The sequence below is a fragment of the Imperialibacter sp. genome, assembly GCF_040222385.1.
Taxonomy (GTDB): Bacteria; Bacteroidota; Bacteroidia; order Cytophagales; family Cyclobacteriaceae; genus Imperialibacter.
Genome location: NZ_JAVKDF010000010.1, coordinates 288357 through 346027, shown reverse-complemented (window position 1 = coordinate 346027; position 57671 = coordinate 288357). Strand labels below are relative to the sequence as shown.

The 57671-nt window shown below is 47.1% G+C and carries 49 protein-coding genes and 2 tRNA genes (2 of these 51 cut by a window edge); 22 read left to right on the top strand and 29 right to left on the bottom strand.

Features of this window, described 5'->3' with window-relative positions; translation table 11 throughout:
- The 3 genes in view from RIG68_RS02830 to rpmH are tightly spaced (at most 15 nt apart) and all read right to left on the bottom strand, a layout consistent with a single transcriptional unit that may run on beyond the window.
- Nucleotides 1-837, bottom strand: partial view of a S41 family peptidase gene (locus RIG68_RS02830; RefSeq protein ID WP_350118381.1) — the 5' portion only. 822 nt of this gene lie to the left of the window's left edge; only the first 837 of its 1659 coding nucleotides appear in the window; it begins with the start codon at nucleotides 835-837; its stop codon lies beyond the left edge, outside the window.
- A gap of 7 nt (nucleotides 838-844) precedes the next feature.
- Complete coding sequence (gene rnpA / locus RIG68_RS02825) at nucleotides 845-1252, bottom strand: ribonuclease P protein component (RefSeq protein ID WP_350118379.1); 408 nt, start codon at nucleotides 1250-1252, stop codon at nucleotides 845-847.
- A gap of 15 nt (nucleotides 1253-1267) precedes the next feature.
- Nucleotides 1268-1426 carry a 50S ribosomal protein L34 gene (rpmH, locus tag RIG68_RS02820; protein ID WP_151996459.1) on the bottom strand — a complete coding sequence of 53 codons (159 nt, stop codon included), beginning with the start codon at nucleotides 1424-1426 and terminating at the stop codon, nucleotides 1268-1270.
- A gap of 147 nt (nucleotides 1427-1573) precedes the next feature.
- Between rpmH and RIG68_RS02815 the strand changes: the two genes are divergently transcribed.
- Nucleotides 1574-3274 (top strand): M61 family metallopeptidase, encoded by a 1701-nt coding sequence (locus RIG68_RS02815; protein ID WP_350118377.1) that lies wholly within the window; start codon nucleotides 1574-1576, stop codon nucleotides 3272-3274.
- Nucleotide 3275: 1 nt separating this feature from the next.
- Here the strand turns inward: RIG68_RS02815 and RIG68_RS02810 are convergent, their stop codons facing one another.
- Nucleotides 3276-4274: an adenosine kinase gene (locus RIG68_RS02810; protein ID WP_350118375.1), complete on the bottom strand. Its 999-nt coding sequence runs from the start codon at nucleotides 4272-4274 to the stop codon at nucleotides 3276-3278.
- Nucleotides 4275-4326: 52 nt separating this feature from the next.
- Nucleotides 4327-5244, bottom strand: a complete 918-nt coding sequence (locus RIG68_RS02805; RefSeq protein WP_350118373.1) for a glycerophosphodiester phosphodiesterase family protein — start codon at nucleotides 5242-5244, stop codon at nucleotides 4327-4329.
- 134 nt (nucleotides 5245-5378) lie between these two features.
- Here RIG68_RS02805 and RIG68_RS02800 point away from each other — a divergent pair, with 134 nt between their 5' ends.
- Nucleotides 5379-5858, top strand: a complete 480-nt coding sequence (locus tag RIG68_RS02800; protein ID WP_151996456.1) for an LEA/WHy family protein — start codon at nucleotides 5379-5381, stop codon at nucleotides 5856-5858.
- Between the two features lie 61 nt (nucleotides 5859-5919).
- On the opposite strand, the gene RIG68_RS02795 is transcribed toward RIG68_RS02800, so the two are convergent.
- The gene (locus RIG68_RS02795; RefSeq protein ID WP_350118371.1) at nucleotides 5920-6984 is read right to left on the bottom strand and encodes a metallophosphoesterase family protein; all 1065 of its coding nucleotides are present in this window, start codon (nucleotides 6982-6984) and stop codon (nucleotides 5920-5922) included.
- 228 nt (nucleotides 6985-7212) lie between these two features.
- Here RIG68_RS02795 and RIG68_RS02790 point away from each other — a divergent pair, with 228 nt between their 5' ends.
- On the top strand, nucleotides 7213-10776 hold the full coding sequence (locus RIG68_RS02790) for a caspase family protein (RefSeq protein ID WP_350118370.1): 3564 nt from the start codon (nucleotides 7213-7215) through the stop codon (nucleotides 10774-10776).
- A 6-nt stretch (nucleotides 10777-10782) separates the two neighbouring features.
- Here RIG68_RS02790 and RIG68_RS02785 read toward each other — a convergent pair whose 3' ends face one another.
- On the bottom strand, nucleotides 10783-11010 hold the full coding sequence (locus RIG68_RS02785) for a hypothetical protein (RefSeq protein ID WP_350118368.1): 228 nt from the start codon (nucleotides 11008-11010) through the stop codon (nucleotides 10783-10785).
- Nucleotides 11011-11335: 325 nt separating this feature from the next.
- Here RIG68_RS02785 and RIG68_RS02780 point away from each other — a divergent pair, with 325 nt between their 5' ends.
- The 4 genes from RIG68_RS02780 to RIG68_RS02765 all read left to right on the top strand — a co-directional run bounded on the left by RIG68_RS02780 (nucleotide 11336) and on the right by RIG68_RS02765 (nucleotide 14876).
- Nucleotides 11336-12055, top strand: coding sequence for an orotidine 5'-phosphate decarboxylase / HUMPS family protein (locus tag RIG68_RS02780; protein ID WP_350118366.1), 720 nt, complete (start codon nucleotides 11336-11338; stop codon nucleotides 12053-12055).
- 89 nt (nucleotides 12056-12144) lie between these two features.
- On the top strand, nucleotides 12145-13179 hold the full coding sequence (locus tag RIG68_RS02775; protein WP_350118364.1) for a zinc-binding dehydrogenase: 1035 nt from the start codon (nucleotides 12145-12147) through the stop codon (nucleotides 13177-13179).
- Between the two features lie 2 nt (nucleotides 13180-13181).
- Nucleotides 13182-13985 carry an SDR family NAD(P)-dependent oxidoreductase gene (locus tag RIG68_RS02770; protein ID WP_350118362.1) on the top strand — a complete coding sequence of 268 codons (804 nt, stop codon included), beginning with the start codon at nucleotides 13182-13184 and terminating at the stop codon, nucleotides 13983-13985.
- A 3-nt stretch (nucleotides 13986-13988) separates the two neighbouring features.
- Complete coding sequence (locus tag RIG68_RS02765) at nucleotides 13989-14876, top strand: sugar phosphate isomerase/epimerase family protein (protein ID WP_350118360.1); 888 nt, start codon at nucleotides 13989-13991, stop codon at nucleotides 14874-14876.
- A gap of 28 nt (nucleotides 14877-14904) precedes the next feature.
- Here the strand turns inward: RIG68_RS02765 and RIG68_RS02760 are convergent, their stop codons facing one another.
- The 7 genes from RIG68_RS02760 to RIG68_RS02730 all read right to left on the bottom strand — a co-directional run bounded on the left by RIG68_RS02760 (nucleotide 14905) and on the right by RIG68_RS02730 (nucleotide 20102).
- On the bottom strand, nucleotides 14905-16026 hold the full coding sequence (locus tag RIG68_RS02760) for an AAA family ATPase (protein WP_350118358.1): 1122 nt from the start codon (nucleotides 16024-16026) through the stop codon (nucleotides 14905-14907).
- Nucleotides 16027-16605: 579 nt separating this feature from the next.
- Nucleotides 16606-17304 (bottom strand): LytR/AlgR family response regulator transcription factor, encoded by a 699-nt coding sequence (locus RIG68_RS02755; RefSeq protein WP_350118356.1) that lies wholly within the window; start codon nucleotides 17302-17304, stop codon nucleotides 16606-16608.
- A 6-nt stretch (nucleotides 17305-17310) separates the two neighbouring features.
- Nucleotides 17311-19146 carry a tetratricopeptide repeat-containing sensor histidine kinase gene (locus RIG68_RS02750; RefSeq protein ID WP_350118354.1) on the bottom strand — a complete coding sequence of 612 codons (1836 nt, stop codon included), beginning with the start codon at nucleotides 19144-19146 and terminating at the stop codon, nucleotides 17311-17313.
- 211 nt (nucleotides 19147-19357) lie between these two features.
- Nucleotides 19358-19627: a GIY-YIG nuclease family protein gene (locus tag RIG68_RS02745; RefSeq protein ID WP_350118352.1), complete on the bottom strand. Its 270-nt coding sequence runs from the start codon at nucleotides 19625-19627 to the stop codon at nucleotides 19358-19360.
- 42 nt (nucleotides 19628-19669) lie between these two features.
- Nucleotides 19670-19747: transfer RNA gene (locus RIG68_RS02740), tRNA-Arg, on the bottom strand.
- Entirely contained in the window at nucleotides 19707-19979 is a 273-nt protein-coding gene (locus RIG68_RS02735; protein ID WP_350118393.1) for a GIY-YIG nuclease family protein, read from the bottom strand. Before RIG68_RS02735 ends, RIG68_RS02740 begins: the two co-directional genes overlap by 41 nt.
- A 48-nt stretch (nucleotides 19980-20027) precedes the next feature.
- Nucleotides 20028-20102 (bottom strand) — tRNA-Val (locus RIG68_RS02730).
- A 255-nt stretch (nucleotides 20103-20357) separates the two neighbouring features.
- Between RIG68_RS02730 and RIG68_RS02725 the strand changes: the two genes are divergently transcribed.
- Nucleotides 20358-22823, top strand: a complete 2466-nt coding sequence (locus RIG68_RS02725) for an AsmA family protein (protein ID WP_350118350.1) — start codon at nucleotides 20358-20360, stop codon at nucleotides 22821-22823.
- A 46-nt stretch (nucleotides 22824-22869) separates the two neighbouring features.
- Here the strand turns inward: RIG68_RS02725 and RIG68_RS02720 are convergent, their stop codons facing one another.
- The 4 genes from RIG68_RS02720 to RIG68_RS02705 all read right to left on the bottom strand — a co-directional run bounded on the left by RIG68_RS02720 (nucleotide 22870) and on the right by RIG68_RS02705 (nucleotide 28975).
- Nucleotides 22870-24417, bottom strand: a complete 1548-nt coding sequence (locus RIG68_RS02720) for an N-acyl-D-amino-acid deacylase family protein (protein ID WP_350118348.1) — start codon at nucleotides 24415-24417, stop codon at nucleotides 22870-22872.
- A 17-nt stretch (nucleotides 24418-24434) separates the two neighbouring features.
- Nucleotides 24435-25724, bottom strand: coding sequence for a PAS domain-containing sensor histidine kinase (locus RIG68_RS02715; RefSeq protein WP_350118346.1), 1290 nt, complete (start codon nucleotides 25722-25724; stop codon nucleotides 24435-24437).
- Nucleotides 25725-25859: 135 nt separating this feature from the next.
- A complete protein-coding gene (locus tag RIG68_RS02710; RefSeq protein WP_350118344.1) occupies nucleotides 25860-26312 on the bottom strand; it encodes a hypothetical protein in 453 nt (150 codons plus the stop codon).
- A 71-nt stretch (nucleotides 26313-26383) separates the two neighbouring features.
- Entirely contained in the window at nucleotides 26384-28975 is a 2592-nt protein-coding gene (locus RIG68_RS02705; RefSeq protein ID WP_350118343.1) for an ATP-binding protein, read from the bottom strand.
- Between the two features lie 191 nt (nucleotides 28976-29166).
- Between RIG68_RS02705 and RIG68_RS02700 the strand changes: the two genes are divergently transcribed.
- The 6 genes from RIG68_RS02700 to RIG68_RS02675 all read left to right on the top strand — a co-directional run bounded on the left by RIG68_RS02700 (nucleotide 29167) and on the right by RIG68_RS02675 (nucleotide 36439).
- Nucleotides 29167-30582 (top strand): sugar MFS transporter, encoded by a 1416-nt coding sequence (locus tag RIG68_RS02700; RefSeq protein WP_350118342.1) that lies wholly within the window; start codon nucleotides 29167-29169, stop codon nucleotides 30580-30582.
- 91 nt (nucleotides 30583-30673) lie between these two features.
- Complete coding sequence (locus RIG68_RS02695) at nucleotides 30674-32008, top strand: Gfo/Idh/MocA family protein (RefSeq protein WP_350118340.1); 1335 nt, start codon at nucleotides 30674-30676, stop codon at nucleotides 32006-32008.
- Between the two features lie 23 nt (nucleotides 32009-32031).
- Nucleotides 32032-33051 (top strand): Gfo/Idh/MocA family protein, encoded by a 1020-nt coding sequence (locus tag RIG68_RS02690; RefSeq protein WP_350118338.1) that lies wholly within the window; start codon nucleotides 32032-32034, stop codon nucleotides 33049-33051.
- A 37-nt stretch (nucleotides 33052-33088) separates the two neighbouring features.
- Nucleotides 33089-34561, top strand: coding sequence for a sodium:solute symporter family protein (locus RIG68_RS02685; RefSeq protein ID WP_350118336.1), 1473 nt, complete (start codon nucleotides 33089-33091; stop codon nucleotides 34559-34561).
- Nucleotides 34551-35297 (top strand): glucosamine-6-phosphate deaminase, encoded by a 747-nt coding sequence (locus tag RIG68_RS02680; RefSeq protein WP_350118334.1) that lies wholly within the window; start codon nucleotides 34551-34553, stop codon nucleotides 35295-35297. The genes RIG68_RS02685 and RIG68_RS02680 overlap by 11 nt, the downstream gene beginning before the upstream one ends.
- Nucleotides 35294-36439 carry an N-acetylglucosamine-6-phosphate deacetylase gene (locus tag RIG68_RS02675; protein WP_350118332.1) on the top strand — a complete coding sequence of 382 codons (1146 nt, stop codon included), beginning with the start codon at nucleotides 35294-35296 and terminating at the stop codon, nucleotides 36437-36439. The genes RIG68_RS02680 and RIG68_RS02675 overlap by 4 nt, the downstream gene beginning before the upstream one ends.
- Before the next feature lie 61 nt (nucleotides 36440-36500).
- Here the strand turns inward: RIG68_RS02675 and RIG68_RS02670 are convergent, their stop codons facing one another.
- Nucleotides 36501-39467, bottom strand: a complete 2967-nt coding sequence (locus RIG68_RS02670) for a M16 family metallopeptidase (protein ID WP_350118330.1) — start codon at nucleotides 39465-39467, stop codon at nucleotides 36501-36503.
- Between the two features lie 234 nt (nucleotides 39468-39701).
- Between RIG68_RS02670 and trkA the strand changes: the two genes are divergently transcribed.
- From trkA to RIG68_RS02655, 3 genes are read left to right on the top strand one after another with little or no spacing between them, the layout of a single operon-like run.
- Nucleotides 39702-41042, top strand: a complete 1341-nt coding sequence (trkA, locus tag RIG68_RS02665; RefSeq protein WP_151996430.1) for a Trk system potassium transporter TrkA — start codon at nucleotides 39702-39704, stop codon at nucleotides 41040-41042.
- On the top strand, nucleotides 41039-42499 hold the full coding sequence (locus RIG68_RS02660; protein ID WP_350118328.1) for a TrkH family potassium uptake protein: 1461 nt from the start codon (nucleotides 41039-41041) through the stop codon (nucleotides 42497-42499). The genes trkA and RIG68_RS02660 overlap by 4 nt, the downstream gene beginning before the upstream one ends.
- A gap of 15 nt (nucleotides 42500-42514) precedes the next feature.
- The gene (locus RIG68_RS02655) at nucleotides 42515-43594 is read left to right on the top strand and encodes a prolipoprotein diacylglyceryl transferase (RefSeq protein ID WP_350118326.1); all 1080 of its coding nucleotides are present in this window, start codon (nucleotides 42515-42517) and stop codon (nucleotides 43592-43594) included.
- Nucleotides 43595-43617: 23 nt separating this feature from the next.
- Here the strand turns inward: RIG68_RS02655 and RIG68_RS02650 are convergent, their stop codons facing one another.
- Entirely contained in the window at nucleotides 43618-44160 is a 543-nt protein-coding gene (locus tag RIG68_RS02650; RefSeq protein ID WP_350118324.1) for a hypothetical protein, read from the bottom strand.
- Nucleotides 44161-44543: 383 nt separating this feature from the next.
- Between RIG68_RS02650 and RIG68_RS02645 the strand changes: the two genes are divergently transcribed.
- Complete coding sequence (locus RIG68_RS02645) at nucleotides 44544-45914, top strand: AGE family epimerase/isomerase (protein WP_350118322.1); 1371 nt, start codon at nucleotides 44544-44546, stop codon at nucleotides 45912-45914.
- Between the two features lie 69 nt (nucleotides 45915-45983).
- On the opposite strand, the gene RIG68_RS02640 is transcribed toward RIG68_RS02645, so the two are convergent.
- A complete protein-coding gene (locus tag RIG68_RS02640) occupies nucleotides 45984-46751 on the bottom strand; it encodes a DUF6503 family protein (protein WP_350118320.1) in 768 nt (255 codons plus the stop codon).
- Between the two features lie 86 nt (nucleotides 46752-46837).
- Here RIG68_RS02640 and RIG68_RS02635 point away from each other — a divergent pair, with 86 nt between their 5' ends.
- A complete protein-coding gene (locus tag RIG68_RS02635; protein ID WP_350118318.1) occupies nucleotides 46838-47653 on the top strand; it encodes a sterol desaturase family protein in 816 nt (271 codons plus the stop codon).
- Here RIG68_RS02635 and RIG68_RS02630 read toward each other — a convergent pair.
- The 3 genes from RIG68_RS02630 to RIG68_RS02620 all read right to left on the bottom strand — a co-directional run bounded on the left by RIG68_RS02630 (nucleotide 47631) and on the right by RIG68_RS02620 (nucleotide 49763).
- Nucleotides 47631-48176: a hypothetical protein gene (locus RIG68_RS02630; protein WP_151996425.1), complete on the bottom strand. Its 546-nt coding sequence runs from the start codon at nucleotides 48174-48176 to the stop codon at nucleotides 47631-47633. The genes RIG68_RS02635 and RIG68_RS02630 overlap by 23 nt on opposite strands.
- Before the next feature lie 27 nt (nucleotides 48177-48203).
- Entirely contained in the window at nucleotides 48204-49178 is a 975-nt protein-coding gene (corA, locus tag RIG68_RS02625) for a magnesium/cobalt transporter CorA (RefSeq protein WP_339792075.1), read from the bottom strand.
- A gap of 75 nt (nucleotides 49179-49253) precedes the next feature.
- Nucleotides 49254-49763 (bottom strand): YybH family protein, encoded by a 510-nt coding sequence (locus RIG68_RS02620; RefSeq protein ID WP_350118316.1) that lies wholly within the window; start codon nucleotides 49761-49763, stop codon nucleotides 49254-49256.
- A 577-nt stretch (nucleotides 49764-50340) separates the two neighbouring features.
- On the opposite strand from RIG68_RS02620, the gene RIG68_RS02615 reads away from it, so the two are divergent.
- The 3 genes from RIG68_RS02615 (at nucleotide 50341) to RIG68_RS02605 (ending at nucleotide 53375) form a co-directional block, all read left to right on the top strand.
- A complete protein-coding gene (locus tag RIG68_RS02615) occupies nucleotides 50341-52524 on the top strand; it encodes a T9SS type A sorting domain-containing protein (RefSeq protein ID WP_350118314.1) in 2184 nt (727 codons plus the stop codon).
- Entirely contained in the window at nucleotides 52521-52919 is a 399-nt protein-coding gene (locus RIG68_RS02610) for a hypothetical protein (RefSeq protein ID WP_350118312.1), read from the top strand. The genes RIG68_RS02615 and RIG68_RS02610 overlap by 4 nt, the downstream gene beginning before the upstream one ends.
- A gap of 126 nt (nucleotides 52920-53045) precedes the next feature.
- Nucleotides 53046-53375, top strand: a complete 330-nt coding sequence (locus RIG68_RS02605; protein ID WP_350118311.1) for a hypothetical protein — start codon at nucleotides 53046-53048, stop codon at nucleotides 53373-53375.
- A gap of 518 nt (nucleotides 53376-53893) precedes the next feature.
- On the opposite strand, the gene RIG68_RS02600 is transcribed toward RIG68_RS02605, so the two are convergent.
- From RIG68_RS02600 to RIG68_RS02580, 5 genes are all read right to left on the bottom strand, one after another.
- On the bottom strand, nucleotides 53894-54448 hold the full coding sequence (locus tag RIG68_RS02600) for an RloB family protein (protein ID WP_350118309.1): 555 nt from the start codon (nucleotides 54446-54448) through the stop codon (nucleotides 53894-53896).
- Nucleotides 54435-55697 (bottom strand): AAA family ATPase, encoded by a 1263-nt coding sequence (locus tag RIG68_RS02595; protein ID WP_350118307.1) that lies wholly within the window; start codon nucleotides 55695-55697, stop codon nucleotides 54435-54437. Before RIG68_RS02595 ends, RIG68_RS02600 begins: the two co-directional genes overlap by 14 nt.
- 383 nt (nucleotides 55698-56080) lie before the next feature.
- Nucleotides 56081-56773 carry a nucleotidyl transferase AbiEii/AbiGii toxin family protein gene (locus RIG68_RS02590; protein ID WP_350118305.1) on the bottom strand — a complete coding sequence of 231 codons (693 nt, stop codon included), beginning with the start codon at nucleotides 56771-56773 and terminating at the stop codon, nucleotides 56081-56083.
- Nucleotides 56715-57287 carry a hypothetical protein gene (locus RIG68_RS02585; RefSeq protein ID WP_350118303.1) on the bottom strand — a complete coding sequence of 191 codons (573 nt, stop codon included), beginning with the start codon at nucleotides 57285-57287 and terminating at the stop codon, nucleotides 56715-56717. Before RIG68_RS02585 ends, RIG68_RS02590 begins: the two co-directional genes overlap by 59 nt.
- Before the next feature lie 266 nt (nucleotides 57288-57553).
- A protein-coding gene (locus RIG68_RS02580) for a lamin tail domain-containing protein (protein WP_350118302.1) crosses the window boundary here: on the bottom strand, nucleotides 57554-57671 show its 3' end. 1181 nt of this gene lie beyond the right edge of the window; 118 of the gene's 1299 nt are visible here — the last part of the coding sequence; its start codon lies off the right edge, out of view — the gene reads right to left on this strand; the stop codon is at nucleotides 57554-57556.

The following is a 57671-nucleotide window of genomic DNA, read 5'->3' as shown; positions in this document are numbered from 1 at the left end:
GGTGTCAACTGCATCCTGATAGGCTTTGTAAGTTTTGTTCCAATCCTTCACTTTGCCTTTGGTGGTTACGATCTCCGATCCTTTTTTAACAAATACATTAGATACATTGATTGCTTCGTCGAGCAAACCACCTGGGTTTCCTCTTAGGTCCAACACAATATATTTTGCGCCCTGTTTTTTGAGGTCAGTTAATGCGTTTCTTACTTCTTTGCCTGCGTCGGTGGTGAAGTCAGACAGCCGGATGTAGCCGATATCGGATTGAAAAAGGCCATAGAACGGGACGTTGTTGATGGTGATCTTTTCCCTGACAAGTGGCACGTCAAAAGCTTTTTCGACCCCGTATCTTTCAATTGTCAAAACAATGGGGGTATTAACAGGGCCTTTCAAAAGGTCACTGATATTGTCTGAATACTTCCCTACAATGTCTTTTCCATCAATTTTGATCACCTTGTCGCCTATTTGAAGGCCTGCCCGGTAGGCTGGAAAATCCTTAAAGGGCATAATGATGGTGCTATAGCCGTCCCTCTTCCCGACCAGTGCTCCTATACCGCCATACTGGCCTGTGGTGATGGTACGAAAGTCGTCATACTCGTCTTCAGAAATAAAATCTGTGTAGGGGTCAAGTGAACTGAGCATCGCATTGATGCCACTTTTCACCATGTCATCCGGGCTAACCTCATCAACATAGTAGGTATTCACCTCTTTAAAAAGTGTGGCAAAAATATCCAGACTCTTGGCTATCTGAAAGTATTTGTCGTCTGGCTCAGTAAATGAAAGGCTAAAAACTCCTCCAATAACCAGCATCAACAAACTGCCTCTGATAATTCTTTGTTTCATAGACTTGCTATGTTTTTGCACTTTTTACATCATTCAAACGCTTCAACGCCGCAATTAGTTGACGCTCGATAAGTTGATAGGTGGCTTTTTCTTTACCAACGTAAATATAGGCGATTAAGAGGAAATTCTCCTGATCAGGCAGGGATCGGAGTGTGTGCTTGTGCAGCCGGTAAGCTTCGAACATTCTGCGTCGAAGCAGGTTTCTGTCTACCGCTCTTTTAAAGTTCTTCTTGGAAACTGAAAAAAGAATTTGATTAACCCCTTCAGGAACAGGGGATGCCATGTATTTAATAAGAAGGGGGTATAAAAAAAAAGAGGAACCTTTCTGGAAAAGTTCCTTAATACGCTTGTCTCTCTTTAACCTCTCCGACTTTGAAAAGGTAGCAGGTAGACTTTTATATTCCTGCTCCTTCATAAAAGCAGTGAAGATTTATTTCTTGTGACGACGCTCGTCAGACACAGTCAGTCTTTTCCTTCCTTTGGCCCTTCTGGCAGCCAACACCCTACGACCATTAGCAGTCGACATTCTTTCTCTGAAGCCGTGCTTGTTCTTTCTCTTTCTTACTGAGGGCTGAAATGTCCTTTTCATATCTATCTATTCTTCTTTGCCTAACTTAAAGTATCTTTCCGAGGCATACAATTGTAGTTCTTCAGAAAAATTACGGGCTGCAAAGTTAAAGAGCTTTTAATTAATTGCAAACAAGGAAGAGAAAGAATAGTTGGGAATTATTAAAAAATGATCAGATATACAGTTAGTTACAACAACCCGCTCAGCCACCTTATAAATATTGTCATGACTTTTGAGGCCAATACGGCCCAAAACGTGGAAGTTAGGCTGCCAACATGGAGGCCGGGCCGCTATGAGTTAGGGGATTTTGCAAAGAATATTTTACGTGTTTCAGCAAAAGGTTCGACGGATGGGCTTCTGCCCATGAGAAAGTTAAACAAGAGCAGTTGGTCATTGTTTGTAAATGGTAAGCAGTCCATTGAGATAAGCTATCAATACTATGCTTATAAAATGGATGCCGGCAGTTCATGGCTTCATGATGACCAGCTTTATGTAAACCCTGTCAACTGTTTGATGTATCTGCCCGATAGAATGACAGAGCCGGTTGAATTGCTTCTGGAACTCCCGGACCACTATGAAGTGGCCACTGGGTTAAAAAAAGAAGGCCACCGGCTGCTGGCTGAAAGCTTTTACGAATTGGCCGACAGTCCGTTTATCGCAAGCCCATCGTTAACTTGCCTGACCTATGAGGTTGACGGCATCATTTTTCATATCTGGCATCATGGATTGACGGATGTAAAACCGGCTCAAATGCTGGAGGACTTCCGAAAGTTTACAACTACTCAGTTGCGTCTTTTTGGTGACTTGCCGGTTACAGACTATCATTTTTTACTTCAATTTCTGCCTTACCCGGCTTACCATGGTGTGGAGCATGCTAATTCCACGGTCATTACGTTAGGGCCGTGCACCGGAGAGCACACTGCGAGCTTCTATGAAAAGCTACTCGGTATATCGTCGCACGAGCTTTTCCATGCATGGAACATTACCAGGATTCGCCCTACAGAGCTTCAGCCTTATGACTTTTCGAAGGAGAATTATTTTGAGACCGGATATGTGGCGGAGGGCTTCACGACATATTACGGCGACCTGATGTTGGTAAGAAGTGGTGTTTACGGCGAAGAATGGTATTTGACTGAGTTGAATAAACTTCTCAGCCGTCACTTTCAAAACTTTGGCCGGTTCAATCAATCGGTGGCGGAGTCGTCGTTTGATCTATGGCTGGACGGCTACCAGGCGGGTGTGCCTAACAGGAAAGTATCGATTTATGTGAAGGGGGCCATCATTGCGCTTATGCTTGACTTCGCTATAAGGATTGCCAGCGGCGGTAAATATTCAATGGACGACGTGATGCGGGCTCTTTGGGTGGATTTATATAAATCTGGAAAGCCCTACGAGAAAAACGATATTCAAAACATGGCAGAAAAATTTGCCGCTTGCCCCCTGCAAGATTTTTTTGACAAGTTTGTGCATGGAAATGAACCAATTGAAAATGAGCTCAGCACTTTAGCTGACCAGTTTGGGCTGGCTCTGCAAAAGAAGCTGCCTGAAGCTTTTCACGAAAGGGAGCTGGGCTTCAAAGTGAGGGTCGACGGAGACAGATTGGTGGTTTCTCACGTACACCCGAAGAGTCCCGCATGCGAAATGTTGTCGGTCGATGATGAGATTGTGAATGTGAACTCAGAAACTGACGTCAACAAAATGCTCGCTGCTTTTACTACAGATTCGACGATTAAAGTCAACAGGTACGGCAGGACTATTGATCTTTATATTGCGACTGGTAGGTCTTTTTATGAAAGCTACTCTCTTGAAAAGAAAAAAGACCCAACTGTTGTTGAGTCCTCTTTCTTTAAGAAATGGTTGGTAGGGTAATCTATTCGAACAGGTGATTCATTATCTCTTTCACCTGGTGCCACTCCAAACGTGGGCCATACTGGGAAACTACTTTCGACGAGGCCAGGCTGGCCATTTTCCCTGCTTCAGCGATGGAGTGGCCGTGCGTGATTCCATAAAGAAATGCGCCTGCGAACATATCGCCGGCTCCTACAGTGTCCACGGCATTTACTTTGTATGGCTCAATATCGATGAAGGTGTCTCCATCGAAAATCATGGCGCCGTTTTTGCCTTGCGTGATGGTAAATTTTTTTGCTGCCTTTTTTAATTCCTCCCGGGCATGGAGTATGTTACTCTTCCCGGTAAAGAGCATCGCTTCCTCTTCGTTGCAAAACAGCAGATCGACGCTCGCTCCAACTACCTCCTCCATTTGACTTTTGAAGTACTTCACCATACTGGGGTCAGAAAATGTCAGCGCCACTTTGACTCCATTTTCTTCGGCAATTTTCTTGGCGTGTTTCATAGCGGCAAGGCCTGTCTCACTTGTCACCAGATAGCCTTCGATATAGAGGTACTGTGAGTCCTTTAAGGCTCTATCATCGATTTCGGCATTGGAAAAATTAGACGTGATCCCCAAAAATGTATTCATAGTCCGGTCAGCATCATCGGTCACCATCACAAGACATTTACCAGTAATTCCCTCCGGGGCTGTCGCATCAGTCAGGTTGGTATCGACGCCGTTTTTCCGAAGGTCTTCAAGGTAGAAGTGGCCAAATTTATCATTGGCAACTTTGCAGGCATAGTAGCATTTTCCCCCAAACTGACTTGTGCCAATTATGGTATTGGCTGCTGAGCCTCCGCACTGCATCATGTTCTCGTCAAGGTGAAGCGCTTCAATAAGTTCATGTTGACGGGCTTCATCCACCAGCGTCATCAAGCCCTTTTCGACTTTATATTTTTCCAAAAAGCTATTATCAGCATCAAACACAATGTCCACCAAAGCATTCCCGATACCAAAAACGTCGTAAGTCTTTTTCATTTATATCAACAGCTATTTTTTACAGCGGGCAAAGGTAGTGAATACCTTATAATTATGAAGCTACCTGTTCGATCAGGTTAGGGTAGTCGGTGATAATGCCGTCCACACCCATTTTGATGAGCTCCTGCATTTCCTTCACCTCATTCACCGTCCAGGGGATTACCTGCAGGCCTTTGCCGTGTAGCAAAGTGACATCGTCCGGCGTCAATTTTTTGAAATAGCAGCTATAAACTGCCGGGGTGAAGCCTAGCTGGCTAAGGTTTTCTTCGACGGACAGGTCATTCCCAACGAGCACAGACAGTTTGACTTCAGGATAGGTTTCGTGAAAATAGCGGAGTATCCGAAAATCAAATGACTGGATGGTAAATTTGTCGAAAGGCACTTTACCATTGATTTCAGCGTAAACAAGTTCACAAAAAACGCTTGGTTCAGGGTGGTATATATGGTCCCCCTCCTCATCGGACTTCAATTCAATATTATAGAAAGGAATATTGAGGCCTTTGTCATCGGCATATTGATCCACTGCTTTAAACACTTCCGACAACAGGGGCTTATTAACGCTCATCTTTTCCTGATCTGGAAACCCTGGGTGAAGCTTGCTGCCGCAGTCGAACATTGCGAGCTCATCACTTCTCATTTGATAAATATTCCATTTCATTTCAGATCCTTTTGCAATCGGGTTACCCAAAGAGTCGGTGCAGAAAGTTGGGGACAGAAATGAGTCGTGAGACACTACTACCATATTATCGGCCGTTATGACCACATCCATCTCAAGTGTCTTGATATCGTATTCCATGGCCTTCAAAAAAGCCGGAATAGTATTCTCAGGCATTAGCCCTCTTGCACCCCGGTGGCCTTGCCAATCGAAAGATGGAACCTGAGGTGTGCATGAAAATAAAAAGGCTACTAAACCAAGACATAAAAAATTGCGCATCATTTTTGAGTAAGACGTTGTGGAAATGTTTGACATAAAGCTTTCGACGAATTTGAACAGGTATAAACGGTTGAGGAAGAATAGCGTTATTCCGACTGACCTTCTTCGAATTTGAAAATGAATTAGATAGCCGAAAAATAATCTTTTAATTTGAGCCACGAAACGGAACTATGAGAAAAGCCCTGGTAAATAATTTAATATTTTGTTCAATCTTTTTTTTGGGCTGGAGTTGCAAGCAAGCAGAACCCGCTGAGCTGATCAGGTTCCAAAAGCTCACTTTCGGCCCCGTTGTCAACAACGAAACACAAGTTAGAGGGGAAGCACTGTTATACAACCCGAACTCTTTTGGTGTAAGCATTAAAGAAATTCAGCTACAGATCGAAATTGAGTCGACTAAGGTGGCCTCTTTAAGGGAGGTTAAAGTAGTAAAGGCGGGTGCAAAAAAGGAATTTGTAGTCCCATTTCAGGGCATACTGGTCATGGCTGATATCCAGAGAATTGTTGAAAAAGATGGCTTGGCCTATTTGCTGGGCAAAAAAGTGCCCTTGCAATTTACCGGCGAAATTAAAACAAGCATCGCAGGCTGGTCGTCGAGATATCCTGTGAATGTGAAAGAAGAAGTAAGCCTCAGTAAATTGCTGTCAAGATAGATGGATTGGCAACTGCGGCCAGCAAAACAACCTTCCGCTTTTCATTCCTGGCATTTCGCCATCAAGACAAAACCTTGATCCGGGTGAAGATATAATCCAGGTCTTCTTTGTTAATTACCATTCTGTAAAAATCCGTATCGCCAAGCTGCTCCGGATTGTAACCAGTTTGTCTCAGGTATTTTTCGGTGGTTTTCTGGTCAAACCAGTGGATAAGCGATATGGATCCATTCTCAATCTCGAGGCAGGTGATTCCACGCTTCCCGATGACCGTGCCTGAGTTAAAAAGAACGGGAATATGAAAAATGGAATGATACAGGTTGCCGATTTCCAGAATGGGGAGTTTTTTGCTATAAATAGCTTTCAACTCCTTTTTGTAGGCCTTAATGCTCTTCAGAATCACAGACTCCTCCCCCTCCTTCAGTCCAACAAGCTCCCTGCATAGCTGCTCTATTTTGTACTTGAGTCTTTCCGCTTTTGACAGTGATTCAAACAGCGGGCGATGCGTGTGACCAATCACAGAAGCAATCTTATTGAAGACTGAGTAATTATAAACCCGCCTTTCAATTTTGTATTGCTTTCGGCTGTCGTGCGCCACAGAGAAGTTTTTGATTCGAAGCGGGTTGGCTATGTATTTCAGCGTAAAGCCAATAAGCCTGTTGCTTTTCTGATATTTTTTGGAAGCCTGGTGGCCGTGAAAAATAAAGATCGGATTATCTTTATACATCAGCTTAACCGACTCGTACAGTTCGTATTGGAACGGCTGCTCCGGTTCGGTTACCAGTGTGAGGTCATGGTTGCCGACAGTTTTTATGAGCAAGTTGTTCCTATTTATTTCATCAAAGAGCTCATAAACTTCCGCCCATTGCTTTGCTATTTTCTTAAGAGAAAATCTTTGAAGCTCCTCTACATCTCCATTCAAAACCATGGAGAAACCTTTAGGGATATAGTAATCTTTTACCGACTGAATAAAGAGGCTGGAATTGGGAAGAAAGTCGTCTTTGGAACTTCCGTCTCCCATATGTAGGTCGCTAAAAATGACAATCTTGCTCTTCTGGTCAATTGGAAACGACGGGGCTCTTTCGAACAATTCATCGAGGTTTCTGTAGACTAATTTGGCTTCGTTCATTTGGTTAGGTTGGGATGAAACAGGAAAGTAAAGGCCTTCTTTTCAAAACGAAGAAAAGTGCATTTTAAATAATTATTAACCGATTGTTATGTCTCTGGCGGTCATCCCCAAATTCGTTGTGGAATCTGAGATAGCTACCCTTTACAAGTTAAAAATAAAGCACAATACATTGCGGCATACTTTTAGCTAAATTGCATTATCAGGTCTTACTTTTTAAAACATACTGTCATGAGACTCCTCCTAAGTTTCCTATTTTTCTTGACTTCATTCGTTGCTGGGGCACAGCTCCCTAAGCTTATTGTGCCGATTGGCCACACCAACCCGGTGATTGGTTTGGAAACGGATCCCTCCAACACCTATCTGTACAGTATTGATGGTGGTTCGGACGTTACCGTTTGGGATATCCGGACAAAAACAGTCGTCACTTTTTTGGAAGGCCACAGTGGCGCCATTACGTCAATTAGTGCCTCAGCTGATGGGAAATATCTCGCTACAGCAGATGCGGCTGGCAAAATTGTGATCCGTCATCAGTCGGACTGGAAAATTTCAGGTATTGCCGATATAGAGGGAAATGTTACTCAAATTCAATTTGATGCAGAAGGAAAATTATTGGGTGCACTTACCACAACTGGCAGGCTATTGTTGATTACAGCCAACAAGCCTCAGGAAGCTTATACTGTTGAATTGGAGGAGAAGAAAATCACCAGCTTCACCTGGAACGCTGCTGGCAAGCTTGCTCTCGGTTGCGCTGATGGCACTTTGGGCATGCGCCAACAGGGTGGTGAGGTAGCTACCATTGTCACCAATTCGGCGAAAGCGGTAACGGGCATTGTGCCAGGAGCAGAAGAAGATTCCTGGGTTTATGTGACAGGAGACGGCGAAGTGACCAATTTTCAAAACGGCAAAACCATCTCCCAAGCCATGTCACCTCTACCAAGAATTATCAGTATGCATGTATCGAAAGATTTGCTGGTATTAACCGGAAGAGGCAGCGCCAGGAACGTCCACTTTTATCCGCTGTCCGGTGGTGAAGAAGCCTCTGACAAAATACAAATCCCAACAGCTTTACTCGAACAATCAGGCAGTGCCATCGGGCTACAAACAGCGATCTTTTCGGCCAATGGGAGAGAACTATTTCTACCTGACTACCAAGGGGGCATTCACGCCTATGACCTGACCACCGGAAAGTACAATGGTGCCTTTGTCGGCCTTGCTTCCAAAATCCTTTCTCTGGCGATTAATAAAAGCGGCACGCAGCTGGCAGTCGGCAGAAACGATGGCGTCGTCCTTTTCGACCTGACAGGCGCCACCGCTCCAAAACAGCTCAAAACTGCCTCTGCACCAGTTATCGGACTTGCCTTCGGAACCAACCAGTATCTGCTGGCTGGTGTGCAACAAAATGGAACAGTGTCTGCCTGGGACACCAAATATGACGCAGTAGTATATAGCAGAGCTACGGGTGAGCAACTGACCTACCCCTACCTGGAAGTGACGTCCGACGACCAGCGCATCATCAAAAAAGTAGACAATGGCACAGGCATTTTCTCAATTAAGAGCGGGAAGAAGCCCAAAATAATCAAGCTGAAAGAAAGCTTTGACCAACGGCTAACGCCCGACGGGAAGCTGCTACTGGCTCAGGACGCCTCGGCCGGCATTACGTTCTATGATACTGAGAACTTCAAAAAACAAAATGCTATTAAAATTGAGGGACTTCAATATTTCGAAGTAAGCGCCGACGGAAAATGGATTGGGGCCGTTGTTAAAAACAAAGGAACCAGCCTCCAGCTTATCGATATGGGCAGTGGTAAGGCGGTGAAAAAGATTGCCGTACCTGATGGCAAAACAATTACAAGGTTGAAGTTTGATCCGACCGGCAAACATCTTGTTACGCTCTCCAATGTGATCAGTAAGGGCAGCAGCCAGGGAGATTACAGTATCACTTTCTGGGATCTTGAAAAAGGTGCTGAAGCTTTCCAACTGAAAGGCCATTCTGCAGCTATTTCAGGGCTGGCATTCAGCAGCTCTGGAGAAGTGCTTTTTTCCTCTGGTTTCGACGGGCTAATTAAATGCTGGTCGTTGAGCGACAAGAAGGAGCTGGCAACCCTAACGCCTTTAAGTGCCGCTGACTGGGCAGTGGTGGCTGACGATGGGCTGTTTGATGCTTCAAGAGAAGCCATCTCCCTAATGCATTATTCGGTTGGTAGGGAGTCCATTGCTCTGGAGCAAATGAAAGACAAATTTTATGAGCCTTACCTTTTACCAAAACTACTTGGCTTTCATAAAGACCCTATCCGGCTATCTCCGAAGCTGGACGGCTTTGACCTGTACCCGGAAATCAAACTGTCACACCCTGAACAAAATGACGGTAAGCTGGGCATCAATCTGAATGACCAGGGAGGTGGTATCGGGCGAATTGTAATTTTTATCAATGGCAAGGAGGTGATTAATGAGTCGAGAGATGTGTCAACCACTACTGATGGTTTTGCCAGCTTCGACTACGGCATTGAAAATCATCCCTACATCAAAAAAGGAGGACTTAACAAAATCACCGTAAAGGCATACAACCAGGATGGCTACCTATCGAGCCCTGAGAAGAGTGTGTACCTGATTGACGAGAACAAAGTTGGCGGTGCCATACCCCCTAAAGTATATGGCATAGTGGCGGGGGTTTCGGACTACCAGGGAAATGACATGGATTTGAAATACGCTGCGAAAGATGCCGAAGACTTTTATGGAGCCATAAAGCTGAGTTCTGAGAGTCGATTTGGAAAAGAGAATGTGAGCGTCAAATTGCTTTCAACGCTCCCAGGCCACGACAAGCCCACAAAAGCAAACCTCGTTTCGGAGCTGGCAAAAATCAAAAATGTGGCTACGTCAAACGACTATCTCGTTGTTTATCTTTCGGGTCACGGTGTGGCTGACAAGGGAGAAGACGCTGACTTTTATTACTTGACAGCCGATGCTTCGAGCATGGAAGTTAGTGGCAATAAAGAGAGAGCTAATTTTTCCCTTTCAAGCAAAGAGATCGCCAAGCTGATTATGGAAGTGCCTACTATCCGGCAGGTGCTTATCATTGATGCCTGTCATTCAGGACAGTTGGCCCAGAATCTTTCGGGCAGCAGCTTCACCATGAGCTCCGAAGAAGCAAGAGCGCTTGAAACCCTGAAAGATCGGACAGGGCTCTATATCATTGCCGGGTCGGCTGCGGATGCAGTTAGTTACGAGGCTTCTGCTTTTGATCAAGGCCTGCTCACTTACTCCCTTTTGTACGGAATGAAAGGTCCCGCCTTAAGAGAAGACCGATACATTGACATTATCAGCCTGTTCAACTTTGCTTCGCAAAAAGTACCCGAGCTGGCCTCAGAAATTGGCGGCATTCAAAAACCAGAAGTGAGAGTGCCTAACGACCTCAACACTTTCGACATTGGGGAACTCAACGGGGAGCAGAGAAAGCAAATTGCTTTGAAGGCCAACAGACCTGCCGTGGCGGCATCTCTTTTCCAAAATGAAGCTTCGTTTATTGACGACTTACAGCTAGGCGAACTGATAGATCAGCGCTTAAAGAAACTTGAAGGCCAGAATAGTCAGGCGGGTGTGATGTTTGTTGACGTAAAAACGTTCCCAGAAGCTTATGTGATCAGGGGAAGGTATACCGAAGACGGAGAGAATATATCAGCAATCGGTGCAGTGTTTCAGGGGAAAAAGAAGATTGCAGACGTAGAGGCAATCTCAAAAGACGCCAATCAATTGGCAGACATGATCATAGACAAGGCGCAGCAGTCAATAAAATAATGGCTGCTAGTTGCAGATAACGCAGGTACCTCCTTCGGCTCTTTCGCAATCGGTCTGTGTAGCGTAGCAGGTACCTGCCCCGGCTTTTGACCATGGGCTTGCCGCCGTGCAGCCTGTGCAGGTGGGATTTTCGTCGTCTCCACCGCAAGAAGCGAAAACCAGCATGCCCGCAAGTAGCACAGCCAGGCTGACTGATGAAAGAATGCGCTTTTTACTTAAAAGATAGGCTTTCATATTATTGGTTGATCGTGCTAATATAGCTAAAGCCCCGAAATTTGTTCGTCACTTTTACAAAGTGTTATTTTTCCCGGCACAAAACCTTGCAATGCCTTTCCACATAATTTCAGGGATTTTCATGGAATTAGTTCCTAAATTATGACCTACCCTAATTTACGACAACTATGAAAACTGCGCTACTCACAAAACCTCCACCTTGTTTTTTCCTGCTAGCCCCAGCCTCACACTTTACACTAAAAAAATAGCGCCCAGTTCTGCATTTCAAGTCCTTTGGATATAACCAACCGACATATCCGACCGAAACAACAACGAACATTCTTTTATGAAACCCATTGTACAAATTTCCCTAGACCTTACCGATATTGACGAAGCACTCAAAACTGCTGCCATGGCACTGCGGGCAGGCGTCGACTGGCTGGAAGCAGGCACGCCGCTCATATTAGCTGAAGGGCTGCACGGATTAAGAAAACTGCGGGAAGCTTTTCCCGGCATACCGATAGTAGCTGACCTCAAAACCATGGACGGAGGCTATCTGGAGGCTGAAATGATGGCCAAAGCTGGTGCTACCCATGTGGTAGTAATGGCCAGGGCTCATGAAGAAACCATTAAATGCGTGGTGCAGGCTGGGAAAGACTTTGGTGTCAAAGTAATGGGCGACAACCTTGGCTGCCCTGATATGGTAGAGGGGGCGAAGTGGCTTGAAGACCTTGGTTGTGACTATGTTGTCCATCATATCGGTTATGATGAACGAAGAGGCATAGCGGCGGCAGGAAAAAGAATGCCTAGTCCGCTGGATCAACTCAGGGCGGTGGTAAATGCTGTGGCGATTCCAGTGCAAGCGGTGGGCGGATTAAGTTTGGAGCAAGCGATTCGGTGCCCTGAATTTGGAGCTCCGTTGGTTGTTTTGGGTGCTCCGCTGACAATTGACGCCGATGCCTTTAAAACAGCTGATGGCAATCTGGAAAGCTCACTGAGGCTGATTTGCGAGAAAGTGCACGGCTATGGGGAGGTAGAAATCAAAACTGTGGCCAATAGGCAATAACTGCAAAAGAAATACCATATCGAAAAAATGATCCGAGGCGTGTGGAGACACCCGCCTCAAACAAAACACACATCACAACAAATAAAATAATGGGAAGCATTAAATCTGTAGCCGTAGTCAACTACTCAGAGGTAAAAGGCTCGGTAGAAATAAGGGAGGTTGAACAGCCTGTGATCGGAGAAGACGAGGTGCTGCTGGAAGTGGCGAATGTCGGTGTTTGTGGTAGCGATCTCCACCAGTGGACGTCGGATCATAGCTGGGCTGTTAACTACCCGGTGGTGCTGGGGCATGAGTTTGGTGGCCATATTGCTCAGATGGGGAAAAGAGTAGCCGATTGGAAGGAAGGCGACAGGGTAGTGAGCGAAACAGCTGCGGTGATCGATCAAAACAATCCCATGTCAAGAAGGGGTTTTTACAACCTTGACCCCAACCGCAAAGGCTTTGGCTATGGTGTGAATGGTGCCATGACAAAATATGTGAAGGTTCCCGCCCGTTGCCTGCACAGGGTGCCGGATCAGCTATCCTTCGAAGAGGCTTGCCTTACAGAACCTTGCTGTGTTGCCTACAATGCCGTAGTGGAAAACAGCCGTATCAAACCCGGCGACAGGGTGGTAGTAATTGGCCCTGGCACCATTGGTATTCTTTGCGCTGCTGTGGCTCAACTTTGTGGAGCTGAGGTAGCTATTATTGGGTTGGAAGCAGATAAAAAGAGGCTTGAGATCGCTAAAAAATATGGACTCCAAACAATTATTGGCGACGCTTCTGAATGGGCAAAAAGAACTGATAGAATGGGAGTCGACTGTGTAGTGGATGCGTCTGGCGTCAGCGACTCTTTGAAAATTGCACTTGATTTGGTTCGGCCCAAAGGCCAAATTACAAAAGTAGGCTGGGGGCCTACTCCTCTTGGCTTCTCTCTTGATCCTATTGTACAAAAGAATGTGACACTACAGGGAAGTTTCAGCCACAACTGGCCTGTTTGGGAGCGAGTCATTGCCCTGCTGGCAAGCGGGTCGCTCAATGTAAAGCCCATCATCGGCGGTGTGTGGCCCGTCACCGATTGGCTGGAAGCGTTCGAGAAAATGCACCACCACGAAATTGTGAAAAGCGTTTTGAAACCTGTTTAAACATGAGACTACAGGACAAAGTAATAATTGTAACAGGGAGCACCACAGGCATCGGCAAAGCCATTGCTTTGCGATGTGTGGCAGAAGGGGCCTCCGTCATCCTTCATGGCCTAGAAAAAGACTGGGGCGAATCCGTGTTGAAGGCCATTGGCAAGGAGCATGCGAGGCTGCACATAGAAGATATCAGCAAGGAAGGAGCACCGCAGCGGCTGGTAGACTTTGCCATTAAGTCTTTCGGCAGGCTGGATGCTATTGTTAATAATGCAGCCAGTGTGTTGTCTTCCAACATTCACACGACCGACGCTGCCTTTCTTCGCAAAGTCATTGAGGTCAATACCATTGCACCATTTAACCTCATCAAAGCCGCTTTGCCAGAGCTGAGAATGAACAGGGGCTGTGTACTCAACATTGGCTCGGTGAATGCCTGGAGTGGTGAACCCAACCTCCTGGCATACAGCATTTCCAAAGGAGCGTTGATGACCATGACCCGCAACCTGGGCGATACACTCCACCGGGAAGACGGAGTCAGAGTGAACCAGATCAATCCTGGATGGGTGCTCACAGAAGTTGAAACCATTCGCAAACGGGAGCATGGTCTGGCCGATGATTGGTACAAAGACCTGCCAGACGTGTATGCGCCAGCAGGCAGAATATTGGCACCAGCAGAAATTGCCGCCGCCGCCGTTTACTGGCTTGCTGATGAAAGTGGGCCTATCAGCGGGCAGGTGGTGGATCTGGAGCAGTATCCCTTCATGGGCAGAAACCCACCTAAAGACACCACTACTATCAAACCAAAGAAAAAATAGATTATGCCTCAAATCGCTGCTTTCCCCAAAGCTTTTATGCAAGCCCTTTGCAAAGACGGAACAATGACGGTTTCAGAATGGATTGAGCTGGCCGTAAAACTTGATATCGACGGACTAGAATGGTATGCAGGGTTTCTGGAGATGGCCAATGAAAAAAACTGGTCTGAGTTCCGAAAACAAGTTGAAGGACATGGGAAGGTGATTCCGATGATGTGCTGCTCTCCCGATTTCACCCACCCCGACAGTGGCTTTCGGCAAAGAGAGATAGAGAAGCAAAAACATTGGATTGACATGACTTATGCCCTTGGAGGCAGCTATTGTCGTGTTCTTTCCGGACAAAAAAGGCCCGAGCTCACTATCAATGAAGGTGTGAAGCTGGCTGTCGATTGCATTGAGGTGTGTCTACCATACGCAGAGGAAAGAAGCATCACATTGATTATTGAGAATCACTATAAGGATGACTTCTGGGAATATCCTGAGTTCGCCCAAAAAGCTGACGTTTTCTGCCAACTGGTTGAAAGCATCGACCATCCAAATTTTGGAGTGAATTACGACCCAAGCAATACTTACCTGGCTGGGGAAGACCCCATCGAGCTACTGAAGCGGGTTTCGCACCGGGTGGTGACGATGCATGCCAGCGACCGGTATTTGAAATACGGATCCATTGAAGATTTGCGGAATGAAGAAGGAGGAGCCGTGGGGTATGCAAAGCGTCTTAGTCATGGCGAAATTGGCAAGGGGCTGAATGATTATGATGCCATTTTTTCTGAATTGAAAAGAGTCAGCTTCGATGGCTGGATCAGCATTGAAGATGGCGTAGACGGCATGGATCAACTGGAAAGAAGCGTGGCTTTTGTGAGGAGAAAGGTGGAAGAATACTGGGGAGAGTGATGACCCGGCCAAAGGTTAGTGTTCTTTGTTACAGATTTTGCAGCCAGCGCATAAGTAAGGTATCGTGCAAAGTATGTCTGCCATCATTTACAATGACGAACTCCTTTTTTGTCAGCGCCTGTAAGGCCGAACTCACTGAGCTTGCCGCTCCAAAGCCATACTTACCCAAAAACTCCTGAGAAAGTGGATTCTCCACCTCTTCAGATTTGGCAATAGCAATCAGCAATTTCCATTGAAAGGCAGTAAGCAATTGCTGGTACGTAGAAAAAATTGGCACTTCCTGGTAAATAATCTCTGCAAGCACTTCATCGAGTACCTTCTGGTCGACAACATTACTCCTTCCATACAGCTTGTTACAAATCAGTTGTACATAGTAGGTTTGCCGCCTTGTCCACTCAAAAATTCTATCGATAAAGGCCGTGTCGATCACCTTCCCAGTGTTGCGGAATCGAACCGAAATAAAATCTGAATACTCAGCAACCGGAAGAGCCTCTAGTTTCAGCATTTGAGCACTTCTATAAAAAGGCCTCGATGCTTCGCTGAACATCGACTCCATCATCTGCCGATGGCTTCCACTGAATACGAAACGTACCATCGGAAATTCCTGCATCCAGGTGCGAAACGTGGCCTCTGCGTGCTCCTCTTTATAATTGACTACTTGTTGAAATTCGTCAATGCAGATCATCACGGGTTTCTTCCTTGCTTCCAGGTATTTGCCCATAGCTTCTAGGGAGGATGGCACAGACTGATCTGGAACAAGGCCAAAAGTAACCTGGGGGGTTCCGCTAAGTGGGTCAACGCCAAAAGTGGCGCCAATAGAGCCAATGAATTTGAGTAAACCAGTCCCTATTCCTTTGCTGGTATCATTTAGCTGATGGACTATGGCAGTTGCGATTCGTTTGTTAGCTTCGCCCAATGTTGAGGTTCCCAAAAGATCAACAAATACGGTGTCTGCCTTTTTGCTCTTATCCAGATGGTAGAAAAAATGCCTGATCAACGACGTCTTCCCCATGCGACGCCACGAATAAAGCACTGTGTTTCGCTCGTTATAAAATTGCTCCATCATCCAGGCTAACTCCTGAGCCCGGTCACAGAAGTGCTCAGGGCTATGATAACCTGAAACAATGAAAGGGTTCGCCGATGGCCTCATACTTGTCTATTTATTACGAATCTTTCGTTACGTAAAGTTCGTTACGTAAAGTTCGGAATAAAGATGGGGAATACCAAACAGCCGGATATACAAGTAAAATGTGTTTGGTATTGTGAAGCCGCAGATGCGGGCTATCTCATTTCAAGGCAAAAAAAGAAGGTGTTCTACCAGAACACCCCTTTCAACGCTGCCTATTCGCACAGTATTTCTACTTTACGATCAGACTGCTAATATTTTGTGGGTTAGCCTAAGGCCCGTCTCCTAAAAAAGGAGAGCGTCCTTAGGCCGAGGTCAGGTCGATGGCCTCATTGTTGTTTATGAATCTATTTTTTAAATCTGTTGTAGGAGAAAATGCCTCAAATCGTCTGAATGAGCACCTGATGAATCTGGCTTTGAACGCTGCGGCTTTCGGAAATTGGCCGAGCAGCAATATGTCACAAATATTCATTAGGCAGCTATAAAGCTCGTCTGATAAGACTTTCTCTGCTCTAAGGTGCTCAAATACTACCTGGCGAAGTAGCCCTATTTAGCCAACGACATGATTTTTTTAGTGATCGACAGAAGCAAACGAGAATGTGATTACAGAAGGGAAATTTTAGCCATAAAATCTGACTTATAGGCCCGCCCTATGGGGATTTTTGTTTTGTCGAAAAAAACGTACCCCTCGCTGATCATCGTGATTCTGGAAAAGTTGATGAGGTAAGATTTATGCACTCGTTCGAAACCAAAGGCCAGCAGTTTGTCCTCAATACTTTTTAGTGTGTGACTGATGATGTGCGATTGACCCGAAACAAAAATTTTTGCGTAGTTATCAAATGCCTCCACATAGTCAATGTGGTCCGGATCAACCGACACCAAACCTTCTTTATCTTTTATAAAGAACTTTTCCGGTTTGGCTCGCCTGGCAGACCGGATTTTATGAAAGGCCATTTCAACGTTTACCTGTATATCCTGCTGGTTGAATGGTTTTAGGATGTAAGCAACAGGATTCACTTCCTTCGCTCGACTCAGCGTATCCGCATCGTAATAGGAGGTTATAAAAATAAACGGGGTTGGGTTTGTGCGATTAATGAACTTTGCCACATCTATGCCATCTTTCTCACCCGAGAGATTTACATCCAACAGCACCAAATCAAATGTTGACTCAGTAAGCTTTTTAAGAGCGTCTTCGTATTTGAGAGATATTTTGATGTCGCTGACACCAAGATCCTGTAGATGAAAAGAAAGATCATCAGCAATCAGCGGTTCATCCTCTACTATGAGTACCTTTTTCTCCATGATCTTTTACGCCAACTTAAAACTAGAAATGAGCAAAGAGGCTTCTGTGCCGTTATCGAAATTAAAGCTGACAGTGGCTTCTAATTTCATTGCAAGTGATCTGATCATTCGGATCCCAAAAGAATCAGATTTACTAATGTCTTTTTTGCTGCCTACTCCGTTGTCACAAACCTTCAATTCTAGTTGGTTGTTTGCTCTTTTTAACCATATTGAGATATTCCCTTCCTTGTCATTGGGAAAAGCGTGCTTGAATGAGTTGCTTATCAATTCGTTCAGGATAAGGCCGATGGGTATGATGGTATCTACATCGATATTAAGGTTTTCGATGTCGTAGGTCACCGACACCCGCTCCGCTTCGACGCCATAGGAGGAACGGAGCGTGCTGGTGAGATTTTCAATGTAATCCAGGGCATCTACGCCAGCCAGGTTTTCGTTTTGGTAGAGCTTCTGATGGATCAGCGCCATTGACTTTACCCTGTTCTGTCCCTCATTCACAGCATCCTTGGCTCCTTTGTCTTCGATGTACCTCGATTGCAAACTTAACAGGCTCGAAATAATTTGAAGGTTGTTTTTGACCCGATGGTGAATCTCCTTTAGAAGCAGCTCCTTATCCTTCAATGACTTGGATATTAACTTGTTGGATTTTGTTTTGGAGCGAATGAGCACCCCTAGGAAAATTGCTCCCACAATTACTATAAGCGTAACAAATAAGTATATGTTTCGCTGATTGACGGACTGCTGGTTTTCGAGTTTGAGCTCAGTAATTTCCTGCGCTTTCTTTTCGCTCTCATACTTCGCTTCAAGCTCTACCAGCGCCTTTGCCGATTTCTCATTGATTAGGGAGTCGTTCAACACAACATACAGATTCAGGTATTCGTTAGATGTTTTATAGTCTCCGGTGGCCTGATATGATTGATACAGTAATTGTGTTGCATCTACGGCCGAAGGAAGAGTTTCTGTTTCATCAGCGAGAAGCATCAGTCTTTGGGCGTATTCAATCACTTTTGTAAAATCTCCAAGTTCGAAAAGTATCTGTCCGGCGTTTTTCAACGAAGTCGTTCTAATATCGACATCAGGATTGGTACCCAGGAGCATCTCATCATAAAGGGACAAGGCCTCTACCATTTTACCCTGATTCTCAAACAGTCTGGCTAAATTAATCTTGTTGTAGTCCCTTAAGTAAGGATCACTATTTTCCCTTTCCATTAGCTGGGAAGCCAATTGATGATACTCAAGTGCCTTTTCGTATTCCTTTGTCTTATTGTAAATCAGAGCCAGACCAACATAGCTGTACTCCATTTGTGCAGTGTCTTTTATCGACTTTGCATGCTCAAGACCCCGGAGGCTGTACTGCTCGGCTTTGTCGTTGTCTCCCATGCTGAAATAAATGCTGGCCAGGTTGGCAATGATGGAGCCTTCAAAACTCTGGCTCATGAAATCTGCTTTCCCCTCCACGGCCTTCAGGGCATTCTGAAAGCTTTCAAAAGCCACTTCGTTATTTCCCCTTTGCCGACTTACATTGCCTATACCGTTATGAGCCCTCGACTTGAGCAAATGCTGGGGCTCACCGGCAAATTGCAGTGCCTGTTCAAAAAAGTACATGGAAGAGTCTGCCTTACCGGAAATGCCGTAAGTGATGCCACAGCGGAGAAAGAATTCAGCTTTAACGGAGTCGCTCTCATCATCTTTAAGTAGTCTTTTTCCCTCTGTAATTAGCCTCAACTTGTTTACAGGGTTTTGAATTGTGTCGATCTGGCTTATCACCTCCGACAGAGATTGCTGCGCATTGGCGACAGAACAGCACCACAACAAAAGTGCTAATGAGTGAACTTTCTTTAACATATAATATAGGCAGTCGGTCGATTGAGTCATTCCGGAGAAGTCCTCAGTAGTGCCTAAGATAGTAAATTTGAGTTTTAGACAGTCGTTTGTGGGGATGCAATACAGGAATGGCAAAAATAAAAAAGGCCATCCATTTCTGAATGACTTTTTATTGTGACCTCGCAATCGGTTCAGCCGCAACAGCGAACGGCCCTTGAACCCTCCCGGCCTATCAGCCGGGATGCCGCGAACTAGCTGAGCCAATGAGCCTTTCGATTCTTTTTCTGCCTTTCCACGCTTTTACTTCTCGCTCTCTCTGATAGGCCCTTGTCTTTTCTCGGTATTCTTCTGAGTAGACGATTGTCCAGTCTCCGACTCCTCCGGTAAACCCTTTGTGTTGAGAATTGTGTTTTCGTAACCTTTCAGACAAATTATCGCAGGTATGACCAATGTAAAATTTACCCTTTGAGTCGGAGAATAATATGTAGAAGTAACAAGGCATGGATAAAAATAAAAAAAGTCACCCATTTCTGAGTGACTTTTGTGGGCCCACAAGGATTCGAACCTTGGACCCTCCCGGCCTAGCGGCCGGGATGCTCTGAACCTGCTGAGCCTATGAGCCTTTCAATTCTTCTCCTGCTTTTCCATTCTTTAACTTCTCGCTCTCTCTTGTAGGCTCGTGCCTTCTCTAGGTATTCTTCTGTGTAGACGATTGTCCAGTCTCCAACCCCGCCGGTAAACCCTTTGTGATCTGAATTATGGCGGCGCAGCCTCTCAGGTAAGTCATCGCAGGTGTGTCCTATATAGTATTTGGATCTCCTCTCAGACCAAAGAATGTAGAAATAACAAAGCATGGACAAAAATAAAAAAAGGCCATCCATTTCTGAATGACCTTTTGGATGTGGGCCCACAAGGATTCGAACCTTGGACCCCCTGCTTGTAAGGCAGGTGCTCTGAACCAGCTGAGCTATGAGCCCCACTATTTATTATTCTCACATTCATGGTCTTTGACCCTCCCGACCCGAAAGTCGGGATGCTCTGAACCAGCTGAGCTATGAGCCCCTTTTCAAAAAGCTGTTGTTTTCACAACCCGCTTCCAGGTTAGGGAGTGCAAATGTAGTACCCTTTTGTATTTTTGCAAATAGGTTAATAAAAAATATTTCTTAGCTCATAAAATTTATATCCTCAGCGTTGTATCGTAGAAACGCCTTTGATTTGTTTAATTTTATCCTGTGAAAATTCCACGACTAGCCGCACTGATACTTACCGGAGTAATTGCTTTTGTCACTGCCACGCTATTGGCTTGCTTGCTGTACATTCAAATCAACCGTGATGAGTTCATTCAATACTTTCTGGACAATGTAAATAAGAGACTCACCACCCCGGTTAAAGTAGGGCACATCGACATTTCGTATTGGGATAGTTTCCCCAACATATCGATTGTCTTGCAAAAGGTTGAAGCAGGTACACCCGAAAACCCGCTGGTGAGTATCGGGCGATTATCGTTCAGTTTTCACCTATGGAACTTCCTTGATAAAAATTATCACATTCGTCAGCTCAATGTAGAAAAGGCCGAGATTAATCTCCTGATAGATGAAAATGGCGTCAGGAATTTCGATGTGTTTAAGAAGAAAGTAGTGGATGAGGAATCTCCCCAGCTAACTATTGGCAAACTGAGAATTTCCAACAGCAAGGTTCGCTATGAAGACCGACCCGCTGAGCTACTAAGCTATTGGGAGTTCAGCCAGGCGCACTTCGATATCCAATCCATCAACAGCCCTCAGGTTTTCTCGGGCCATTGGAAAGGGACCAATCTGAAAACGGTTTACCAGAGCTTCTCCTACCTGGAACGACGGCTCCTGGAAATAGAACTTCTGGGAGTTAGGATCGACAAGGGGCATCTGACCGAGATCAAGTCCTGGGAACTAAAGGAAACCAACCACAACCTGACCGGCAAGCTAACCTCATCAAGCCCAGACGAACTGCTTCTGGAGTGGGCTGGCAGCACAAAGTCCCTGGCGGATTTGCTTGGTAACATACCCGCTGGATGGCCGACTAACTGGCCCAGCTACGGCCTGGATGGCGAGGCGACATTTAGTGGAAGCTACACCAAACAAAATGGGAGGCCAACCCTGGACACCGACTTTAGCGGGCAGCATGTCCGGTTCCTTTACCCAAGCCGCCAGCTAACTTTTGCGGACTTTAGTTTGGATGGTCGACTTACTACAAACCTTCAATCCGATGGAACGAGTCTGCAACTGCAAAACCTATCGGGGACGATGAACAGCTTTCCCCTGCAAGGCAACGCCACCATCACCAACATGGCCACTATGCACACCAGGGCCGAACTGGAGGGCAATATGACACTCGCACAGTTTGAGAAAATCGTGCCCGATTGGGGTATAAAAAGCGAAAGCGGCACGCTGAGCTACCTCCTTGGTTTTGAGGGAAAGCTGGATGAAAAAGCAACTGGCGATTGGCTGATAGATGGAGAAACAACTATCCAGGATGCTACCTTTTCGTGGCAAAGTTACCCACTGTTGTTCCGGGAGTGGAGTGGCATTCTACTTTTCAATGACCGTGATGTTGCATTTACAGAAACTACCGGCAAACTGGGTAACAGCGATCTGCGGATCAATGGGCTGCTGCGAAACTTTCATTTTTTCTATGAGGAGAAAAACAACTTGCTACTGGTAGAAGGCAAGGTATCAGCGAACAGGTTAGACCTGAACGAGCTGCTAGCCAATAAAAATACCTCTAACGGAGACGGCGGTGCTTATTCGCTTACAGTGAGTCCCAAGCTTCGTGTGAAACTAACTGCAGAGGCTGAAACGGTGGTTTTTGACAGGTTTACTGGCAAAAATGTGAATGCAGAAGTTCTTATTCAAAACCGGCAGGTGTATGTGAAAAAACTTGATTTCTCCACCATGGGCGGCGACATCAAGCTTACCGGCAACTTATCGGACCAGCCCGGCGACACGCTCCTTACCTACTTCTCAGGGGAGGTAAAAAACCTCTACATCGATAGCGTGTTCTACGTTTTTCATGATTTCGGACAATCCTGGATGCAAAGCAAGCACATCAAAGGGCAGCTCTTTGCCGACTTTGATGTAGACATGGGCGTTCACAACAACCTCAGTTTTATGTCAGACCTGTTCAGGGCTCGGATAAACGCCCGTGGCGTCAACGGTGAACTCATTAACTTCGAGCCAATGCAGGAACTCTCCAGGCTTGTAAGAGAAGAGAAGCTAGGCCATTTAACTTTCGGTGAAATCACCAATCAGTTCCTTATCGAAAACAGGAAAATCCTGATTCCCAGCATGGAGATTCGGTCAAACGTGTCAAACATAACGCTTAGTGGCACCCACACTTTCGATCAGCAAATCGACTACCGCCTGAAGGTCCCTTTATTCAACAAACAGCGCCGCCGGGACAATGATGAAAGCTTTGGTGCGATAGAAGAAGACGAAAGGGGGAATATCTACGCCCATGTGAAGATTGCCGGCACAACAGATGACTATAAAGTTAGCTACGACGCCCGAAGCGCCGCCAAAAGCCTGATCGAAAACATCAAGGAAGAAGGCAAGGTGCTGCTTCAGGAAATCAGGAAGGATCCGGCAAAAAAACCCGGCACTTTACAGTTAAAGGAAGATGAGTTTTTCGAGTTTGAGGCCGACACCACAAAAAAAGGAAATTGACAGGAAGAACAACTCTGCGGCAAATTCGATATTAAGCAAACAGCAACTACTCTCTTCTCAAAAGTTTTCCATTTCGGCTTTCCACAAACTCTCCATTGCTTCTCGCCAACTTGCCATTGACCAAAACAAAATCGAAACCCTCGGTAAGGTGATGCGGATGCTGAAAATCGGCCTTTACCTTGATCTTAGCCGGGTCGAAAATTGCTACATCAGCTTTGTAGCCCACCTTTAGCAGGCCCCTGTCTTTTAGCCCGATAATTTCAGCTGTTTGTCCGCTCATTTTATGAACGACTTGTTCCAGCCTAAAATATTCACCTTGTATAGTGTAAGTCTCAATCATTTTACCGAAGCTGCCGTAGCCTCTCGGGTGTCTCATACCCGGGCTGCCGTCCGACGATACCACCACATAGTCACTCTTCATCAAAGCGATCTGTAGGGAATCGTTCATTACAAAGTAAGCCGCACTCGCTCCCCTGGGCCCAATATCATCAATGAGGATGTCTTCAAAAGGCTTGTCGAGCTCTTTCTCAAGGTCAGCCAGCGTTTTACCTGCATAGGGAGCTGTGCCAAACAGGGTCGCAGCCGGCCCATTTCTTTGAGCAATCTTATTTCGCAAAAACTCTTCCAATTCACCCCTTCTCGCCTTTTTAACTAAGTTGAAATTGGCTGGAGGAATGGCCCAGTCGGGGAACACAATACCTATGCCTGTGAAACTGGCCATGTATGGGTAAACATCAGCACTTACCCTGTAGCCAAGCGTTTCGTACTTTGTAAGGATAGAAGTAATTTCGAGGGCTCTCTTTGTACCCTCGCCATAAACTGATTTAAGGTGAGATACGTGCACAGGAGCCCATTGACCCAGGCCCAGAAATTCATCCAGAGAGGCTTCCAGTTTGTCGTTGTCCTCGTTGCGGATGTGGGCCATTAATACACCATGGTAACTGCCCACTATTTTTGCCAGTGCCTGTAATTCCCTTTCTCCGGAATACCTACCCGGCACATACTCCAGCCCCATGGTCAGCCCGAAACTCCCCAACTGAAGCTGATGATCCAGTTCGGCAGCCATCATTGCCATGTCTGCCTCACTTAATTCCTCTTCAAAAGGTATTTCTATTTCCATTCGCAACGAACCGTGGCCAGTGAACGGAGCAATATTAAGTGCTGGCCTGACACTGTCGACGGAAGCCTGCCATGCACCAAATTCTCCTTTTGAGTCACTTGAGCCATCCTGCCCCAGGCAAATAGTAGTAACTCCCTGCGCAAGAAAGTTGTAAAACTGAGGCGTTTTGATCGGATCACCGTGCGCATGAGCATCGATGAAACCTGGTGAAACCACTTTTCCCCTGGCGTCTATCTCGACTATGGCTGCCCTTGTGGAATCCAGCTGCCCAATGTAGGCGATTGTGTCAGCCTGAATGATGATACTGGAGGCAAACGCTGGCTGACCCGATCCGTCTATTATCCTACCATTTCTGATAATTACATCGAATTTCTCAATGGCCCTCAGGTTTTCCGGAAGGCTGGGCTTGGGTGCACACCCTAGCATGCAAGCGCCAATGACCACAAGACGGGCGGCAGTCGATTTCCATTTCATACGGGAAGATAATGGAATTACGACAACTGAGGAGAGCACGCAAGAGGAATGGAAATAATAAAGGTTGTCGACTCTTCGTCCGACGACTGTAGCGCCAGCGATCCGCCGACCCTTCCAAGAGCGCTGGATGCAAGGTAGAGACCCAGGCCTGATCCCTTTGACTCTTCGGCACCTCTGTAGAAAAGTGTGAAAATATGGTCCCTCACTTCTTTCTTTACGCCTATGCCGTTATCAGTTACCCTAACCTGCAGATGAGTTTCCGTCCTGACATAATCAATTACAATTGTTGCCTTTCTTACTCTTGCAGGGGCTCTAAAATTGATGCTGTTTTCGATCAGGCTATCAAGTGCCACCCGAAAAAAATACTTGTCGCACCAAACAGTTGTGTCCGGACTTTCGGTTAGTGTGAGCGTAACATTCTGGTCTGCCAGGTCAAAGCTAAAGGCCTTGACAGACTCGTTGATCATGGAACGAAGGCTTCGCTCTTTCGCTTCAAGCTCCCGGCCTTTAATGCTGTTGATAATCAAAAGCCTTTGCAAAGACTTGTCCAGCTTGTAGGCGGTTTGACCAATCAGCCCGAAGTATTCCATCGAATCCGACACGTCGTGAACAGTTTTTCCCAATTCGGACAAACCAATCATTCTGGCGATTGGGCCTCTCAAATCGTGAGAAGCCCTATACACAAAGTTGTTGAGTTCATTCACAGAGCTGGTCAGATCTTCCTGCGATTTCAGCATATCGGAAATGTCGTGCACCAAAACCATGTTGGCACTGACTCCTTTATAGTCTACTGCGTGCGTAAATATCTCGACAAATATGCTGGCTCCGTTCTTCTTTAGGTGCTTCCGCCTCCCTGTCAGGCGGAAAAAGTCTCCCTGCTCAGCTGGTTTTGGCGAAACATCGCCGGGCTGCGCTTCCACTTGTATATCTTCAAGGATCATTGTCAAAAACTCGGCCCTTGAATAACCATAAATACTTACCGAAGTTTCATTCACATCCAGTATCCTATGAGTGCCGGCGTCGTACACCCACATGGGCAGTGGGTTTTGGTTAAAAAGCAATCGGTATTTCTGCTCGTTTCTTAAGGCTTCTGTTTTCTCCTTTCTCAGCTCTCTGGTATTGATCTTTATGAGATAGTACAGCAATACTGATGTAGAGGCAACAAAGAAAAGTCCCTTATAGCTCTGAACCTCAGAGAGTAAATTTATATCTCTCACCAGGTAGGATACAATTTTATCTGACAGCACGATGTACATCGTAGCCATCAGAAAATAAACCATTACTATGCGAAATGAAGTTAATTTCATCAATTGTGCCTTTATTGATCAGATCCAGTCAAGGTAAGCGCAGAAAGGCAGCACCACAATGACGTGCCTCAGCACAATTTCAGGAATAAATCAAGCATAGCAGGAAAACTATGGGCAATGAGTGCTCGAATCAGGCTAAAACCTAAACAGGCGAGCCGACTCCGACCACGGAATGCGTGAAAGAATCAGTATCAGTGCGATTCCAAAGAATATGGCCTGCAGCTTAAATTTCTTTTTGTCGACGGAGGTCTTTTTCACCCGAATACTTCCAATTTGTGCTACCACAACGGCCACTATCATTATGGAGATGTGCTCCACTGCCCAGTACCTCACGGCTCCCACTTTCATGGCCATTTTCATGTTTTCCATGGCTGTGGTGGTTATAGGGCTAAACACAAAGTAGAGCAGCAACCCGACAAGCAGCTGAAGGTGAAGGGTGCCCATCAAAGAGGAAGCAAGTATCTTATCTTTTTTGAGGTATTCTTTACCTCCACCCATTCCCATGACAGAATTGAAAAGCACAACAATGAACAGAATGAGGGTTATCCAGCGAACCCATGAGTGGGCAAAAAGAAGTATTTCGTACATTATTTGAATGGTTGAAGGCAAAGGTAATTACTATTTGCCGATTCGTCAAAAGTGCATATCACCAGGAGCATTCAGGACAGTACGGCTTCATCAATTTCTACGCAATCCGGAATTTCAACGATGAAGCGGCTACCTTTGTCGAAGGCGGTTTCCACATGGATTTTAGCCGAAAGTTTTTCAGCTGCTTTGGCAACAATATAGAGTCCTAACCCATTGCCTTTCGATTTTTCAGTGGCCTTGAAGTACATAGTAAAGATGTTAGACCTGTGCTGATCGGGAATGCCATGCCCATTGTCCTCAACCTCAATCACCATGTTTTGGCCTTTGGGGAAAGCATTGATTTTTATGTAGGGGTGCAGCTTACTTGAAAAATTAAGGGCGTTCTCTATGAGATTGTCCAGGATGATGGAGACAAGTGCCGGATAGGTGGTAATGGCACTCTCGATCTGAATATCTAAAATGACTCGTACACCAAGCTCTTCTACGGCCTGAGTGTGCTTCTCCAGGCAGTTTTCTATCAAGTCTCTAACAATTACATTCTTAAAAGACAACTCCATGGCCCCTATGTCCGATATCGACTGCAGCTTGTACAACATTTTATCGAGATTTTCCGCCGTAACTCTCACCAGTTTGAAAAGCTCAATCGCCTGCTCATTTTTGATGGTGATTCTCGCTACATCTGCCAACCCCATCAGTGTAGTTAGCGGCCTTCTGAAGTCATGCGACGAGCGGTAAAAAAATGTGTCGAGTTCAGCATATGCCTGCTTAAGCTGACTGGTGCGTTCATTTACTTTTTGCTCCAGATTGTTATTGACATCGAGGATTGCTTCGTTTGCCCCCTTTAGCTGCTCATTAACTCTTTTCAGGTCTCGCTGGGTTTCGTCTAGTCTTCGGTACAGATAAATCATCACAGCAACAAAAACTGAAACCAGGCTCAGAAAAATAACGACAATGTAAATCTGCCGTTTCTGATCCCTTATTTCAGCATTCTGAAGCTGCAACAAATCCTCCTGTAACTGTCTTTCCCTTTTCAGCCCATTTATCTCACCCTCCTTTTGCTTCAAGTCGTAAATACCCTGAAGCTCCGCTATCTTGTTGGCGCTATTTTCAGAAAATATGCTGTCGTTCAGTATCTCGTACTTTTTACGAAATTCAAGGGCGGCCTTGAAATTACCTCTGGCTTCGTGGAGTGTTGCATACGACTGATAGGTATTTCGCAAAGATAGCCTGGAGGTGCCCATGGTATCCATTTCAAGTGCTCGCTTCAGAAAATCCTCAGCCTCATCGTATCTTTTCATTTTCATTAGCAGGTTGGCCGCACCTCTGTACAAATAAACCTGGCTATGCACATTTCGGACAGGCTTTGCCTGCTCCATGGCCGCCAGTAGCTGGCTGAGCGCCTTCTCAGTATCTCCGAGTTGCTCCAGCACGAATGACTCATTGAATAGCGTGGCAACGACACCCCTTGTATAGTTAATTTCTCTTCTTATTGCCAGCGACAACTGAAACTCTTCGATCGACTCTTCGAACCGGTTTTGAAGAAAAAAGATCAGCCCGAGCGTGTTATGCGAATACGCAATATCAAACCTGCTTCCCAGTTTTTCACTCAACGCCAGGGACCTGTTGGCGTAGTCGGTGGCCAGGTCAAGCTTTCTCTCCTCTTTAAACACCCATGCTATCTTTCCATAAATCGTGGCTATCTCCGCTTCAAGGCCTCTTGCCTCAGCAATTTCAAGCGCCTTAAAAAAATAGTCGAGCGCAAGGTCAAACTCCGCAATCTGGATATTCAGGCTCCCTGCCTTGATGAATAGCTCCGCTTGCTGCACGGGGTAATAATAGGTTTTCGTTAGCTCAAGTGCATGTTGCATTCTGCGCAGCGCCTCTGCAAAGTTTCCTCTTTCGTAGTAGAACTCGGTATTTTGCAAGTCACATTTGATAAGGTAGTAGTGATCACCGATTGAGTCGGCCAGGAAACACATTTCGTCCAGGGCAGCCTTCGACTCATCTACCCGCAGAAGATTGCCGTACACCTCACCCAACAGCGTAAACAACTCCAGTCTCTGAAAATCTGTTCGGGTATTGTTCAGCAGGTGCCTGGCGCTATCAAGAAATGTCAATGCTTCCCTATTATCCCACCGCTTCGTGGCTATTCTACCCAGGCCTATGTACAGCCTTGGCAACCAATAAGACCCTGATTTTTTAGCAATGGGCAAGGTGCTTTCGAACACTTGCCGGGCCGAATCATATTTGGCGGTTGCCGTCAGACAGTCGCCAATGAGGGCCAAAGCATACACATCGTTCTCTGTGCTGTTTGGGTCTTTGATAGAGAGAGATTCCCGAAATTTGAAAACGGCAGAATCAAAATTCGCCTTCCCAAAAAAACCGATGCCCTCAAGCAACGTAGCGTATTTTATTCCCACAGGGTAGTCTATGCTTTTAGCAAGCTGTAGGGCCCTGGCGGCATAGGATCTGGCCAACGTGTCATTTAAGTCGTAGTAACTATAAGACAGGTCATTCAACAAATCTACCCTCTTAAAAGAGTCCTTTTCGCTTTTGAGCTTTTCCGTGAGATCTTGTTGTATATCGGATTGACCAATAGCTACCGGCGCATTAGCATGTAGTGCCAGGCAAAATACAACCGATATGCAATTGAATCCTTTCAAAGGATGTCAGATAAGTGATGGATTGGATAATTTATTCAAAAAATATCAATATTAAAAGCCTCCAATCAAAAGCCAGTCCTGCATTTTATGCGCAGAAAGGCGAATTCAATTTCCTCGTTGTATGATAATATAAACTTGTAGGCAATAGCGTATATTGATGCACTTTTAGAAACACCTAACAAACTACCATAGTGGCTTCAATCTCCGTAAATTCTACTTCAGGCACCTCACAACAAGCGCCTACCGGCAGTCAGGTACAGGCGCAAATCTCCCTATTCTCGTTATTCTTTATGTGGGGTTTCATTACCTGTCTCAATGATATCCTGATTCCCTATCTGCGGGGGGTATTCACACTCACCATCTTCCAGGCAACACTTGTGCAATTTGCCTTCTTTGGCGCCTATTTTCTCGGAGCCTTGTTTTACTTTCTGTTTTCGGTGCGATTTGGTGACCCAATCAACCGCATTGGCTATAAGAATGGGATTATCATCGGGCTGGTTGTGGCCGGTGCTGGCTGTTTCCTTTTCTACCCGGCAGCCATATTCCTACAATACGGTTTATTCCTCGGGGCCTTATTTTGCCTGGGACTTGGTCTCACTATGCTGCAAATTGCCGCCAACCCATATGTCGCCTTGCTTGGCAGACCAGAATCCGCAAGCAGCCGCCTTAATCTGGCGCAGGGCTTCAACTCTTTCGGAACCACCATTGCGCCGGTCATTGGCGGCTTCTTTATCTTCCAATACTTTGTGACCGACGCCTCTGCCGGCGAGGTTGCCGTTAAAGTTCCCTACATCGTGCTGGCTTGCCTTTTCTGGCTGCTGGCAGTCATCATCTTCTTTATCAAACTTCCCAAGTTCGCCAATGAAGACGTGATCGAAAAAGGCGCCAAAGTGCTTGGCTTCAGCCACCTCAGAGGAGGCATCTTCGCCATCTTCGCTTATGTAGGTGCGGAGGTAGCCATCGGCAGCCTGCTCATCAACTTTATGGGGCTTGAAAACATCACCGGAATGGAAGAAGGTGCCGCCAGCAAATTCCTTTCGTTCTATTGGGGCGGTGCCATGATCGGCCGTTTCATGGGTGCGATCATGATGAGCGACAAGTCTACGGCGGGCAAGAAGCTGGCGGGCATGCTGGCTTTAGGCGTAGCAGGCTATGCCATTGTATCGCTGATTGCGGGTGTAAATTTTATGGATTCCCTGCCCTATCTGGTTGGTCTTGGTCTCAACTATGTCATCTTCATGATTTTTGGTGCACATCCTAATAAGGTCCTGGCAGCTTTCTCATTGTCAGCCATCGTGCTTCTTTTGATGGCTGTGTTTATGAATGGAGCCATATCTATGTGGGTGTTGCTTTTTATTGGCCTCTTCAACTCCATCATGTGGTCCAATATCTTCACCCTGGCCATCAAAGACTTAGGCCAATACACTAGTCAGGGCTCTTCGCTGCTTGTTATGGCGGTGCTTGGTGGCGCAGTGGTGCCACCAATTCAAGGACTTCTGGCAGATGAATTTGGCATACAAATGTCCTTCCTGCTGCCAGTGGTTTGCTACATCTACCTGTTCTACTACGGATGGAAGGGCTATGAGGTAAAGCAAAAGGCAACTTAACCTCTTGTGGGCAAGCAATAGCTTGATAAACGGCCATGATATTGGGTGACCTTTTCAGTATATTGTTGACATCTACTAATACTACAATGTTATGTCAGCAAATCAGAACAGAAGAGACTTCCTGAAAAAAACGACCGCAGCCAGCATTGGTATTGGTCTGCTGGGCAGTCAGAGCTACAACGCCTTTAGTACACCCGCCAGCGACAAGCTTGTGGTTGGCATTATGGGCGTGAATTCCAGAGGGTCGGCACTGGCTACTGGCTTCACCAAAACTTCAGGGATAGAAGTAGCCTACATCTGCGACGTCGACGACGCTGCCCTCGCCGAAGGGCTGAAGGCCGTGGCAGATGCTGGCCAGAAGAAAGCGCCAAAAGCAGTCAAAGATTTTCGTAAAGTACTCGACGATAAAGGCGTGGACGCCCTGGTGATTGCAGCCCCCGACCACTGGCATGCACCGGCATCGCTGCTGGCGCTAAGCGCAGGAAAAAATGTATACGTAGAAAAGCCCGGAAGCCACAACCCCTATGAGGGAGAAATGGTCGCTTCGGCTTCTCTTAAATACGGAAAGGTCGTAAAAATGGGTAACCAGCGTCGCTCGTGGCCTTTCGTGGCTGAGGCACTTGGAGAGCTCAAAAACGGCATCATTGGGAATGTGTACCTGGCGAAAGGCTGGTATGCCAATACACGTGCTTCTATTGGCTACGGAAAAACGGTGCCTGTTCCTGCTGGCCTCGACTTCGAAATGTGGCAGGGCCCGGCGCCACGAATGCCCTATAAAGATAACCTCATTCACTACAACTGGCACTGGTTCTGGCACTGGGGCACAGGCGAGCTGCTCAACAATGGCACCCACTTCGTCGATTTGTGCCGCCTGGGCCTTGGCGTAGAATTTCCGACCAAGGTTAGCTCGCAGGGCGGCCGGTATGCCTACAAAGACGACTGGCAAACGCCGGACACGCAAATGACGCTGTGGGACTTCGCCGACAATAAAACCATCTCCTGGGAAGGGAGAAGCTGCAACGGCCACCGGCTTGAAGGCGCCTCCACAGGTGTTTCCTTCCATGGAGAAAATGGCACACTGGTGATTGACGGTAACAGCTATGTGGTGTATGACAATCAGGACAAGCTCGTGAAGAAAGCAAGCGCCGAAACCACAGGTAAGCCATTGGATGCCACAGGCCCCGGCTTCGACCTCGATGCAGATCATATCGCTGACTTCTACAAGTCCATCAAGGAAGGAAAAACGCCGGTCTCAGATTACAAGGACTCCAGAAAAAGTGTGTTGCTCTGTCACCTGGGAAATATTTCCCAAAGGGTAGGCCGATCATTGAACTGCAATCCTGAAAATGGCAACGTGATAGGAGACGACGAGGCCATGGCCCTGTGGAAACGAAGCTATGAGCCGGGGTGGGAACCAAAAGTTTAACTTTGACAAAAGACTTCCTTTTTATGATACCCTTCAATAGAAGAACATTTTTAAAGAAATCGGCCGTGGCGGGAGTCGGGTTTAGCATTTTGGCCAACGAGGCTTCAGCCCGGAGCTTGTTTCAGGCAAAACCAATGCGGGTCGGTATTATCGGCCTCGACACATCGCATAGCGTGGCCTTTACCAAATTACTCAACGACCCGGAGGTGGCAGGCGACCTGGCTGGTTACAGGGTAGTGGCAGCTTACCCCCATGGCAGCGCCGACATTGAATCGAGTGTGAGCCGCATTCCAGGATACATTGAAGATGTGAAAAAGCTGGGGGTAGAAATCACCAGCTCCATCAAAGAGCTGCTCGAAAAAACCGACGTCATTCTCCTTGAAACAAATGATGGGAGGCTGCACCTTGAGCAGGCCAGGCAAGTAATCAAGGCGAAAAAGCCTATGTTCGTTGACAAGCCAGTGGCAGCCTCACTAAAAGATTGCGTCACCATTTACAAAGAAGCTGCCGCAGCCGGAGTTCCCATCTTCTCAGCCTCCTCCCTCCGCTATATGAAAGACGCCAATGAGGCCAGAGAAGGGAAGCTCGTGGGCAAGGTACAAGGTGCAGACACTTACAGCCCGGCACATTTGGAGCCTCATCATCCCGACTTTTTCTGGTATAGCATTCACGGAGTGGAATCGCTTTTTACTGTGATGGGAGCGGGCTGCAAAGAAGTGACCAGGACGCAAACGCCCGACACCGACATTGTGGTTGGTGTGTGGAACGACAACCGGATTGGAACATTCAGAGGGATGCGCAAGGAAAAAACTGGTTACGGTGGCACCGTCTTCGGCGAAAGTGGCATTGCGCCGGTTGGGCCTTACGACGGATACCGACCCTTGCTGGTGGAGGTCATCAAGTTCTTCAAAACAGGGGAAGCACCGGTTAGTCCGGACGAAACCCTGGAGATATACGCCTTTATGGAAGCTGCCGATGAAAGCAAACGACGTGGTGGCAGCAAGGTGACCCTGGCGGAAGTAATGAACAAAGCGAGAGGTTGATGACAACAGAATTCTTTTACCCTAACCAACCGCTACTTTGCAACTAAGCACTCCTGATTTTATCGTAATCGGCCTATTCTTCGTGCTTATGTTGGTGATCGGCTTGTGGTCGATGGCCAGGAATAAAACAGCCGAAGACTACTTTGTGGCCAGTGGACAGCTACCCTGGTGGTTGTCGGGCATTTCACATCACGTTTCGGGCTACAGCGGTGCGGTGTTTGTGGCATACGCCAGCCTGGCCTACACACACGGATTCTCTATTTACGTGTGGTGGGCTTTTACAATCGGCATTACCGTTCTTCTAAGTGCCCGGCTATTTCCCGTCCTCTGGGTTCGGCTGCGAAAACGGCTGCAGATACAGTCGCCGCTGGAATACCTCACTGTTCGCTACAACCTGCTCACCCAGCAAATCATGGCCTGGAGCGGGGTACTATTAAAGCTATTTGATGTGGGTGCCAAGTGGACAGCCATCGCCGTCTTGCTTAATGTATTTACGGGGCTCCCACTCATATATGGCATTCTCATTTCCGGAGGTGTTTCTCTCATTTACGTCACGTTCGGCGGTCTATGGGCCGTAATTATTACGGACTTCGCTCAGTTTATTGTGCAAATTTTAGCTGGTCTCATTATGCTGGTCATGGTTGTTCGGCACCTGGGAGGATGGAATGAGATTCTCACCTTTTGGAACGACCTGCCAGAAGGCAGCGGTCAACCTTTTAATAGCCCATATACTGTTGGCTTTGCTTTGGCGTTTCTTTGCATCAATTTCCTCAGCTATAATGGCGGCACCTGGAACCTCGCCACCCGCTACATTTCATCGCCGGATGAAACCCAGGCCAAAAGAGCAGCCTACCTGTCCGGTACCCTCTACCTGATCTGGCCTTTGATTTTATTCCTGCCCATGTGGGCGGCCCCTCTTATTTTGCCGGGACTAGAAGACCCAACCCAGTCGTATGGGCTGCTGACGTTGAAACTACTGCCCGCAGGCCTGGTCGGCTTGGTGGTGGCATCTCTTTTTGCCAATACAATGACGATGACTTCCTCCGACATCAACACCATTTCGGCGGTGCTCACGAGAGACATACTGCCCGTGCTGTCGAAAAGGCTGAAAGAAAAGCGCACCTCGCTGGTGGTGGCCAGAGCAACCACCTTCATCTTCACGCTGATGACACTGGTGGTGGCCTCCCAAAACGAACGCTTTGGAGGCGTATTTGGCCTTATTGTTACCTGGTTTGGTGCTTTGGTAGGGCCCATTGCTGTGCCCATGCTGTTTGGCATGTTGCCAATGTTCAGGCACTGCGGGCCATTGGCGGCGATTGGGTCAATTGCGGCGGGCTTTGTCACTTTCATTGTCACCAAGAACATTGAAATTACCAGCCTGGCACTTGCTGTGGCCTTGCCATTGATTGTATCTTTATTCGTGTTTATCGGCCTCGGGCTGCTGAACCGGAGCAAACCGGTTTCTGAAGCCGTGAGCGGTCTGCTAAAATCATTGGAGCATGAAGGTTAAAGTATGCAAAGATAGAAGGGAGATGGGGGTTGCTGCGGGGAAGGCAGTAGAACAAGAGATACTAAACCTGTTAAAAAAACAAGGCGAAGTCCGGATGATATTTGCCGCTGCTCCTTCACAAAATGAGGTGCTGGACTTTCTGAAAGAGAGTGAATTTATTCCGTGGCAAAAGGTGGTGGCTTTCCACATGGATGAGTACGTAGGGCTGCCTGCCGGGTCGCCGCAGTCTTTTGGCTCCTATCTGAAGAGTCATTTGTTTGATCACGTCCCTTTAAAACAGGTTAACCTCCTCGACGGAAACGGAGGGGACAAAGAAGTTGAAAGATACGCTCAGCTTTTGACCGAAAAGCCTATCGACATCATCTGTCTGGGCATAGGAGAAAACGGCCACATTGCCTTCAACGACCCACCTGTTGCGGATTTTAACGACCCTGAAACAGTGAAGGTGGTAGAGTTGGATGTTCCCTGTCGTCAGCAGCAGGTCAATGATGGTTGCTTTCCATCTTTCGATGCTGTGCCTACGCATGCACTTACGCTTACTATTCCAGCGTTGACGGCTGGCAAACGCCTGTTTTGTGTAGTGCCGGGTAAAACAAAAAAGAAAGCCGTGGCTGATACACTGAACGGCCCAATCGCCACCAGCTGCCCGGCCTCCATTTTAAGAAAACATGAGCACTGCCATCTCTTTCTTGATCCTGATTCTTTTGGAGAAAGTTATATCCCAATTGACCGATGAAGGAAACGCCATTGATTGAAGCCATTGACTGCCTTAATGGTCGCCACGTAACAGTGAATGCCGTCAACGGAATATCGGCTTTATCAAAATCAAGTTCCGTGTCTGATCAAGTCTTGTTCGTGGGGCCAGGCCTTGTAGACCTCCAGGTAAATGGCGTCAATGGGATTGACTTCAACAATACATCTCTGAGCGGGGAAGACCTCCTAAACGCTGCCAAATTTCTTCTGAGCCAGGGCGTAACCACTTTCTTCCCTACTATCATTACCAATTCCGACGAAAACATCTGCCAACTGCTGGCCACCATCAACGAAAGCTGCCGTCAACATGATTTGCTTGGCCAGTGCGTTGGTGGCATCCATCTTGAAGGGCCTTTCATTTCGAAAGAAGAGGGGGCCAGAGGTGCACATAATAAAAAATATGTGAAAGCACCGGACTGGGAGCTGTTCATGCGGTTTCAGAAAGCTGCCGGCAACCGGATCAAGATGATTACCCTTTCCCCTGAGTGGGACAACTCGGCAGCGTTTATTTCCAGCGCAGTAAAAAGTAGAGTGCTGGTGTCAATAGGTCATAGCCTGGCTTCACCCGAGCAAATTCAGAAAGCAGTTGACGCCGGGGCCACCATGTCAACACATATCGGCAATGCAGTTCCACTCATGCTGCCCAGACACCCCAATATCATTTGGGATCAGCTGGCCCAAGATGCTCTTTCATGTAGTTTTATCGCAGACGGTTTCCACCTCCCCAACAGCTTCATGAAAGTCGTTATCAAGGCAAAAGGCAAGAACTGCTTTTTAGTGAGCGATAGCACTTTATTTACTGGCATGAAGCCTGGTGTTTACAACACTCATATTGGTGGCCAGGTGAAGCTCGAACCTAATGGTCGACTGAGTATGGAGGGTGGAAACGGACTGCTTGCAGGTGCCGCCATGACATTGCTTCGAAACGTCGAATACCTGGTAACACATCAGGTAGCAAACTTGAGCACGGCCTGGAAAATGGCCTCGGTAATTCCTCAAAGCCTGATGAACACGTACAGGGAGCCCAACAAACTAGCCTGGGAAGACGCTGTCATCTTTACTTTTAAAGAAAAGATAAATGTTCAAAAGGTCTACAAGTGTGGATCGCTGGTTTTCGGAGCATAAAAAAAACAGAGCTTCAGACTTGTCACAGTCTAAAGCTCCTGATATAATCAAAGCGATTGCCTTACTGGATATTGATCTTCTCTACTTTATCGTAGCCAAAGAGCTCTTCCAGGGTTAGCTGCTTCACTTCTCCATATTGCTGAAGGCCTTTGAAGTCTATCTTGTCCTTGTCGCCCAGCACCATCATGTTGTACTTCTTCCCCTTCACATATTTCTTCTGAAAGGCTACGACATCCTCCATAGTCATGTTCGGCATCTTTTCATAAATATCCTTTCTGATGTCGTGATCCAGCTCCATATCCTTCGCATCCTCATAATTGAAAAGTTTGCTCCACCGGGTGATTCGCTCGCTCTCAATCTGGCTCATGATTGACTTTTTGGCTGTAGCCAGGCCAGTCTCTGACTCTGGAAGATTCTCAATAATGTTGAGCAAAGCTGGTACTGCCTGGTTTTGCTTGTCAGCCTGCGTGCCCACATAAGCGAAGAAGTGATTGCTTTTACCCACTTCATCCACTGTGGAATAGTTGGCCCAAACTGAATAAGCCAAACCTTGTGCCTCTCTTATCTCCTGAAAAACAATAGAGCCCATGTTGCCGCCAAAGTACTCATTGTAAAGCTCCGTTTCAGGCATCAGGTTCACGTCAAATTGCTCTCCACGGGTAAGGAAAAGAATTTCTTCCTGCACCATGTCATAGTCTGCCCAAAAGACTTTTGGCTTGTCTACTTCCTGCTTGGCGAATTCCTTTGGCTCAGGAAGTGGCAGCATGGTTTCAGGCAAATTGTGATTGGCATTCAGAATACCAACAAGTTTTTTTGAATCCACGGGTCCATAATACATCACCTTATGAGTCGTTTTTGTGAAGTTCCTGGTGAGGGTAAGCAGCTCCTCCGAGTTGAGGTTCATCAGGTCCGTGTTTGACACCACGTTGGTGAAAGGCGACTGGGCACCATAGAGTCCGTAGTTCATCAGTCCACTGAAAAGTATGGCAGATTTGTTCTTTTTCTGATCTTCTCTTTCTTTCAGTATCCGATCTTTCAGTTTTGCCAGCGCCTCTTCGTCCGGCTGGGCATTAGCCAGCAAATCCTCAAAGATTACCATCGCCTTTTCCATGTTCTCGGACAGCCCCGTCAGCATTACGTAGCTTTCCTCTGCAGAAGAAAATACCGAGAAGTTACAACCCAGCTTGAAAAGCTCCTTTTGGATCTCCTCGGCTGTGTAAGTGGGAGTACCTACAAACTCGAGGTAGTCAACAGCCACCTTTATCTTCGGGTCGATATTCGTTCCAAAATCTGCCTTGTAGTATAACCTGAACAAATCATTTTCGTCATTTTGTGTATAGAGCACTTCCAGTTCATTCTTCATCGTCAACTTCTCAATATCCTTGTCATAGTCCACGAACAAAGGCTTCAACTTCGGTGGTTCGTTATTAATAATCGTTTCATGAAAGGGCGACTTGGCCTCCCTGTTAAGCTCCACCTTTGTTATCTCTGGCTTTTCCACCTGCTGGGCATTAGGGTCTTTGCCAGTCCGCTTGTAAACAAGCGCATAATTATCGCCAAAGTTGGCTTTGGCATAGGCCATCACATCTTCTTTTGTCACCTTCGACATCCGGTCGAATTCCGACACAAAATCGCCCCAGGGCATGTTGCCAGTGAAAGCCACCACCAGGTCGTTGGATCGTGCCCAGTTGTACTGATACTGATTGAGTTGGTTCTTTTTCAGGTCGTTCACTACAGCCGAAATCAGCCAGTCGTCGAAGTTGCCTGTTTTAATTTTCTCAAGCTCTTCCAGAAAAAGGTCACGGAGCTGATCCAGTGTTTGGCCGTCTTTGGGGCTGGCCATCAGCACCTGCATGCTATAATCATTCATGTCGTACACGAAGGTGGACGCCTCCAGTACTTTTTGTTGTTTCACAAGATCAAGGTCTACCAGACCAGCCTGACTATTGCTCAGTATATTGTCGATGAGTCTGACCATGATATAGTCTTTACTCGACCTCCCGGGCAGCCTGAAGCCCATCATGATGCGTTCCGCATCCGGCCCTAACACTTCTGTGACGATTGGTGCTGTGAGAGGCGCTTCCTGCACAGGCTTCCATGTCGGCAGCGTTTCATTGGCCTTCCAGCTTCCAAAGTATTTGTCGATCAATGCAATGGTGGCATCGAAATCCAGATCGCCACTTAGGCAAATGCCCACGTTGTTGGGCACATAATACTTATAGAAATAGTTTTTGATCTCAGTAATGGATGGATTCTTGAGATGATCTATGGTGCCAATCACTGTTTGGGTACCATACGGATGCTCTTTGAACAAAGCACTCAGCATTGCCTCAAATCCCTTCCAGATATCGCTGTCAAGGCTACGGTTCTTTTCCTCATAAACCGCTTCTAATTCCGTATGAAAAAGGCGATTGACAATCATTTGAAACCGGTTAGACTCAATTTTTAGCCAGTTTTCCAGCTGATTAGCTGGTATGTCGTTGATGTAAACTGTGCGGTCATTAGTCGTATAAGCATTGGTGCCCTTGGCTCCGATACCGGAAACCATCTTATCATATTCATTGGCTATCGCATATTTAGATGCTTCGATCGACACCTGGTCAATGATACTGTAATGTTTTTTGCGTTCATCCGGGTCAGAAATTTCTTTGTATTGATTAAAAAGTGCCTCCACACTGTCGACCAGCACGCTCTCGGTTTCCCAGTCTTGCGTGCCAAAGGTGGCTGTGCCCTTGAACATCATATGCTCCAGATAGTGGGCCAGGCCAGTATTGTCAGCCGGATCGTTTTTACCACCCGCTTTCACGGCTATGGCTGTTTGAATTCGGGGCTCATTTTTGTAATCACTCAAATAGACTTTGAGCCCATTGCTCAGGGTATAAATCCTTGTTTTTAAAGGGTCGCCATCAACGTATTCATACGTGAAGCCGCCGCTTTCCGCCTTTTTTAATTCGTAATTTGTTTCCTTGTTTTGCGTGCAAGCCGCCAGGGCCAACAGGCAAATAATAATTCCAAGCTTGGTTTTCATGGATTTTTGTTTGGTTAATGAATGAGTATTTGAGTGTAGAGTCTTCTGAAAAAAGTAATTTTTGTTACGTGTTAAACCATGAAGATAATATTTTCCGAACTATTATTAGCCAATTAATGTCCCGTATGGATCAGTTCGCTCTGGCTCAAATGTGCCGTGTTAACAATCTGAAGGTTTTACACAGGCTATGGTTTATTTTCTATATTTGCAGTCACTTTTTGATCAGAGTATCAAATGAGAATAATAATAGCAGGGGCAGGAGACGTAGGATTTCACTTAGCAAAGCTGCTCGCCTACGAAGAACAAGACATCATTCTGATTGATCTTGACCAGGAAAAACTAAAGTATGCTGCCAACCATTTGGACGTGGCTACGATCAGGGGGAGTTCGACATCCTACAGTGTTTTACTGGATGCCAACATAAGCAAGGCAGACCTATTGATTTCGGTTACTTCCAATGAGGAAACCAATATTGCCACATGCATTATTGGCAAAAACCTCGGTGCCAAGCGCACTGTTGCCAGGATCAGCAACATAGAGTTTCTTCTCGGCAAAGATATCCTCGACCTCAAAACAATAGGCATTGACGAAATCATTTCCCCTGAATCGTTAGCTGCAAAAGAAATTAAACGACTCCTTCGTGAGTCAGCCCTCACCGACACATTCGACTTCGACAACGGCCTGCTTTCACTGGTTGGTATTACCATCGATGACAATGGGGAGCTGGCCGAGAAAACGCTCAGCGAAACCGCTTACCTCAACCCCGACAATAGCTTCACCACGGTGGCCATTTTGAGGAACAACGAGACCATCATTCCTCATGGCGAAAATTCGTTCAAGGCCAATGACCACGCCTATTTCATTGCTCAACCCGACGGCGTCGACAGAGTGATGGATCTTTCGGGCAAAAAGAGGACAGACATCAAGAATATCATGATACTTGGCGGTTCCAAAGTAGGCATCAACACCGCCAGGCGCCTTTCCAAAAAGTATAATATTAAGCTGATTGAGCAGGACAAGGAGAAGTGCTTTGAGTTAGCTGACATGCTACCCGACACGCTGATCATCAACGGCGACGGACGTGATATCGATCTGCTGATGGAAGAAGGCATCACCGATATGGACGCCTTTATTGCCGTAACGGGGAACTCCGAAACCAATATTATTTCTTGCCTTGTGGCCAAAAACCACGGCGTGGCTAAAACAATTGCCCTGGTAGAAAACATCGATTATATCCACCTTTCTCAGAATATCGGCGTGGATACCATGATCAACAAGAAGCTGATCGCTGCCAACTTCATTTTCCGGTACATTAGAAAAGGAGAAGTGCTCAACCTAACGAGTATTCACGGCGTGGATGCCGAAATCCTGGAGTTTGAAGTAAAGCCGGAAAGCAAGATATTAGCAGATGAATTGCGCAATCTTGACTTTCCTAAGTCTGCCGTTGTGGGTGGCGTGATCAGGAGAGGGAGAGGACACACCGTGAGAGGTTCTTTCCGTTTCGAGCCAAAAGATCGGGTTGTCGTTTTGATTCGCCCCGAATGTCTTCATAAAGTAGAAAGTTTCTTTAAATGAGATTCAATGTACCGGTGATGGCGAATATCCTGAGCGTTTTGCTCATTATGAATGGGATATTGATGCTACTCTGTATTCCGATTTCCCTTTCTTACAACGAGGGTGACCTGCCGGGAATTTCGCTTGCCAGCGCCATCACACTTGGCACCGGCTTTATGATGTGGTTTTCGACCCGAAAGATCAAAGACAAAGAACTAAAAAAACGAGACGGATATCTAATAGTAACACTTGGTTGGTTTTTGATGTCCCTTTTTGGCTCCCTCCCCTATATACTTAGCGGTGCCATTCCCAATTTCACCAATGCCTTCTTCGAAACTATTTCCGGCTACTCTACTACTGGCGCCTCTATTCTTACAGATATTGAGTCCGTCCACAAAGGCATCCTTTTCTGGCGAAGCCTCACACAATGGATCGGTGGCATGGGAATTATTGTGCTGGCGGTAGCCGTGTTGCCAATACTGGGCATCGGTGGTATGCAGCTATTTGTAGCGGAAGCTCCGGGCATTTCTCCCGACAAACTGCAACCCAGAATCAAAGAAACTGCCAAGCGCCTCTGGCTGATTTACATCGGACTTACCTGCATAGAAACAGTGTTGCTTTGGATAGGTGGCATGACCTTCTACGATGCTATCAACCACGCCCTGACAACCATGGCCACTGGTGGATTTTCTACCAAAAACGCCAGCATCGCCTACTACACTTCACCTTTTATACAGTATGTGATCATTGTGTTCATGTTTTTGGCAGGTACCAATTTCACCATGACGTACTTTATTTTTAAAGGATACTTCAAAAAGGTTTTTTCCAACGAAGAGTTTAAATACTACGTGCTGTTTTGCTCTTTCAATGCACTCCTGGTGGCACTCACCATCTATTTTGTAAGTGATTCTTCTTTTGAAAAATCCTTTCGTGACGGGCTCTTTCAGGTGGTGTCGGTGGTGACAACCACTGGCTATGTATCAGCCGACTACACGGCATGGACGCCGTTTCTCACCGTGCTCTTTTTTGTGCTCATGTTCTTTGGTGCCTCGGCCGGCTCCACAGCTGGCGGAGTGAAAATTGTGCGCCATGTGATTCTTTTCAAGAACAGCGTGCTTGAGCTAAAAAGGCAGATTCACCCGTCGGCAGTTATTCCGGTGCGATTCAATAAAAAGGCTATAACCAGGGACATCACCTTTAATATCCTTGCCTTTATCATGATCTACATCAGCGTGTTTGGTGTTGGCTCGGTAGTCATTGCCGCCACTGGCGTCGACTTCATGACAGCCATTGGCTCTGTGGCCACCTGCCTGGGTAATATCGGCCCGGGTCTGGGCACCGTGGGGCCGGTCGACAATTTCGCTCATCTGCCCGTCGTTGCTAAGTGGATACTTTCCTTTTTAATGCTTGTAGGCAGGTTGGAATTGTTTACTGTTCTTATGTTATTTACGCCCTACTTCTGGAGAAAACACAGTTAAATCAACGTCAAAAGAATGCTATCATACCTTATTTGGAATCCCGATCCCGCAATTTTTAATATTGGAAGTTTTGACGTGCGCTGGTACGGATTGCTCTTCGCACTCGGCTTCATTGTGAGCCAGCAGGTGATGTACAAGGTGTTCAAAGCCGACGGCCGGGATGAGAAAGAAGTAGACACGCTTACTCTTTACATGGTGGTGGCCACGATCGTTGGTGCAAGATTAGGGCATGTGCTTTTTTATGACCCGGTAGAATACTTAAGTGACCCCATCAGAATTCTTTATATACGAGAAGGCGGACTAGCCAGCCATGGTGGAGCCATCGGTATTTTCATCGCTTTGTGGCTGTTTGCCAGAAAAATGAAGGGCATGTCGTACTATTGGATCCTCGACAGGGTGGCTATTGTAACGGCATTGACAGGTGCCTTTATAAGGTTCGGTAACTTTACCAATTCCGAAATTCTTGGCGAGCCAACAGAGTCCAATTACGGGGTTGTGTTTGCCACGCCGGCAGCAGATTTCCTCAAACAATATATCGTGCGGTCTGAGGAAATAGACATCAGTCGCACCACAAAGATCACCAGCGACGTGCCTGGCAGAGCGCCCATCGACGTGCTGGTGAAATACAACGAAGTGCCGGTAGACGAAGAGGTAACCCATAGCTTCTACCAAACTAAAATGCCGACAATTCTCGGCAACTCCGCTTATCTGGGCGAATACATTTGGCACAATCCCGGCGACGGCCTGAAATACGAACTCTACAAAGCCAATGGCACCACTTATGCTGAATTCTACACCTATGGCATTGTGCGGCATCCGGCTCAGCTTTATGAGTCCATTTTTTGTGTGTTTCTCACCATATTCCTCTATTATCTCTGGAATAAAAAGAGAGCTAAAATGCCTGAAGGACTCCTTTTCGGCATATTCATGACACTGCTCTTCACGTCCCGCTTTCTCATCGAATTCGTAAAAGTGTGGCAGGAAGAATTCAACAATCCGCTCCCCATCAACATGGGACAGATTCTCTCTATCCCCATGATAATGGCAGGACTGATAATTATTTGGAGCGTGACCAGGAAGAAGAAACTGGCTTGATCTGAAATTTTCCTGAGCTCAGCCTATTTAAATAGTGCTTTATCTACATCAATATTGAAGGCTACAGAATCCGTCATCGTCTGTTGGAACAGAATTCCATCGTAGAAGACCTCCGTTTTCAAGGGGATAGTAAAGCCCTCCATTGAACGATAGTTGGAAAACCGGGCTAGCATGGACTCATTGGCCCCGTTGATTTGGAATGTGAGTTGATAGCTAGTCATGTCGAATAGCAGTGTGTCTTCCTTTTTTCCAGAAGACATTACTCCATTCACAGCATGGTAAAGAGTGTCGTTGATATTTTTTGTTCCCAGATAGCTAAAAGACCCCATTTCCATCATCTCGAGTACCTGGTAAACAATCGGAAACCTGAGATCGGATTCTTTCATGGGCTCCCTACCATGGTATGGTATATCAACATATGCGCCCTTTTCATTTTCAATGAATTTAAAGCCCGAATCGCTGGTGCCGTACTGAAATGAAGGGCGGAGACAGGTCAACTTCCAGTGGCTGTAGGGGACTTCGGATATGATGTTTTCTACAGAGTCAGGTACGTTAAGGTAATCCATACTTTGCTTAAGCCTATATTCACTGTAAAACGAATTCAAAGTTGACCACTTCGCTGAACCTCCATTTACTTCAATATATTTCTCCAAAATCTCCCATCCAGTTTGGCAAAATGCGCTGGAGAAAGAGGCAGATAGAAGAACGAATAGTAAATATTTTTTCATAACTCTGGTAAAATATGTCTAATTAAAAATAACCAAAATCACATAAAAAACTAGACAGAAATTGCATTGTTTGAAAAGCGATCATTAACATGTCATTGTGTCGTCAGCTCCTGATCTGACCTAATTTCTTCCGACCGTGTATTATGCCTTCTCCTTGTAGCCAGGTACGCCGCAGTCTTAGTATATTCACTTTCCTAAGCAATACCCTGACTACTATGAAAATGAAAACCCATCTTCCCAAGGCACTGTTTGCCCCATTTTTTTCGCTCCTATGCGTGTATTCCTGTTCTTCCCCTGACCCTATCCAAAAAGAAAAACTTGAAATTGCTGATGCAATGGAGAAGTCGCTCACTACCGAGCTGCTCGACAAATGGTACCCCATGGATGTCGACAACGAAGACGGCGGTTTCCTGAGCAGCCTTACCTATGATTTTAAGCCCGGAGAAAACCAGGACAAAATGATTGTAACGCAGGCCCGCCATGTATGGACCAATGCCAAGGCTTTTCAGCGCTACCCTGAGAAAGCCTATTATAAAACAGGCGCCGAGCATGGTTTCAAATTCCTCCGTGACAAGATGTGGGACAAAGAAATGGGCGGCTTCTACCAGCTGGTAGACAAGCAGGGCAACCCCAAAACCATGGACAAAACGGCCTATGGCAATGCATTTGGCATTTACGGACTGGCCGCCTACTATATGGCCACCAAAGACGAAGAAGGCCTGGAGCTGGCGAAGAAAGCTTTCTACTGGCTTGAAGAGCACAGCCACGACCCGGACAAACTCGGCTACTTCCAGCATCTGGAGCGTGATGGAACGCCGGTGGTTCGACCCGACACCATCCCTTCCACTTCCGACCTGGGCTACAAAGACCAGAACAGCAGCATCCACTTACTGGAAGCTATGACAGAACTTTACCAGGTATGGCCCGACCCACTGGTGAAGGAACGACTGGCTGAATTGCTTTATCTGATCAGGGACACCATCACCAACCCCAAAGGCTATCTGGTGCTTTTCCTCACGCCTGACTGGCAGCCCGTTTCTTTCACTGATTCTACGGAAGAGGTAATCCTTCGCCATCACAACCTCGACCATGTGTCGTTTGGTCACGATGTAGAAACAGCCTTCCTGATGCTGGAAGCAGAACATGTGCTGGGAGTGCACGACGATCCAAAAACGTTGGCGCTGGCTAAAACCATGGTCGATCATGCGCTAAGCATTGGCTGGGACAACGAGGTCGGCGGCTTTTACGACGAGGGCTATTACTTTAAGGATGGCTTCCGGATAATAAGAGATTCCAAAAACTGGTGGGCGCAGGCCGAAGGACTTAATTCGCTGCTTATGATGTCGCAGCTATTTCCTGAGGATGAGCACAAATACTATGATAAATTCAAGCTCATGTGGTCATACGTCGACACCTACCTGATAGACCATGAAAATGGTGGCTGGTACTCAGGCGGCCTCGACAAGCAGCCCGATATGAAACCACGGGGCAAAGGAAATATCTGGAAATCTGCCTATCATAACTTCAGAGGCATGTCGAATTCGGTGGATATGCTGAGGGGGAGGAACTTGCTGGATTCAACGCAGCATTGAGATCAAACGGGCGCTTTTTTTAATAGCCCGGGGTTTAAACCCTGGGCTATTAGAAAAAGCTATCCATCATCATTTCAAACTCTCCAGTTTCTCATTCTCTATCCTGGACAGCTCTTTAAGCAACCCCTTTTCAAGCTGCTCGTCCGTTTGGTGAACAGTGATGGTTGAGTCGATTGGTTGGTAATTAATATAATCCTGGAAAAGAATGCCGTCGACCGTCTGGCGGTTGTACGCCTCCCGGAAGCGGATGCCGGTTTCGTCTGTGTTGTAGTAGTAAGCCAGGTAATCCAGCTGATAGGTGTCCCTGTTGAACCAGTAAATGAAGACATCTTCGAAGTCCTTTCCGCCACCCTCCTGCTGAAATGTGATTTGCACTTTGTGGTAAGACTTGCCTTTGATAGCCACCTCTCCAAGATATTTTTTTATCACTGCGGCGTCGTTGAGGCCGTAGGGCAGGAGAGCGAAATAGAGTACTGAGTTTACCGAGTTGGCATATTTGAACGCCCACTCGTCGGTAAGCTCCACGGTATCGCCATCTACCGTGCGGGTAAGCTGGGTGCTGTTGACGAGAATATCTTCCACATAGCCAATGGAGTCCTGCCACGACCGGGTGTAGACATACCGGTCAGGAAACCTCTCCACAGTGTAGTGCTTTTCCCGGAAGTCAAAACCAACTGCAACAGATTCATAGGCAGTACCTCCATGCTTTGCGATAGCTTTGTCTACGACCTCCTGGGCCTTTGGGTCAGCGTTGGACTGTGCTTGCTCAACTTTGGTGGAGCATGAGGTGACATATAATGTGATGATCAGGCTGACGGTTAGTATGTTTCTAAACATTCTTTTTTCTTTCTTAACGGAAACGTTCTGGGTCAAATTTAGTTAAGTAGTTATAGTCTTGCAGCAGACAAACAGTATTTCTTCCAATGGATGAACGACTTGAAATCATCGACTTTAGCCAACCCAACGAGGTAATAGGTTTCACGCTATTATTATTCCTGATCGTTTTTATCCGCTATGTGATCGTCTCTGCTATCTTTTTTGGAGTCTTCTACCGATTGGGTGGACAGAAGTTTGCCACCAGAAAAATTTCCACTGGCACCTGGAAGAAAGGTCAGTTCAAAAAAGAAATCTTTTACTCAGCCCTTACCTCCTTCATCTTTGCTCTCTCAGGCGTGGGGATGCTGTGGGCATGGCAAGCCGGCAAAACAGCCATTTACACTGATCCAGTAACCTATGGATACTGGTACCTGCCAGTCAGTTTGATCATAGCCCTGTTTGTACATGAAACCTACTACTACTGGGCCCACCGGCTTATGCACCTGCCCGGGCTGTTCAAAGCCGTTCACAAAACGCATCACGAAAGCCTGATTTCCTCTCCGTGGACTGCGTTCTCTTTTCATCCGTGGGAAAGTCTGCTGCAGGCCATCATTGTGCCGCTGATTGTGTGGTTTCTGCCAATGCACATCTATGTCATTCTTGCCATGTTGGTCATCATGACGGTGAGCGCAGTTGTGAACCACCTTGATATTGAGATTTTTCCCGAGAATTTTGATGAGCATTGGCTGGGCAAATGGCTGATTGGCGCTACCCATCACAGCCTGCACCATTCGGAGTTCAACACCAACTATGGATTGTACTTCACTTTTTGGGACAAATGGATGAACACCGAAAGCGGGAAATACGAAAGGCTTTTCAGAGAAAAAACGTCAGGAAAAACTAGCGGGGTCGCTCACCAATAAAGGTAACGCAGGGGAAGGAGTTCCACGAACACGGTTTGTGAAAAGTAACATTCAGTGGCTCATTGGCCTCCGCCAGCACCTCAAACACCAGGTTGGCTTCTGCCACCCATTTATCCAGGCAGGCCTTGTCGACAGCGGTATAATTCTCTGTCTTCTCAGCAAAATTGGACATCATGTAGTTGTACGAGGCTTTGTCCACCCTTTTCTCATCAACCATTACATAAAACCCTGGTTCCAGGCTAACCGAAAACTCCCCTCTTTCGTCCGCTGTCACCTCAGCCACCACCGGTGCCTCCGGGTTGTTGACCTTTCCGGACTTCAGGTAGATTACTTTCCCGGCAAGTGGTTTTGGTATTTTCATTTGGGCCAACCTGTCCTCGCTGGGCGCAGCTCCTCCGCAGTACGACTGCGTTTCGAATACTGTGCCGGTAACCACAACGGCATTTGATTGCTTTGCCGCTGGGCGTTTGCAACCAAAAACAGACAGCGCTAGCGCCAGGGAGAGAATTTTGAAAAATTGCATGGCCTCAAGATACTAAAATAGATCGCTTTACAACCACTTTTTGTGTTTCATGTACACAACCATCACCACGCTGCTCACAATCATAAAAGTCCACAGCATTGGGTAGCCATAGGGCGAATCAAGCTCAGGCATGTACTTAAAATTCATGCCGTATACCCCGGCGATAAAGGTGAGCGGAATAAAAATAGCAGCCACGACGGTAAGCGTTTTCATTACCTTGTTCATATCATTGCTGAGGTTGGAGAGGTGCAAATCCATGATATCCTTCAGCATTTCACGGGAGGTTTCAAACGAGCTGATCAGGTAGTGGATGTGGTCGGCGACGTCCTGAAAATAATTCACCGAAGTCTTCTGGATAAAGTGGGAGCCCTCCACCCTCATCTTATTAAGTGCGTCCCGCAGCGGCAAGGTATATTTCCTCAGCGTGTTGATCTCCTTTTTTATTTCCATGATCTCCTCCACCACATGGAAAGAAGGGTCTTTGATAATTTCAGCTTCCAGCTTCTCTATTTTGTCACGCAACCGCTCCATAATGGTCATATAGTTGTCCACCACAGAGTCGATGATGTTGTAAAACAGGTAGTCGGCACCGTACTTTCTGATTCGGCCCTTGGCCAGTGCTATGCGGTTTCTTAGCTCATCAAACACGTCGCCGGGCAGCCCCTCCTGAAACGTGATGATGAGGTCTTCGCCCATCACAATGCTGAGATGCTCCTGGGTTATTTTGTTAGTCTCAGGGTTAAATACCAGCATTTTCAAAGTGAAGAAAAGGTACTTATCAAACACCTCGAACTTCGGCAACTGTTCCAGGTTTTGAATGTCCTCCGCCATCAGGTGGTGAATGCCGAAAAACTGGGCGGTGTCCTCCACCAGGATCTTGTTGGTGATTTCCACATCAAACCAGTTGATGTGATCGGGCTTTACCAGCTTTGAGGCTTCGGCGGGGCTAAGCCCGTCTCTCGTGGTGTAGCCCGGGTCGTTGTATTGTATAAGCGTGATCAAGGTTGGTGCAATTATGCTGTTAATTTACACCAACGTTTTGGAATCCGTGCTAGCCGCTACTCCCCCGGAAGGAATTTATTTTTGCGCACTTTGAAGAGGATGGCATTTATAGAATTGACTATCAGAAAAGTTGTCAAGTACCTCATCCTCATCTATATATATTTTCCATTCCCCGTCAACCCGTTTGAGGGTAGCATGAAACATACCGTAAAGCACCTGAGGGGGGCTTTGGGGCTTGTGCAGGCTGACACGATAATAACCGACCTCATAGGCTATGGCACCTTCTACCAGCCGGTCAACAAACCGAATCTCCAGGTTTCTCTCCCAGTCTTTCGATTGAGAAATAGAGTTACGTCGGTACTCATTTTTCCGGTAGGCGGTGCCTACCATGATCTGACTACTTTCCCTTTTTATCCTGATTACATCCGGCGTGTGCAAAGCCATGAAGGCCCGGGTGTTAAACTCATTGTAGGCCTTGATATAGGGTATCCACAACTGTTCATCAATTTGCTCAAATACTCTGTCCTGCTGCCCCCAAACCTCAACGGACAGCAAACACAGAAAGACCAATACCGTGCTCTTCATTCTTTCCTCCTTATCCTACCTGTGTGTTCTACAACACTTAAAGGACGTAAAGCCAGCACAATACAACCCATCGAACTGGGGGGAATTTTAGGGGGATATGTAGAAAAGAGGAGTTGAAAGCTGAGGAACTGAGGATTCGAATGAACGTTGGACTCCCGGGTTTCAACGCACCTTGTACGGATGGAACAAAACGCCTTTTGGGGTCCCTCGCAGAGGACTCTGAAAGGGCGTTTTATCATGGTTTGGATGGGGCTTCACCGCCATCCTCTTTGTATTCCACTCCGTCCGGGCCCCTTCAGGGCTTGGAAGTTTTCGTTTTACCTCTTTTTGAGGTCTCTCACCAAGAATCTCGAAAAGAGCCAATGCTTGCGTACCGTGTCCGACTTCGGTCTTCGGTCTCCTGTCTTCCGACTCCTATCCTCCGTCTCCTGTCTTCCGCCTCCCGTCCGAGCGTCTGAACGTCTGAGCGTCCGAACATCCGCACATCCGAGTGTCCAATATCTGCCTCCCCCTTTCTTTTAAAACTAATTCCTCTCCATTTTTGTCTTAACCAAAAGCAAACACACTCAAAACTCTTTTGCGCCTTAGCTTTCTCCATATTCCCCTCACCGTTCTGCTAGCCCTGGCACAAACTGTCATTGCCCAGGACATGCCAGTATTCCGACCTGCGGAGGATCTCACGCTGTCCACCATTGGCACGAAGCTGCGTCAGCCTTTTGCAGGTGGCATGCACTCCGGGCAGTTTTTTATGTTTGATGCCAATGCAGATGGCGACGAAGACCTCGTCGTTTTCGACCGGGCCGGGGACGTTATAAAAGTTTTTATCACCAAAGCCGGCCAGTATGTGTACCAGCCCGACCTCGCTCAGTTTTTCCCGTCTGACCTTGAGAACTGGATCATTCTGGTCGACTACAATTGCGACGGTCAAAAAGACCTGTTTACCTATTCTTCGTTCGGTGTGCGGATTTTCGTTAACACCTCCAACGCCGGCGAGTACCCTGCCTGGGAGCTAACCGAAGATCCGCTCTTCACAAAGTCGGGCAATAACACCGTGAACCTCCTGGTCAATCCTTCCGATATCCCTTCCATTCAGGACATCGATGGCGACGGCGATGTCGACATCCTTGCCTTCAACTTCAGCTCGGGGCAAACGGCAGAACTATATGAAAACCGCAGCGTCGACAACACCGGCAACTGTGGTCTCGACTATGTGCGGACTAACCAGCGCTGGGGTGGTTTTTCTGAGTGCAATTGCGGAAACTATCAGTTTGAACCCTTTACCTGCGCCGATCCTTCAAGCCGCGCCATGCACATCGAAGGAAAGGCTTTCCTTGTTGCCGACATCGACGGCGACGGGAAACGGGATGCACTCATTGGCCAGGAAACCTGCGACGGACTCACCTACCTGATCAACGAGGGTACCGATGCCGACCCCCGCTTCGTAGAACGAAACCTGTACCTCCCAAATTTCGCTCCCAGCCAGGGCGCTTTTTTTCCGTCCACTTTTCTCGCCGACTTCAACAAAGATGGCCAGGCCGACCTCATCCTTTCCTCGAACCACAGGGAAGACCTGGCAGGCCTCGACTATCGTCAGTCGAGCTTTCTGCTAGCCAACGAAGGCACTAGTGCTGCACCTGACTTTGCTGCTCCGGAGCCTTTTTTGCAAAACGAAATGTTTGATGTGGGCGAAAATGCCGTGCCCGTTGCCTATGATGCTACCGGAGACGGGAGGCCCGATCTTCTCATCGCCAACAAAGGGCTACCAGCCGTGGACGGCAGCTTCCGGTCGACCATCACACTGCTCCAAAACAAAGGCAATGGCAGCTTTGAGCAGAGCACCGCCGATTGGATGGGCCTCAGCCAGTTGGGCCTCACCAACCTGAGCTTTCAGCTGGTGGACATGAACGGTGATGGCAAGGCCGACCTGGTGCTCAAAGGCTATGGCCTCAATACTTTCGGACTCAAAATCTTCTGGATTCCTAGCCAAGACGACACCTTCAGCGCTTCTGCTGCCCTGCCGATCACCATCGAAATCAACGCCACCGACTACCCCTATTTCTACGACATCAATGGCAATGGCAGGCTGGACTTGCTCCTGGGCCAAAGCAACGGCCGCCTCTCACTGTGGCTCAACAGCGGCACCAATATCGCCCCGGTATTCAACACTAAAACTGACGCCTACCTGGGCATCGACCGCACGCCTGACCGCACCTTTCTCGTGCCTATAGTGGTCAACGAAGACGGCAACGGCTCGCCCGACCTCCTCCTGGCCGACAACTCCGGCGGGCTGCGGCTAATTCACGACTTTACCTCAGCAGGCTCAGTAGCGCCGCAGGTCATCCAGCTTTACAATGCCACGATCGACGCCACCCAGCCGCTGAAAGCCGGCCGCAGGCTGTGGCCAGCCCTTGCCGACCTTACCGGCGACGTTGCCAACGAGCTGATCATCGGCACCGCCCAGGGCGGACTTTTGGCCTTCACCGCCACCAACGAGCAGGGCAACCCTGGTGAAGAGGTGAAGCTTCAGGTCAACGTATTCCCCAACCCGCTTGAAACAGAAAGGACGCTGCGGCTGACCACCAACTTGGAGGCTACAGGCGTGCTCTACAATGTATCGGGGCAGCGATTAAGTGGGGAGCTGTCCTTCAGCCGCACTGCCACGGCAGAGATAGACCTGAGCAATTTTCCCACTGGCCTCTACTTGCTTAGGATCAGGTCTGGCAGCCAGGCCATTACCAAACGCATCATTGTAGGGCCATGACAAGCGCACTATTCTATATTCAGCTGGGATCCCGAGAGCAAATTGGCTTCGGCCACCCCTTTGGCCCGTTGCCAGCCTGGCAGGTGTACGACCTCGACAACCACGCCGACGCCACCACGCTAAAATATGCCAGCCGTTTGCTCGGTGAAGCCGAAGAAGTAGTGCTGGTATTCAATCAACTCGGGCCTTACGAGTCACTGGGTGGTGTCAACAGTTTTCTGGAAAGTGTGATGCGAAGTAAAAAGGCAAACCCAACCGCCTACTCGTTGGGGCCGGTAATGTTGCCCGTTCTTGTCAGCAAAAGGTTCAGTGTGCAGGAAAAGGATATTAAAAGCATAAAAGCACTGCTCGATAAACCTCTCGAACCGCCGCAAGACGCACCGCCCGCCTCTTAAAATAAAGACTGTAGCGCCAATTTTTGCAATAAGCCAAAGAATGGTACATCTGTAGAAAGTACAGCACTTCTCCGAAAAAGGCCGAAACGAGGCGTGTTACCTTTGTCCAACACCAAAGGAAAGCACATGAAGGCAACCTACACCATATTCATACTTCTTATCGCCACTCAATTGTCATTCGGCCAGAACATGGCTGCCGAAGCAGTCCAACCCGACGCTCTGCCCGTGGCTCCCCATACCAGCGACACCGCCGCCCAGGAAGATGCCCAGAGCACAAAAACGATTGATTACAGCCCCAATGGCATGCCGAAGAAGGCAGCTACCGAAGAAACCGCCACCCTAAGCCGCCAGGGAAAACGAAGGGCCATTCAAACACAGGAACGCTACGCTATTGCCCGCTCTAAAACTTCACATAAGAAAAACAGAAAGAAGAAAAAGCACGGAGCGATAAGATAAACCTCTTGCCGGCTGATCGATTACCCACCGGTTGCTGCCACTCATAAAAATAGCCTACCAGCCCTCGCCATTCGAAGCAACCCCCTTTCGCAACACCATCAAATGAAAGGAGGTCACTCTCTGCGCCCCTGCAACAGGACAGAATTAAAGAGGTTACTCTCTGCGCTCCTGAAAGTAGGGGAAATTAAAGAGGTTACTCTCTACACCTCTGCAAATAGTAACCTCTTTAATCGTGACTAAAACCCAATCCTTCAATTGCTTTGGGCGTGCCCCCTTTTGCCGCCGGAGTGTTACCACTCACCCGACAACCCTCTTCGGCGGCAGGGGTCAGGCCATCACCAGTCGCCGGCCAGCGCACGAAAAACCCACTTCGGGCTCCCACCCCGAAAGCTTTCGGGGCTCTGTCCCTCACGCCAAAGGTCGGGCAGGCACGCAAGGAGGCATCCGTCAATCGAAGCCACCGACTCCCACCCGACCGTCACTTCCTTTAGCATTTACCTGGGGGTCTACATTGATAATTACTTCTCGCTTTTTTGTGCCTCCAGTATTTCAATGAAAGAGTAAATATTGGATGAAGGATTTCGTGCCTCAGGCAGCTTTTTGGCTCGTTCACAGGCAGTTTTACAGTTTTCGACCAGCTTGGTTCGCAACTTTTGGTCGATAAACCCTTTCCGGTAGCTGTTGTGATTTCGGTTGCTGAGCTCTCTGATACAGTCAGATGCTGTTAAAGCAGCTTGCTGGCCTTTATAATGCAGCAAAAACCACAGTTCAATGCAGGGGTTAGACAAGAACAGGGTAGTGTTTGGAACGGCCCGGAGTTTGTTCATAAGCTCAGGAACATCAGCATCGTACATCAAAAAGTCCCGATCTTTCGGGTCGACTGGTTTGCCTCGCTTACTTTTCTTTATAAACGCTTCGCTTATGCTGGAGCCAGTTACCTTCGGCACAATGGAAATAGGAATGCGGTACTTGCCACGCAAAAGCTCAACATAGGCTTCTTCAGTCTCACCCTCACAGAAAACCCAGAACTGCGGGTTAATCTTTTTGCCCTGTGGTGGTTTACGCTTGCTCATGCAGTATCTGACTAATGCCCTCCAGGGTGTCGTTTACATAGGGTACTGCATCAAAGCGACCTTGCAGGTAAGCCTTTTCGAGGTCCATGGTGTCACGGAAGTCGCTATAGTCATACAGTGAGTACAGGTCGGTGGAGCTGTCTTCCCTCTTGTTGACAAAGTAGATCTGGTCTTTGCGCATCTTCTTCAGATCAAGAAAAGTAGTGTTGTGTGTGGTGCACAGCAACTGGGCCCTCTCCCCGGCACGGAAGAAATTGAAGATGTATTCAATGATCCTGGGGTGCAAGCTTTCTTCTATTTCGTCGATGAGCAATACCTTGTTGTTCCTTACCACGTCCAGGATGGTAAGCATAATAAAAAACAGTTTGATCGTGCCCTGCGACTCCTCGGTCAAAAAATCAAAACCCCTGGATGGGTCACGGCGATGGTAGGTAGTGATTTGCAGGCGCTCTTGCACCACGTCTTCGACCGTTAGTGTCATTTTCGTTATGTCGGCATTCACGTTTTTCCCTGGCTGTTTGAGCGTTTTGATCTTTACGTCAACAATATCACTGTCGGCAAACCTCAGCGCTTCAATCAAATGATCTTTATTGACTTTACCCATCGATTCAATAGCCGAAACGCCAAAACCGACGTACTGTAGGATAAACTGATGATGGAAGTAGTTGAAAATCTCCTTGGGTATCTCTCTGTCCAACTGACTGGCCCGGCTGATGTACAGCGTTTTCCTCGACGTGTTTTCAGCTACGTCCATAGGGCGCTTGATCACATCGCCAAAGGTGTAAATCTCCTGCTTTTCATTACCACGGCGCTCATCACGGGTGAAAACTTCCTTGATACGGCCTTTGGGGTAAAAATGAAGGCTCTCAGTGACTATCTCTTTGTTTGTTAGAGAGAAAGCGTATTCATATTCTACGTCATTGCTTATAAAGCGAATGAAGTAACAGCTGGATTTGGAGGCATAGCCATCAAACTTGAAAGGCTGGAAGTTGAAAATGGTATCTTCATTGTGCACATGCGACTGAAGAACCATGCTGTGACAAAACCTAATCGCCTTGATCACATTGCTTTTGCCAGAGGCATTGGCTCCGTACATCACCAGGGTTTTTAACAAGTCAGTTTTGTCGTGCTGACAAACGTTGTCACTTAGTGCACGAGCGTTGGCAGACTTGATGTTGGCCGCACGGAAGTCAATGCACACTTCTTCTTTGATGGAGAAAAAGTTACTGAGCTTGATCTCTAATACCATTTTATGCAGCTATTTTGTAAAAAGTTTTCAAATCTAGTTAATAAAACAAGAATATCAAGCCTTAGGTTTCTCTTAAGACATTTTCACTTGCCACTTCTCTTAGACAACGAAAACCCGTACAGATTCATCAATCAGAGCTTGCGCCTGCCTACGGCCAGGCTTGCAGCGTATCACTAAACCATGTCGCTTCTAAAAGAGATCGAATTCGCCCCTTTAAGAAGCGACGGGCCACCATTGGTAAACAGTGGGAATTCATATAATAGCCCGGGCCATCACCAGTCGCCGGCCAGCGCACAAAAACCCAACAGCGGGCTCCAACCCCGAAAGCTTTCGGGGCTCTGTCCCTCCCGCCAAAGGTCGGGCAGGCACGCAAAGAGGCATCGTCAAATCCCATCGATAGTTTGCTTCATCAAATGAACGATGTGTTCATACCGTACCTCCTGATCTTCATAGTACAAGTTGCCGATAATGGCTTCCTGCATACGAGTAATTGAAATGATTTCTTCAAAACACTTACCCAGGTAGTCTTTTACTTTTCTCTCCGAGTCAAGTATTTGTCGTGGAAAATCAGATGTATAGTTTAGGAGGTAAACAATATCCTCGAAGTCGTGACTCATCCGAGGATCCATTCTTCCACGATCTTTAAATGCATCAAATTTGGCAGCAAGAAAATAGGGAAGAGGCATTAGACGAATAGGGAATTGTTCAACCTGAACAACAAAGGCAAGCTCAAATCCACGTTTGAACCATCTATTGGCGGGTGCCCAGCCCACTTCATGTGTGGACATCACATCTACCTTTTTATCCTCCAACCGGAACCGGCATACCACTTTGTCCTCATGCGATTGTGTAAACCCTCTTTCAAATAATGCCTCCCTTAGTAGCTCCAGCTGTCCAATAGTAACAATCTCAAAAGTGATGTCGACATCCTTGGTGGGGCGCACATCATCAGCCGCAGGGTCATCTACATACAGACTTACCACTGCCCCTCCTACGTAGATTACCTGCTCATTCAAATCACCCAGTGCCTGGGCTACTTGCGACGTTGCTATGCGGTTGATCTGTGTATTCTTCATTCAGTAATTTTGACCTTAATATTTGAATGGCAAGCTGTCGCTCACGAGCCTTTCCCACTCGAATGACGTCTACCATTGCCAGTGCTTCGTGCAGGGCTGGATCCACCCTTGCGGCGTGCACAACCGATGGGTACAATGGCAATATGCTATGACCCCGGGAATGACCTCTTCCGTGGGGCCAAACGAAGCCATCACCGCTCTCGATGAATTCCGAAAGGGGAGTCATGGAATGGGCCGTGGGAATACCCCGCACAACTGCCCCGGGCTGCTGAGGAAAAGCGTACTTAATGCCATATTGAATGAAATCTACAAGGGCATGAGCCATCACCTGGTAGCTGCCCACTACCAGCCCGGCATAGCGGGAGCGATGCAGCGACTTGCTTACCTCCGACTGACTGATAAAAAGCTCCCGAGCCAAAAATGACTGCGACAAAGTTTCCTCCGCTGACACAAGCATTTTAATTAAAATCACCACATCCAGGGGACTCATGGTGGGTTGTTTTTGTGGGCTCATTTCTTGTATATTCTATATTGGAATATGCAATAATCAACAATAAAGCCATTTATATCAAGAAATTAAGCAACTATATTCCAAATTCCGATATGGAATAACTCGACCATGGCATCTCGGCAGAATCCCTCCGAAGCCAATCACCACTTACCCGTCTTTGCAATCCGCCGGTTGGCGGAATGGCAATTTTGTTCATTTCGAAGCTTAACCATTTCACGCCAGCCAATTGTCATCAACTGTGATAATACGACCCCTATCATCATTTCCACCTAGTGCCCCGTCAACACCCGCTGCCCTTCCTTCGCATCCAGGTACCGAAAGCTGTCGATGACATCGCCATTTGCATTCAGTAGCTCTACCAGGTCTCCGTCGTTGTTGAGGCTCATC

Coding starts and splice junctions, on each gene's coding strand:
- RIG68_RS02680 (WP_350118334.1), top strand. CDS start 34,551: ATGAAGGTTAAAGTATGCAAAGATAGAAGGGAGATGGGGGTTGCTGCG.
- RIG68_RS02735 (WP_350118393.1), bottom strand. CDS start 19,979: ATGCTTTGTTATTTCTACATTCTTTGGTCTGAGAGGAGATCCAAATAC.
- RIG68_RS02750 (WP_350118354.1), bottom strand. CDS start 19,146: ATGTTAAAGAAAGTTCACTCATTAGCACTTTTGTTGTGGTGCTGTTCT.
- RIG68_RS02660 (WP_350118328.1), top strand. CDS start 41,039: ATGAGATTCAATGTACCGGTGATGGCGAATATCCTGAGCGTTTTGCTC.
- RIG68_RS02585 (WP_350118303.1), bottom strand. CDS start 57,287: ATGAGCCCACAAAAACAACCCACCATGAGTCCCCTGGATGTGGTGATT.
- RIG68_RS02610 (WP_350118312.1), top strand. CDS start 52,521: ATGACAAGCGCACTATTCTATATTCAGCTGGGATCCCGAGAGCAAATT.
- RIG68_RS02675 (WP_350118332.1), top strand. CDS start 35,294: ATGAAGGAAACGCCATTGATTGAAGCCATTGACTGCCTTAATGGTCGC.
- RIG68_RS02600 (WP_350118309.1), bottom strand. CDS start 54,448: ATGAGCAAGCGTAAACCACCACAGGGCAAAAAGATTAACCCGCAGTTC.
- RIG68_RS02800 (WP_151996456.1), top strand. CDS start 5,379: ATGAGAAAAGCCCTGGTAAATAATTTAATATTTTGTTCAATCTTTTTT.
- RIG68_RS02695 (WP_350118340.1), top strand. CDS start 30,674: ATGTCAGCAAATCAGAACAGAAGAGACTTCCTGAAAAAAACGACCGCA.
- RIG68_RS02755 (WP_350118356.1), bottom strand. CDS start 17,304: ATGGAGAAAAAGGTACTCATAGTAGAGGATGAACCGCTGATTGCTGAT.
- RIG68_RS02805 (WP_350118373.1), bottom strand. CDS start 5,244: ATGTCAAACATTTCCACAACGTCTTACTCAAAAATGATGCGCAATTTT.
- RIG68_RS02720 (WP_350118348.1), bottom strand. CDS start 24,417: ATGAAATGGAAATCGACTGCCGCCCGTCTTGTGGTCATTGGCGCTTGC.
- RIG68_RS02605 (WP_350118311.1), top strand. CDS start 53,046: ATGAAGGCAACCTACACCATATTCATACTTCTTATCGCCACTCAATTG.
- RIG68_RS02775 (WP_350118364.1), top strand. CDS start 12,145: ATGGGAAGCATTAAATCTGTAGCCGTAGTCAACTACTCAGAGGTAAAA.
- RIG68_RS02710 (WP_350118344.1), bottom strand. CDS start 26,312: ATGTACGAAATACTTCTTTTTGCCCACTCATGGGTTCGCTGGATAACC.
- RIG68_RS02620 (WP_350118316.1), bottom strand. CDS start 49,763: ATGAAGAGCACGGTATTGGTCTTTCTGTGTTTGCTGTCCGTTGAGGTT.
- RIG68_RS02630 (WP_151996425.1), bottom strand. CDS start 48,176: ATGCAATTTTTCAAAATTCTCTCCCTGGCGCTAGCGCTGTCTGTTTTT.
- RIG68_RS02645 (WP_350118322.1), top strand. CDS start 44,544: ATGAAAACCCATCTTCCCAAGGCACTGTTTGCCCCATTTTTTTCGCTC.
- RIG68_RS02655 (WP_350118326.1), top strand. CDS start 42,515: ATGCTATCATACCTTATTTGGAATCCCGATCCCGCAATTTTTAATATT.
- RIG68_RS02810 (WP_350118375.1), bottom strand. CDS start 4,274: ATGAAAAAGACTTACGACGTTTTTGGTATCGGGAATGCTTTGGTGGAC.
- RIG68_RS02635 (WP_350118318.1), top strand. CDS start 46,838: ATGGATGAACGACTTGAAATCATCGACTTTAGCCAACCCAACGAGGTA.
- trkA (WP_151996430.1), top strand. CDS start 39,702: ATGAGAATAATAATAGCAGGGGCAGGAGACGTAGGATTTCACTTAGCA.
- RIG68_RS02715 (WP_350118346.1), bottom strand. CDS start 25,724: ATGAAATTAACTTCATTTCGCATAGTAATGGTTTATTTTCTGATGGCT.
- RIG68_RS02815 (WP_350118377.1), top strand. CDS start 1,574: ATGATCAGATATACAGTTAGTTACAACAACCCGCTCAGCCACCTTATA.
- RIG68_RS02785 (WP_350118368.1), bottom strand. CDS start 11,010: ATGAAAGCCTATCTTTTAAGTAAAAAGCGCATTCTTTCATCAGTCAGC.
- RIG68_RS02650 (WP_350118324.1), bottom strand. CDS start 44,160: ATGGATTACCTTAACGTACCTGACTCTGTAGAAAACATCATATCCGAA.
- RIG68_RS02640 (WP_350118320.1), bottom strand. CDS start 46,751: ATGTTTAGAAACATACTAACCGTCAGCCTGATCATCACATTATATGTC.
- RIG68_RS02795 (WP_350118371.1), bottom strand. CDS start 6,984: ATGAACGAAGCCAAATTAGTCTACAGAAACCTCGATGAATTGTTCGAA.
- RIG68_RS02745 (WP_350118352.1), bottom strand. CDS start 19,627: ATGCCTTGTTACTTCTACATATTATTCTCCGACTCAAAGGGTAAATTT.
- RIG68_RS02760 (WP_350118358.1), bottom strand. CDS start 16,026: ATGAGGCCATCGGCGAACCCTTTCATTGTTTCAGGTTATCATAGCCCT.
- RIG68_RS02765 (WP_350118360.1), top strand. CDS start 13,989: ATGCCTCAAATCGCTGCTTTCCCCAAAGCTTTTATGCAAGCCCTTTGC.
- RIG68_RS02670 (WP_350118330.1), bottom strand. CDS start 39,467: ATGAAAACCAAGCTTGGAATTATTATTTGCCTGTTGGCCCTGGCGGCT.
- RIG68_RS02590 (WP_350118305.1), bottom strand. CDS start 56,773: ATGAAGAATACACAGATCAACCGCATAGCAACGTCGCAAGTAGCCCAG.
- rnpA (WP_350118379.1), bottom strand. CDS start 1,252: ATGAAGGAGCAGGAATATAAAAGTCTACCTGCTACCTTTTCAAAGTCG.
- RIG68_RS02595 (WP_350118307.1), bottom strand. CDS start 55,697: ATGGTATTAGAGATCAAGCTCAGTAACTTTTTCTCCATCAAAGAAGAA.
- RIG68_RS02790 (WP_350118370.1), top strand. CDS start 7,213: ATGAGACTCCTCCTAAGTTTCCTATTTTTCTTGACTTCATTCGTTGCT.
- rpmH (WP_151996459.1), bottom strand. CDS start 1,426: ATGAAAAGGACATTTCAGCCCTCAGTAAGAAAGAGAAAGAACAAGCAC.
- RIG68_RS02780 (WP_350118366.1), top strand. CDS start 11,336: ATGAAACCCATTGTACAAATTTCCCTAGACCTTACCGATATTGACGAA.
- RIG68_RS02690 (WP_350118338.1), top strand. CDS start 32,032: ATGATACCCTTCAATAGAAGAACATTTTTAAAGAAATCGGCCGTGGCG.
- RIG68_RS02770 (WP_350118362.1), top strand. CDS start 13,182: ATGAGACTACAGGACAAAGTAATAATTGTAACAGGGAGCACCACAGGC.